The following is a 45,375-nucleotide window of genomic DNA, read 5'->3' on the forward strand; positions in this document are numbered from 1 at the left end:
GTCCCATGCCCTCCGGAAAGCGCCCGACTAGCCCCCGCCCCGACCCCTTCACCCCGCTCGGCTTCCAGCTGGTCCTGCTGCGCCGCATGGCCGACTCCACGACGTGGTTGTTGGTGAGGATGTGACCGCGGTCGTCGAGCACGCGCCGGTCGGCGGCCCCCGACGTACCGCCCGCCCCCGGCCAGCAGGGCGCCAAGGAGGGGCGCGCGGCCAAGGCGCGCGCCGCGCAGCAGGCCAGGGTGGCCGCGGCGCAGCGGTGGGGCCTGAAGAAGGTCCCGCTGACGCCCCCGCCGCCCCCCGCGGTGAAACCCAGGATCACCACCCGCGAGGGCTTCGAGGTCGACGGCCACCGGGAGTCGAACCTCCCGCCTGTCTTCACCACGGTCCCCACCCGGCACAAGGTCGTCTTCCTCACCATCGACGACGGCGCCGAGAAGGACCCGGCGTTCCTGCGGATGATGAGCCAGCTCAAGATCCCGTACACCGCCTTCCTCAGCGACTACCTGGTCAAGGAGGACTACGGCTACTTCGAGAAGATGCGGGACGCGGGAGTCGGGCTCAACAACCACACCCTCCGCCACCCCTACCTGCCGGGGTTGTCCTACGCCCGCCAGAAGCGCGAGATCTGCGGCATGCAGAACGTGATCGAGAGGCGCTACGGCAAGCGGCCCACGCTCTTCCGCCCGCCCTTCGGCAACTACAACCGGGACACGCTGCGCGCGGCGAAGGCCTGCGGCATCAGGTACGCCCCCCTGTGGAACGAGGAGGTCTTCGTCGACCGCTGGGAGTACCGGGAGTGGGACCGGGAGATCCGCCCCGGCGACATCGTGCTCAGCCACTTCCGGGGCCGCGAGGACTGGAACGGCACGATGCCGGACATGGTCCGCCGTTTCCTGAACAAGATCACGGCCGAGGGGTACGCCGTGGCCCGCCTGGAGGACTACCTGTGAGGCGGCTGCGGGGGCCGCTGGCGGGAACGCTGGTGGCCGCCGCCCTGCTGACCGGCTGCGCCCGGTCCGCCGATCCCGCCGGCCCCGTCGAACGGCTCGGCGGGAAGGCGGCCCAGCGGGCGGGCTCGCACGCGCCGGACGGGGCGGGGAAGCCCGCGTACCGCCGCTGGGGCCTGACGGCCCCCCTGCCGTCCGCCCCGAAGCCGCCCGCCCGGTCCCCGGCCGCGCGGGCGGCGGGCCCGGGCCTGCCGCCCGTGGTGCACCGGGTGCCCACCACCGACCCGGTCGTCTTCCTGACCTACGACGACGGTGCCGAACGGGACCCGCGGTTCGTCGAGATGGTCCGCGAACTGCGGCTCCCGGTCAGCATGTTCCTCACGGACAGTGTCGTCGGGCCGGGGTACGGGCACTTCGCGCGTCTCCAGGCGGTCGGCGCGAGCATCCAGAACCACACCCTCGACCACTCCGCCCTGCGCGGCCTGCCCTACGCCGGCCAGCGCGCCGAGATCTGCGGCCAGCAGGACAAACTCAGGTCCCGTTTCGGCATCCGCCCCCGCCTCTTCCGCCCTCCCTACGGCACGTACGACACGACGACCCTGCGCGCCGCCGCCGACTGCGGTGTCTCGGCGGTCGTCCTGTGGCGGGCGTCCATGGAGGGCGACGAGCCGACCTTCACCGAGGGGGAGAACCGGCTGCGCGCGGGCGACATCGTGTCGCTGGCGTCCAGGGAGCCGACGGGCCCGTCCCTGAGAGACCGGACGAGGGGACTGCTGCGGGAGATCCAGGCGCGGGGGCTGACGGTGGGGCGGCTGGAGGACTACCTGTAGGGGTGTGCCGCGGCCGGGCCGCGGCCATCCCGGCCCGTCCGGCGCCGAGGACAGGGCCGTTCAGGCCGGAGCGGAGGCCCGGGGCGGCGGTCCCCGGTACGACGGCCACCCGCACGCCTGGCACCTGTGCACTCACGCCGCCGGCCGGAAAACCCGCCGACGCGCCGCGGGTGATTGGCACTCCGCTTGACCGAGTGCTAACCGCGGTCATAGTCTCAGGTCTGGCACTCCCCCCGGGAGAGTGCCAACTACGCGACGGGCAGGTCCGGCACCCGCGACGACGGATCGACCTGGTCGCCACCTCAGACAGTCAACCCCGTGATCTCCGAAGGGGGAGGTCGGATCGTGACGACCACCAGCTCCAAGGTTGCCATCAAGCCGCTCGAGGACCGCATTGTGGTCCAGCCGCTCGACGCCGAGCAGACCACCGCCTCTGGCCTGGTCATCCCGGACACGGCGAAGGAGAAGCCCCAGGAGGGCGTCGTCCTGGCCGTAGGCCCGGGCCGTTTCGAGAACGGCGAGCGTCTTCCGCTCGACGTCAAGACCGGCGACATCGTGCTGTACAGCAAGTACGGCGGCACCGAGGTGAAGTACAACGGCGAGGAGTACCTCGTCCTCTCGGCTCGCGACGTGCTCGCGATCATCGAGAAGTAGTTCACCCGCTTCCTCGCGAAGCATCTTGCTTTGAGCTGCGCCCCTGGCCCCCCGCGATCACTACTGAGCCGGGCGCCGGGGGCGCGGTCAATTTCACCTAGATTTCCGAGAGGGCTCACGCTCCCATGGCGAAGATCCTGAAGTTCGACGAGGACGCCCGTCGCGCCCTCGAGCGCGGCGTCAACAAGCTCGCCGACACGGTCAAGGTGACGATCGGCCCCAAGGGCCGCAACGTCGTCATCGACAAGAAGTTCGGCGCCCCCACCATCACCAACGACGGCGTCACCATCGCCCGCGAGGTCGAGCTCGACGACCCGTACGAGAACCTCGGCGCCCAGCTGGTGAAGGAGGTGGCGACCAAGACCAACGACATCGCGGGTGACGGCACCACCACCGCCACCGTGCTCGCCCAGGCGCTGGTGCGCGAGGGCCTGCGCAACGTCGCCGCGGGTGCCTCCCCGGCCGCCCTGAAGAAGGGCATCGACGCCGCGGTCAGGGCCGTGTCCGAGGAACTCCTCGCGACCGCCCGGCCGATCGACGAGAAGTCCGACATCGCCGCCGTCGCCGGTCTGTCCGCCCAGGACAGCCAGGTCGGCGAGCTCATCGCCGAGGCGATGGACAAGGTCGGCAAGGACGGTGTCATCACCGTCGAGGAGTCCAACACCTTCGGTCTGGAGCTGGACTTCACCGAGGGCATGGCCTTCGACAAGGGCTACCTGTCGCCGTACTTCGTGACGGACCAGGAGCGCATGGAGGCCGTCCTCGACGAGCCGTACATCCTGATCAACCAGGGCAAGATCTCCTCGATCGGCGACCTGCTGCCGCTGCTGGAGAAGGTCATCCAGACCAACTCCTCCAAGCCGCTGCTGATCATCGCCGAGGACGTCGAGGGCGAGGCCCTGTCGACCCTGGTCGTGAACAAGATCCGCGGCACCTTCAACGCGGTCGCGGTCAAGGCCCCCGGCTTCGGCGACCGCCGCAAGGCGATGCTGCAGGACCTGGCGGTCCTCACCGGCGCCACGGTCGTCTCCGAGGAGGTCGGCCTCAAGCTCGACCAGGTCGGCCTGGACGTGCTGGGCTCCGCCCGCCGCGTCACGGTCACCAAGGACGACACCACCGTCGTCGACGGCGCCGGCGACTCGGCGGACGTCACGGGCCGCGTCGCCCAGATCAAGGCCGAGATCGAGAGCACGGACTCCGACTGGGACCGCGAGAAGCTCCAGGAGCGCCTCGCGAAGCTGGCCGGCGGCGTGTGCGTGATCAAGGTCGGCGCCGCCACCGAGGTGGAGCTGAAGGAGAAGAAGCACCGTCTGGAGGACGCCATCTCCGCGACCCGCGCCGCGGTCGAGGAGGGCATCGTCTCCGGTGGCGGCTCCGCGCTCGTCCACGCCGCCAAGGTCCTGGAGGGCAACCTCGACAAGACCGGCGACGAGGCCACCGGTGTCGCCGTCGTCCGCCGCGCGGTCGTCGAGCCGCTGCGCTGGATCGCCGAGAACGCCGGCCTGGAGGGTTACGTCATCACCGCCAAGGTCGCCGAGCTCGACAAGGGCCAGGGCTTCAACGCCGCCACCGGCGAGTACGGCGACCTGGTCAAGGCCGGCGTCATCGACCCGGTCAAGGTCACCCGCTCCGCCCTGGAGAACGCCGCCTCCATCGCCTCCCTCCTCCTGACGACCGAGACCCTGGTCGTCGAGAAGAAGGAAGAGGAGGAGCCGGCCGCCGGCGGCCACAGCCACGGCCACTCCCACTGAGCGACCTCCCACCGAGCGACCCGCTCGTACAAAGGGCCCCGTTCCGCACACGAGTGCCGGACCGGGGCCCTTCCCCTTCGCGGGTCATTCCCCGAGTACCCCCAGCTGTTCCATCAGCCCGGCCCGGTCGTACTGCCACCAGCCCTCGCAGATCAGCCCGTCCCGGAACCGGTGCCAGGTCGTGCCGGTCATGGTGACCTCCTGGCCGGTGGCCGGGATCCCCACGAAATCGCCCTGGTGCCGGCCGGTCCAGGTCCAGCGGGTGCACACCCGGTCGTCCTGGGCGACCTGGTCGTCGACGCGGAAGGCGAAGTCGAAGGCCCGCCGCCACCCCGCGTACTCCTCCTGCGCCCCGCGCAGTCCCAGATCCGCGGGATGCGCGGGATCGTGGTCCACGTAGTCGTCGGAGAACCGCTCGAACAGCCGCCCCGGCGCACCCCGCCCGGCCTGCTCGAAGAACTCCCGCGCGAGGCCCGGGGCGAGCTGCTCGTCCCGCACCACGTCCAGGTCGGTGAACGTCGGCTCGGCGTCGCACAGGGCGACCATGTCCCGGAAGATCCGGTCGGTCTCCGGCAGCCCGGAGTTCCGCATCGCCTCCTCGTACGACGGGAACTCCACGATCTCGACGAAGTGCGACGCGTCCGAGCGGTCCTTGCCGACCACCGCGTGCGTCGCGGTCCGTTTCCCTCTGGTCTGTTCGACCCATGTGTCCATCAGCCGGTTCATCTCGTCGAACCGGCTGGTCCTGCAGTCGATGAGCTGTACGAACGTCATGACGCCGCCTCCGGCCCCCCTGGGCACGGTCCGTGTCCCACCCATTCTCCCACCGGAGACGCGCCGTCACCCGCCCGCTACCGGGGCCCGTACTTGCGGCCCGTCTTCGAGGAGATCCCGCCGAGCAGCGACCGCGGCGCGACCTTCGCCAGCCCCATCAGCACCTTGTACCGCGGATCCGGAATGGACACCGGCTTCCCGCGCGCCAGATCCGCCAGCGCCGCCGCCACCAGCTTGTCCGCGTCCAGCCACATCCAGTCCGGGATGTTGTCCGTGCCCATCCCGGCCCGCTGGTGGAACTCGGTGCGCACGAACCCGGGGCACAGCGCCATCAGCCGCACACCACTGCCCGCCAGGTCCTTCGCCGCGCCCTGCGTGAACTGCACGACCCAGGCCTTCGACGCCCCGTACGTCCCGCGCGGCAGGAAGGCGGCCACCGAGGCGACGTTGACGACACCGCCGCGCCCCCGCTCCCGCATCGCCCCGGCCGCCGCCGACGTCAGCCGCAGCACCGCCTCGCAGTGCACCTTGAGCATGGTCAGCTCGTCGGCCATGGGGACGTCGAGATAGCGGCCCTTGTTGCCGAAGCCCGCGTTGTTGATCAGCAGGTCGACGGGGTTCCTGCGGTCGCCGAGCCGGGCGGCCACCGCCTCGATGCCGTCGTCCGTCGCCAGGTCGGCGGTGAGCACCTCCGCCTCGATGCCGTGCCGGTCGTGCAGTTCGGTCGCCTGGTCCCGCAGCCGCTTGGTGTCGCGGGCGACCAGGACGAGGTTGTGCCCGTCCGCCGCCAGCCGCCGTGCGAACGCGGCACCGATGCCCGCGGTCGATCCCGTGATGAGAGCCGTTGTCATGGCGCAAGGTTAATGACCGGGACCGCGCCCGTCCGCTCCCCGCACAAGCCCTCCACCATCGGTGGAACCGTCGAGGACGGCGGTCCGGTGAGGGCTCACCGGGCTCCGCGCTCCGCCGCGTACGCCAGTGCCCACTCCCGCGCCTGCGAGTGCAGCGCCTCGCCCGCCGCCGGCAGCCGCGGCCGCAGCTCCCGCTCGGTCCTGACCGCCCGGAACATCAGGGCCACCGTCACGTCGTGGTCCGGACGGCGGACGATCTCGATGGGGTCCCCGGCACGGATCTCGCCCGGTTCGACCACCCGCAGGTACGCACCCGACGCGCCCTTGCGCGTGAACCGCTTCACCCACTGCCGCTCACCCGTGTGGCCCTGGAAGGTGCCGCACGGTATCCGCCGGCCGCTGACCTCCAGCACCACCTCGGACCCGATGCGCCAGCGCTCGCCGATCAGCGCGCCGGAGACGTCGATCCGGGCCTGGGCGCCCGTACCCGCACCGGCCCGCCGGTCGGCTGTGGTGAGAGCAGCCTCATGGGCGCACGGTAGGCGACCGCGCCCCAAAGCGTCGACGGAGATTGCGGCGGCCTCCCCAAGCTGCGCTTATGCTCGAAGGGTGATCGAGGCCCGTCATCTCCGCGTGCTGCGCGCCGTCGCCGCCACCGGCTCCTTCTCGGCGGCCGGGCGCGAACTGGGCTGCACCCAGCCCGCCGTCAGCCAGCAGATGAAGGCCCTGGAGGCCTCCGTCGGCACGCCCCTGCTGATCCGCAGCGGACGCGAGATGCGGCTGACCCAGGCCGGCGAGGCCCTCGTGCGGCACGCCGCCGGGATCCTCTCCGGGCTGACCGCGGCCGAGGAGGAGGTCGCCGCCATCGCCGGCCTGCGCGCGGGCCGGGTCCGCCTGGTCTCCTTCCCCAGCGGCAGCTCCACCCTCGTCCCGACCGCCCTCGCCGCCCTGCGCGCGGCACACCCCGGCACCCGTGTCTCGCTGGAGGAGGCCGAGCCGCCCCGGTCCGTCGAACTCCTGCGCGAGGGCGACTGCGACGTGGCCCTCGCCTTCCGCTACGAGGGGGCGGCGGGCGCCGAGGAGTGGGACGACCTCGTCGTACGCCCCCTGCTGACGGACCGTCTGGTCGCCCTCGTACCCGAACGGCACCGCCTCGCGGGAGCACCGTCCGTCGCCATCGGCGAACTCGCCCGGGAGCCGTGGATCGCGGGCTGCCCGCGCTGCCGCGGGCAACTGGTGGAGGTGTGCGAGGGCGCCGGCTTCACGCCCCGCATCGACTTCGCGACCGACGACTATCCCGCGGTGGTGGGCCTGGTGGGCGCCGGCCTCGGGGTCGCCGTCCTGCCCCAGCTCGCCGTCGAGTCCGTACGGCCGCGGGGGGCGCGTACGGTGACCCTGGAGCCGGCGGTGCGCCGGGAGATCGTCGCCCTCACGCTGCCCGACCTGGCGCAGGTGCCGGCGGTGGCGGCGACGCTGGACCACCTGACGCGGGCGGCGGTCCGCTAGCGAGGCCCGCCGGAAGAATCCGCCCGAAACAAATAAGGGGCACGCGTGCGCGTGCCCATCCTGCCGAAACGTTCCTTCAATTGTTCGAAGCGGTGTCGCCACCGCCGGCCGACGCCGACACCAGCCGGTGGCGCGCCCGCCCCATGAGCTCCTCGCGCTCGTCCTCGGTCAGCCCGCCCCAGACGCCGTACGGCTCTCTCACCGCCAGCGCGTGCGCCGCGCACTGCGCACGCACCGGGCACCTCATGCAGACCTCCTTGGCCGAGTTCTCACGAGCGCTCCGGGCCGCCCCGCGCTCGCCCTCCGGATGGAAGAAGAGCGAGCTGTCCACCCCACGACAGGCAGCCAGCAGCTGCCAGTCCCACAGGTCCGCGTTCGGTCCGGGAAGGCGGGAGAAATCTGCCATTGCGTGACCCCTTGTAGCCGTTCTGGGCGGATACGGTGTCCACGACCGTACAACTACGATCTAAGGATATGAAAATATGACTCATTGCGAATCTAGCCTCAGACACCAGCAAAAGGGAAGAAATACGGCCGAATGGGGCACGGCTTGTAATGAAAGGTTGTAGGTGGGGCGCGCATGTCTGCATCGTGTCCGAGCCCTCACGTAGAGTGCCGAAGATGGCACACGGCCCCGTAACTCTTTCGAGTGACCGTCGTTGAGAGTGCGGAGGCGGTTGGAAACACCAGCGCTCGGGCAGGCGTCCGAGACGGTCGACCGCACAGGTGACGATTTCGTACCAGCCTGGAGGCTCAAGGTGACGTGCATCAGCTGCGGAGGACGGCCATGACATCCGTCCTCGTCTGCGACGACTCCCCGCTTGCCCGAGAGGCGCTCCGCCGCGCGGTCGCGACCGTGCCCGGCGTCGAGCGCGTGACGACCGCGGCCAACGGCGAGGAAGTCCTCCGCCGCTGGGGCGCCGACCGTTCGGACCTGATTCTGATGGACGTACGCATGCCCGGACTGGGCGGCGTCGAGACCGTCCGGCGGCTGCTGTCCGCCGACCCGGGTGCGCGCATCATCATGCTCACCGTCGCCGAGGACCTCGACGGCGTGGCCCTGGCGGTGGCCGCCGGCGCCCGCGGCTACCTGCACAAGGACGCCTCCCGCGCGGAGTTGCGGGCGACCGTCACGCAGGCCCTCGCCGACCCGACCTGGCGGCTGGCCCCCCGCCGGCTGCGCTCCGCCGAGATGGGCGCCGCGCCCACACTCACAGCGCGTGAGATCCAGGTCCTCGAAGGCATGAGCCACGGCCGTTCCAACGCCGAGATCGGCCGCGAGCTGTTCCTCTCCGAGGACACCGTCAAGACGCACGCCCGGCGGCTGTTCAAGAAGCTGGGCGCCTCGGACCGGGCACACGCCGTGGCGCTCGGTTTCCGGTGGGGCCTGGTGCGCTGAGCAGGAGCGCGTGGGTCACAGCGGGGCCGCCGGCATCCCCGCCCACCAGGAGGTGGGCGGGGCCGGAGTCCCCGAGGAAGGCCGGGCGCGCCCCGACGCCGCCCGGCGGGCGCGGGGACGCACCCGTACCTCCCCGCAGGCGCTCGCCACAGGGGCCCGCCGGGTGCCCGCTGCTGGTTTCGCCGCGGATGCCGCATCCTTGAGGTGTGGAGTTCCTCGGGGACGAGTCGGACGAGCGGGAGGGGAGGGCGCAAGGGATGAGTTCCGGCGCACCTGCTCATAACGCTTCGGTGCACAACGACCAGCGCGATGCCACGGATCGGATGCCGTCAAGGCACCATGGATCGATGCGCGACGACGAGGCGGGCACGGCCCGAGGAGCGATCGGTGCGCTCGTCCACCGCGCCGTCGACGGGGACGAGCAGGCCACGCACGACCTGCTGGCCCATGTCCACCCCCTGGCGCTGCGCTACTGCCGCACCCGTCTGTCGCGTCTTCCGGGCGACGCCCGGCACTTCGTCGAGGACCTCGCCCAGGAAGTCTGTGTCGCGGTCCTGCTGGCCCTGCCGCGCTACAAGGACACTGGGCGCCCGTTCGAGGCGTTCGTCTTCGCCATCGCCGCGCACAAGGTCGCCGACCTGCAACGGGCGGCGATGCGGCACCCCGGCTCGACGGCCGTCCCCTCGAACGAGATGCCCGAGCGGCCGGACGACTCGCTCGGCCCGGAGGAGCGGGCGCTGCTGAGCAGCGACGCCGAATGGGCCAAGAAACTCCTCGCCAACCTCCCCGAGAACCAGCGCGAGCTGCTGCTGCTGCGGATCGCGGTGGGCTTGACGGCGGAGGAGACGGGGCAGATGTTGGGAATGTCACCTGGTGCGGTCCGCGTGGCCCAGCACCGGGCGCTGAGCAGGCTGCGGGCGCTGGCGGAGCAGTAGGGCGTCACCGAGGCGGGCTGCACGGCGCTGGTGAGAACAGGCGGTGCGGCGCTGCCCAGGCAGGCGGTGCGCCGTTGCCGGGACAGGTGGTGCGCCCTTGTCTGAACGGGTTGTGCGCCGCCTCCGTACGAACATACGAAGCCCGTAGCCATACGGAACCGTGGAATTCGGGACCCCCGCTTCCCGTTAGCATGGACATCCGCACCGATCAAGGCCATTTGGGGAAGGTGTCATGACTGCCAACGTCGACGGAGTGCCCGGAAAATTCGCGACGCTCGGGCTGACCTACGACGACGTGCTGCTGCTGCCGGGCCCGTCGGACATGGCGCCCGACGCGATCGACACCGCCTCGTACGTCTCCAAGAACGTGCGGGTCAACATCCCGCTCCTGTCCGCCGCCATGGACAAGGTCACCGAGTCGCGCATGGCGATCGCGATGGCCCGCCAGGGCGGCGTCGGCGTTCTGCACCGCAACCTGTCCATCGAGGACCAGGCCAACCAGGTCGACCTGGTCAAGCGCTCCGAGTCGGGCATGGTCGCCGACCCGATCACGATCCACCCGGACGCCACGCTCGGCGAGGCCGACGCGCTGTGCGCCAAGTTCCGCATCAGCGGCGTCCCGGTCACCGACGGCGAGAAGAAGCTGCTCGGCATCGTCACCAACCGTGACATGGCCTTCGAGACGGACCGCGCCCGCCGGGTGCGCGAGGTCATGACGCCGATGCCGCTGGTCACCGGCAAGGTCGGCATCTCGGGCGCCGAAGCCATGGAACTGCTGCGCAAGCACAAGATCGAGAAGCTTCCGCTGGTCGACGACGCCGGTGCCCTCAAGGGCCTGATCACGGTCAAGGACTTCGTCAAGGCGGAGAAGTACCCGCACGCGGCGAAGGACGGCGAGGGCCGTCTCCTCGTCGGCGCCGCGGTCGGTGTGGCAGGTGACGCCTTCGAGCGCGCCCAGGCCCTGATCGAGGCGGGCGTCGACTTCATCGTCGTCGACACCGCGCACGGCCACTCCCGGCTGGTCGGCGACATGGTCGCCAAGATCAAGTCCAACTCCCTGGGCGTCGACGTGATCGGCGGCAACATCGCGACGCGCGAGGGCGCCCAGGCGCTCATCGACGCCGGTGTGGACGGCATCAAGGTCGGCGTCGGCCCCGGCTCCATCTGTACGACCCGGGTGGTCGCCGGCATCGGCGTGCCGCAGGTGACGGCCATCTACGAAGCGTCGCTCGCCGCCAAGGAGGCCGGTATCCCGGTCATCGGCGACGGTGGTCTGCAGTACTCCGGCGACATCGCCAAGGCCCTGGTCGCGGGCGCCGACACGGTGATGCTCGGTTCGCTGCTCGCGGGCTGCGAGGAGTCCCCGGGCGAGCTGATGTTCATCAACGGCAAGCAGTTCAAGTCGTACCGCGGCATGGGCTCGCTGGGGGCCATGCAGTCCCGCGGCGACCGCAAGTCGTTCTCCAAGGACCGCTACTTCCAGGAGGGCGTCGCCTCCGACGAGCAGCTCGTCCCCGAGGGCATCGAGGGCCAGGTGCCCTACCGCGGCCCGCTCTCCTCGGTGGTCCACCAGCTGGTCGGCGGCCTGCGCCAGTCGATGTTCTACGTCGGCGGCCGGACGGTACGGGAGCTCCAGGCCAACGGCCGCTTCGTCCGGATCACCTCGGCCGGCCTCAAGGAGAGCCACCCGCACGACATCCAGATGACGGTCGAGGCGCCGAACTACAGCCGCAGCAAGTGACTCCCGCGCGCGCGTGAGACCGGCCGAGGGCGGCCCCGGACGACCGGGGCCGCCCTCGCCGTACGTCCGGGGCAGCCGCTGTCGTACCCGTCGGCGATACTGGAAGACGCTGAAACGCATCAGGGAAAGGCCACACACGTGACTGAGATCGAGATCGGGCGCGGCAAGCGCGGCCGCCGGGCGTACGCCTTCGACGACATCGCCGTCGTCCCCAGCCGCCGTACGCGGGACCCGAAGGAGGTCTCGATCGCCTGGCAGATCGACGCCTACCGTTTCGAGCTGCCGTTCCTGGCCGCTCCCATGGACTCGGTCGTCTCCCCGGCCACCGCGATCCGCATCGGCGAGCTCGGCGGCCTCGGCGTGCTGAACCTCGAAGGACTGTGGACGCGCCACGAGGACCCGCAGCCGCTGCTCGACGAGATCGTCGGCCTGCCGGTCGAGGCGGCGACCCGCCGCCTCCAGGAGATCTACGCCGCTCCCATCAAGGAGGAGCTGATCGGGCAGCGCCTCAAGGAGGTGCGCGACGCGGGCGTCGTCACCGCCGCCGCGCTCTCCCCGCAGCGCACCGCCGAGTTCTCCAAGGTGGTCGTGGACGCGGGTGTGGACATCTTCGTCATCCGCGGTACGACGGTCTCGGCGGAGCACGTCTCCGGTTCGCACGAGCCGCTGAACCTGAAGCAGTTCATCTACGAGCTCGACGTCCCGGTGATCGTCGGCGGCTGCGCCACGTACACCGCGGCCCTGCACCTGATGCGCACCGGCGCGGCGGGTGTCCTGGTCGGCTTCGGCGGCGGCGCGGCGCACACCACGCGCAATGTGCTGGGCATCCAGGTCCCGATGGCGACCGCGGTCGCCGACGTGGCCGCGGCCCGCCGGGACTACATGGACGAGTCCGGCGGCCGGTACGTGCACGTGATCGCGGACGGCGGCGTCGGCTGGTCCGGCGACCTGCCCAAGGCCATCGCCTGCGGTGCCGACGCGGTGATGATGGGCTCCCCGCTCGCGCGCGCGACCGACGCGCCGGGCAAGGGCCACCACTGGGGCATGGAGGCCGTCAACGAGGAGCTGCCGCGCGGCAAGAAGGTCGACCTCGGCACGGTCGGCACCCTTGAGGAGGTTCTCGCGGGCCCGTCCCACACCCCGGACGGCTCGATGAACTTCTTCGGCGCCCTGCGCCGCGCCATGGCCACCACCGGCTACAGCGAACTCAAGGAGTTCCAGCGCGTCGAGGTGACGGTCGCGGACTCCGTGCACCGGCGCTAGGGGGCACCACGCGGAGGGGCCGCCCACCATCAGGCGGGCGGCCCCTTCCGGGTACGTACCCGGCACGTGGGGGGTGCGTAAGGGGTACGTCGTTACGCTGCGGCCTTCTTGGCGCCGGAGAACGCGGCGAACGCGCCGATGCCGAGGAACAGGAAGGTCATCACGTCGGCCTCCTCGCTCCAGCTCTTGGTCACCAGGTCGAAGTGGTCCGTGAGAATGGTCGTCACGGACATGCCGCTGTCGTCGGCGCCGATCATCGCGATGCCGAGGAGCTGGCCCGCGTAGACGGCTCCCAGGGACAGGACCGCGCTCACCACGGGCAGCACCGGGTGGGAGCCGCCGAGCTTGCCCGCGGCGAAGCCGATGAGGAAGCCGACGCCGACCGCCGCGTAGCCGATCTCGTACTCGGTGGCGCCGACGAGGGCGCCGTAGACGCCGGCGGTGACCAGGGCCGCGACGACGGCGACGACCAGACCGAGGGCGACATTGCCGCGGGCCGGGGCGGGCGGCGCCGGGGCGTACGGCACCGGGGGAGGCGGCATGGCGCCCGGCTGCTGGGCGTACGGGTTGCCGCCGTCGGTGGGCTGCGGCACGGCTCCGGGCTGCTGGGCGTACGGGTTGCCCTCGGCGGGCTGCGGCGGTGGCGCTGACTGGGCCATGACAGAAATCCCCCCATGTCCCTCGCGGGACCGGTGAACGAGCGGTGAGGTGTGCGCACGAACGTGCGACGGAACTCGCGCACGCATGTGCGACGAGTCGCCGAAGAGTAGCAGGCACCTCTGCCCGGTTCACCCGGAAATTCACCCTCAGATCCGGTGGGCCGCCCCGGTCGGCGTCGCCCCTCGCGTGTCCAGCAGCAACTGGGCCTTCACCGACAGGCCCTGGAGGTCGTACGTGCGGTGCTGTTGGAGCAGGATCGTAAGATCGGCGTCCGCGGCGGCCTCGTAGAGCGAGTCCGCGCGCGGGACCGGGCGGTCCAGGACGTTCCAGGACGGGACGTGCGGGTCGTGGTAGCTGACGGAGGCGCCCAGCTCCATCAGCCGGACCGCGATCTCCTGGGCCGGGGTGGCCTGCTGGTCGGCGAGGTCGGGCTTGTAGGTGACGCCGAGCAGCAGCACACGGGCGCCGCGCGCGGACTTCCCGTGCTCGTTGAGGAGGGTCGCGGCGCGCTGGATGACGTACCGGGGCATCTGGCTGTTGACCTGCTGGGCGAGTTCCACCATGCGCAGGGTGCGGCCGGAGCCGCTGCCGGTCAGGTCCTGGGGGACGGTGTGGCCGCCGACGCCGGGGCCGGGGCGGAAGGCCTGGAAGCCGAACGGCTTGGTCTCCGCGCAGCGGATGACGTCCCACAGGTCGACGCCCAGGTCGTGGCAGAGGACGGCCATCTCGTTGACGAGGGCGATGTTGACGTGCCGGTAGTTGGTCTCCAGGAGCTGCACGGTCTCCGCCTCGCGCGGTCCACGCGCGCGTACCACCTTGTCGGTGAGGCGGCCGTAGAAGGCGGCGGCCGACTCGGTGCAGGCGGGGGTGAGTCCGCCGATCACCTTGGGGGTGTTGGCGGGCGTGAAGTCGCGGTTGCCGGGGTCGACCCGGCTGGGCGAGTAGGCGAGGTGGAAGTCGCGGCCCGCACGCAGTCCGGAGCCCTCTTCGAGGAGGGGGCGCAGGAAGTCCTCCGTGGTGCCTGGAGGGACGGGCGACTCCAGGATCACCGTGGTGTGCGGGCGCAGGTGTGCGGCCAGGGTGCGGGCGGCGGCCTCCACCTGGCTCAGGTCGAGCCCGCCGTCCGCGTCCCGTGGCGTGGGCGCGCAGATGACGGCGGTGCGCACCCGGCCGAGCCCGGCGGGGCCGGTGGCGTGCCGGAAGCCCCCCGAGAGCATCCGGCGCAGTTCGGCGGGGCTGAGGGAGCCGGGCTCGGGTCCGGTCCGGTAACCGAGGGTGGCGATGCCGGCGGCGACGGCGGCCTGGGCCAGGGGCAGTCCGTAGGGGCCGAGTCCGATCACGGCGAGATCTGCGGGCATGGCGTGGGCCGTCCTTCCCAGTAACCGAAGCGGGACAGGTGCGCAAGCCCGGTGGACAGGACGGGCGAGCGCAATGTCAGACTAGGAGTAAATATGACCGATCTGCGGGATTGGTCCCGTGTGTCTTCCGGTCGGTCCGCGCGCTTTCGTCCGGGACTCCGTGAAGGTTGTCCACAGGCTGGGGCCCGTGGTGGCTGAACTTGGGCAAGCCGGTCAGAATTTGGGCATGGGGGATACGGACCGGGCCACTCCTCAGGGGTGACACCGGCACGACCGACAGCGGAGGCAGTGGTGAGGACAGCGACACTGGGACCGGCGCAACGCGCCGAGTCACTCGCATCAATGGCCGAGCGTGAACTGGACGTGCTGGTGGTGGGTGCGGGCGTGGTCGGCGCGGGCACCGCGCTCGACGCCGTCACCCGAGGCCTGTCCACGGGCCTGGTCGAGGCGCGTGACTGGGCGTCGGGCACCTCCAGCAGATCCAGCAAGCTGATCCACGGCGGCCTGCGGTATCTGGAGATGCTCGACTTCACGCTCGTCCGGGAGGCGCTGAAGGAACGCGGCCTGCTGCTGGAGCGGCTCGCGCCGCACCTGGTGAAGCCGGTGCCGTTCCTGTACCCGCTCCGGCACAAGGGCTGGGAGCGGCTGTACGCCGGCTCGGGCGTCGCGCTCTACGACGCGATGTCGATGGCCCGCGGGCACGGCCGGGGCCTGCCCGTGCACCGCCACCTGAGCCGCCGCCACGCCCTGCGGGTGGCGCCCGCCCTGAAGAAGGACGCGCTGGTGGGCGCCTTGCAGTACTACGACGCCCAGATGGACGACGCCCGCTTCGTGACCACGCTGGTGCGCACGGCGACGGCGTACGGGGCGAAGACCGCCAACCGCGCGCGGGTGACCGGCTTCCTGCGCGAGGGCGAGCGGGTCGTCGGCGCCCGGGTGCAGGACGTCGAGGCGGGCGGGGAGTACGAGATCCGCGCCAAGCAGGTCGTGAACGCGACGGGTGTGTGGACCGACGACACCCAGGCGATGGTGGGGGAGCGCGGCCAGTTCCACGTCCGTGCCTCGAAGGGCATCCACCTGGTCGTGCCGAAGGACCGTATCCACTCGTCGACCGGGCTGATCCTGCGCACCGAGAAGTCCGTCCTGTTCGTCATCCCGTGGGGCCGGCACTGGATCGTCGGTACGACCGACACCGACTGGGACCTCGACAAGGCGCACCCGGCCGCCTCCAGCGCCGACATCGACTACCTGCTGGAACACGTGAACTCGGTCCTCGCCGTCCCGCTGACGAGGGACGACGTCCAGGGCGTGTACGCGGGCCTGAGGCCGCTGCTGGCCGGCGAGTCGGACGCCACCAGCAAGCTGTCGCGCGAGCACACCGTGGCCCATCCGGTGCCGGGGCTCGTCGTGGTGGCGGGCGGCAAGTACACGACCTACCGGGTGATGGCCAAGGACGCGGTGGACGCGGCCGTGCACGGCCTCGACATGCGGGTCGCGGAGTGCGTCACGGAGGACGTCCCGCTGATCGGCGCCGAGGGGTACCGGGCGCTGTGGAACGCGCGGGCGCGGATCGCCGCCCGTACCGGGCTTCATGTGGTGCGCGTGGAGCACCTGCTGAACCGTTACGGCGCGATGGCGGAGGAGGTCCTCGACCTGGTCGCCGCCGACAGCTCACTGGGCGATCCCCTGCAAGGCTCCGAGGACTACCTGCGCGCCGAGGTCGTGTACGCCGCCTCGCACGAGGGCGCGCGGCACCTGGACGACGTGCTGACCCGGCGCACCCGCATCTCCATCGAGACCTTCGACCGGGGCACCCGCTGCGCGCGCGAGGCCGCGGAACTGATGGCACCGGTGCTCGGCTGGGACAAGGACCAGATCGAGCGCGAGGTCGAGCACTACGAGAAGCGGGTGGAGTCGGAACGGGAGTCGCAGCGGCAGCCCGACGATCTGACGGCGGACGCGGCGAGGCTCGGGGCGCCGGACATCGTGCCGTTGTGAACCCCGGCGGGACCGCCGAACGTCACCCGAACGGGTGTCGGGAGCCGGGATCTTCGTTCGGAATCCGGTCGTTCTACGAGGTGCGGGGGCAGAACTCGGCGGCGAGCAGGGCCGGTTCGAGGCCGGGATCTGTGACCGTGTCCGTGTTCACCCGGAAGGTGAGGACACGGCGGCCGTCGACGGTGGCAGCGGTGCGCACGTAGCTGCCGGAGATCCGGCCGTTGTGCCCCCACACCGTGGTGCCGCACGACAGCGTCACCGGGTACAGCCCCATGCCGTACGAGCCGTGTGCGGTGCGGGTGTCGAGCATCTCGCGCAGCCAGTGCGAGGGCAGGAGGCGTCCGTTGAACAGGGCCGCGTAGAAGCGGTCCAGGTCGGCGAGCGTGGTCACCAGCTCGCCCGCGGCTCCGGCCACCCGCGGGTCGAGCCGGGTGACATCGGTTCCGTCGGCGGCGTAGGCGCGGCCGTGCGGGGCGGGCAGAGCGGTGCGGGATCCCGGGAAGGAGGTGCCCGTCAGACCCAGCGGAGCGATGACGCGGCGCTCGGCCTCGGTGGCGTACGAGTGGCCGGTGACCTGCTCGACGACCAGGCCGAGCAGCACGTAGTTGGTGTTCGAGTACGCGAAGCGGCCCGGGCGGGCCGGGGGGTGGGTGAGTGCGATGTGCACGGCCTGAAGAGGGGCGACGGGGGTGAGGCCCCCGGTGTCCGCGGTGAAGTCGTACAGGCCGCTCGTGTGGGTGAGCAGGGCGCGCAGGGTCAGCGCGCGGCCGTCGTTGCCCGCTCCGCTCACCAGGCCGGGCAGGTGCCGCTCCACGGTGTCGGACAGCTTCAGCCGGTGTTCGGCGGCCAGTTGCAGGACGACCGTGGCGATGAAGGTCTTGGTGACGCTGCCGGCCCGGAAGTGGTCGGCGCGGGCGATGCCGTGGCCGGCCCGGGTATATCGGCTGCCGGTCTCCTCGCGGGCCAGGAGCGCCGCGGCGGGGGCGCCGCCTCGGGTCACCAGCAGCGGGAGGACGGCGTCGGCGGGCGGGCCCGAGGGCGCCGAGGAGGCGGCCGGCGTCAGGACGAGGAGGGCCAGGGACACAGGCAGGGCCAGCAGTGTCCGTAGCCGTGGCATCGCGGGGACCTCCCTTGTCGAGGGCCATCATCCAGGGGCGCGGCTCAAGAGGCGCAGCGGCCCCGGGAGTTACGGCTCCGGGGGCGATCCCGGGAGTGACGGTCAGGGGAGGGGTGGTGACGGGAGTGGCGGCCTGGGGATGAGGATCCGGTGGGGTGGGTGAGGCCGGGGCGGTGGGTCCCGGGTGAGGGATGTCACGGGCTGCGCGATGGGCCCGGTGGCCCCAGAGGCACCCTGGGCGTCGGGCACTTGTCGGGTGAGGGACAATGGAGGCTCTGTCAGGGCGGGTTGCATGAGGGGACGCATGTCGGAGGCGGAGCGGGCGGGGACATCCCGTCAGGACACTCGTCAGGACAACAGCGAGCGTCTTCTCGCCGGGCGGTACCGGTTGGGAGGAGTGCTCGGCCGCGGAGGCATGGGCACGGTGTGGCGTGCCGAGGACGAGACCCTGGGCCGCACGGTCGCCGTCAAGGAGCTGCGGTTCCCGTCCAATATCGACGAGGAGGAGAAGCGGCGCCTGATCACGCGCACGCTGCGTGAGGCCAAGGCGATCGCGCGGATCCGCAACAAGAGCGCGGTGACGGTCTTCGACGTGGTCGACGAGGACGACCGGCCGTGGATCGTGATGGAGCTCGTCGAGGGCAAGTCGCTCGCCGAGGTCATCCGGGAGGACGGCCTCCTCGAACCCAAGCGCGCGGCCGAAGTGGGCCTGGCGATCCTCGACGTGCTGCGGTCCGCGCACCGCGAGGGCATCCTGCACCGCGACGTGAAGCCGTCGAACGTGCTGATCTCCGACGACGGCCGGGTCGTGCTCACCGACTTCGGCATCGCCCAGGTGGAGGGCGACCCGTCCATCACCTCGACCGGCATGCTCGTCGGCGCGCCCTCCTACATCTCGCCGGAGCGGGCGCGCGGGCACAAGCCGGGTCCGGCGGCCGACCTGTGGTCGCTGGGCGGGCTGCTGTACGCGTCGGTCGAGGGGGTGCCGCCGTACGACAAGGGGTCGGCCATAGCGACTCTGACCGCGGTGATGACCGAGCCGCTGGAGGAGCCGAAGAACGCCGGTCCGCTGAAGGACGTCATCTACGGCCTGCTCTCCAAGGACCCGGCCAAGCGGCTCGACGACGCGGGCGCGCGGGCGATGCTCAACGCCGTCATCCACGCGCCGGAACGGCAGGCCGAGCCGGAGCCGGCGCTCGACGCGACGAAGGTCGTGCCGCTGCCCCCGCAGCCCGACGGGCGTGCGGACGGAAGGCGTCCGGCGAGCGGCGCCGGGGGCAGGCGCGGCGAGGAGGCCGGCGAGCGGTTCCGCGGCGCACTGCGTTCCGTGCGGAAGGCCGCCGGGGCGGCCGGAGCGGCGGCGTCCGCGGGGGCGGCTCGCGGCAAGTCCGGTGACGGTACGGATGGTTCCGGGGACGGGGTCGGGTCTCGGCCCGGCTCCGGATCCGGTGGTGGTGCGGATGTCTCGCGGTCCGGTGGCGGTGCGGCTGGCGCGGGGCTCGGTGGGGGAGCCGCCGCTTCGGGGACGGAGAGCGGTGCGGGGGCCTCGGGCTCCCGTGGCGGTAGCGGTGGGTCGGGCTCCGGCTCGGGTGGCGGTGGCGTTTCCTCCTCGGGTTCGGGGAAGGCCGCGTCGAGTGGGGCCGGGGGTGCGTCCGCGGGCGTGTCCGGGGCGGCTTCGGGTTCGGGTTCGGGCGGGGTGCCCGGGCCTCGGGGCGGGAGTGCGCAGGGGGCCAACGGCGGGGCGGGGAACCTGAGTTCCGGGTGGCCCGTGATGACGCCGCCGGATCTGCCGCCGCGGCCCGTGCCCAGGGCGCCGCTCACCGATGTGGTGCCGCGCAGGACCCTGCTGATCATCGCGGTGGTCGTGGTGCTCGCCGTGATCGGTACCGTGCTGGCGCTCACGCTCGGCGGTGACGACGGCTCGGACGGGGCCGAGGGCGGCGGTGCCAAGGTGACGGCCAGTGCGAGCGGGAGCGCCGACACGAAGGAGGACGAGGGCGGCGGTACCCGTACGGACGGTCCGGCGACCGAGTCCGCGTCGACGGGTGCGCAGACCACGCCGAGCGGTGAGGCGAGCGCGTCCGCCGACAAGGGTGCCGGGTCGGGCGGTTCCTCCGGTTCTTCCGGCTCCGGTGCCGCGGTCTCCACGCATGAGGGAACCCAGGGCTACTCGATCGGGCTGCCCGAGGGGTGGACGTACCAGTCGACGAGTGCCGCGGGGGACCGGTTCACCGGGCCCGCCGGGCAGAAGCTGCTCGTGGGCTGGACCTCCACACCGAAGAGCGACCCGGTGGCGGACTGGGAGAACCAGGAACGCTCCATGACCCGCTCCCAGTACGACAGGATCCGAATAGAGAAGGTGGACTACCGCGGCTGGAACACGGCCGACTGGGAGTTCACCTATGTGGAGAGCGGGACGCAGTACCGAGTGATCGACCGGGGGTTCGTGGTCAACGGCCAACTGGGATATGGGCTGATGTACACGGCGAAAGCCGCGAACTGGGACAGTGAGCTGCGCAAGACCACCTGGCAGACGATGGCGGACACCTTCCGGCCGAAGTCGTGAGGGACCGTTCGGTGATCGGCCCCTAGTTCGATCCCGGGTTTGGCGCGTGAGATCTGGAATCCCCTCTTTGCGGGTTGCCTCCGGCACGTATCGTGAGTGTTCGCGGACCGTACGCATCCAGCTCTGGGTACAGAACGGGCCGTGAGGCGAACGGAATTGACCAACCGGGCGGCCGGGGGAGGCACCGTGGACGACTATGCGGGACGGGTACTCGCCGACCGCTACCGCCTGCCGCTGCCGCCCTCCGACGAGTACGAACTCACCGAGACCCGGGCCTTCGACACCTACAGCGGGCAGGAAGTCCTGGTCAGGCAGGTGCCGTTGCCCGAGGTCGTCGAGGCCGAGGTGCTCGACGCCGAGGGACTGCCGGACGGTTTCACGGCCCGGGACCCGCAGGACCGCGGGGCGCGGCGCGCGCCCGCGGGCGGGAGTGTGCGACGGCCGGCGGATCCGGCCGTACGGCGGGCCGTCGAGGCCGCGCAGGCCGCGGCGCGGATCCCCGACCACCCAAGGCTCGACCAGGTTTTCGACGTGTTCGCCGAGGGCGGGTCACTGTGGGTCGTCAGCGAGTTGGTGGCCGCGCGGCCCCTGGCGGCGCTGCTCGCCGAGAAGCCGCTGACGCCGTACCGGGCGGCCGAGGTCGCCGACGACGTCATCATGGCCCTGCGGGTCCTGCACGCCCACGGCTGGGTGCACCGGAACGTCACCGCGCGCACGGTGCTCGTCTGCGACGACGGCCGGGTGATGCTGACCGGTCTCGCGGTGGGCGCGGCGGAGGAAGCGCTGTGCGGGTACGACCCGGTGCCGGCCGAGGACAGTGAGTGGGGCGCCGGAGGCGGGGAGTCCGGTGGCGGGGAGTCCGGTGGCGGGCGAGGGCCTGCGGGCGGAGCCGTGCTGGACGCCGGTGGCTCCCGCGGCGGTGTGCCCGGTTCCGGCGGCCCGGGTTCCGGCGGTCCCGGTTCCGGTGGTGCCCGGTACGGCTCCCGTGGTGCTCTCGGTGCCGGTGGTCCCCAGGGGGCAGGCCGCCCCGGTGGTCCTCAGGGGCCAGGCGGTCCCGGTGTCCATGGCGCCGTGAGTGCCGTGAGTGCCGTGGGCCTGGACGGAGCGGATGCCGAGGCCGCTCGGCGGGCCGCCATCGAGGCGCGGGCGGCGGGCGGACTGCCGGCTCCCGGCCCGGAGACGGAGAACGGGGCGTCGGCCGCGCTCGCCCGCCGGGCTGTCGACACCGGCACGGACATCAGGGCGGCGCGGGCCGGGGCGATCGCCGCGTACCGCGCGGGGGCGCGGGCCGCGGCCCGGGTCCAGGAGGCGCAGAACGGCCGGGCGGCCCTGCCGGGAGCGCGTCCCGCCCCCGAGGGCGACCCGACGGCCCTGCCCGGCGCCCGCCCGGCCCGCACGGGTGACCCGGCCGCGCGGAGCCACGGCTCGGCACAGCAGCCGCCGTACCCCCTGGGCAGTGGTGCGGAGCAGCCGTACGGCGGGGCGAACGGTGCGAGGCAGGAGCCGTATCCCGGGGCGGCCGGGCTGGAGCAGCAGCAGCCGTATCCCGGTGCGAACGGGGTGCAGGCGTCGTCCGGTTCCGGGGTGCCGGGGCAGACAGCCGACCCCTACGGTGTGCGGGCCGCCTCATGGCACGGTGCCGCGCCTCGCGGTGGAGCGCCGGCGGCCGGGGGCAACGGGCAAGGGGAGCGAGGGCGTTCGGTACTGCCCTCCGGAGGGGACGGCAGTGCCGCGTACCCCGGCGCACCCTCCGGTCATCGCGCGGCACCCGGTTCCGGCCCTGGCCTCGGCCCCGCGTCCGCCGGTGGACCGTCGGCGCCCTCTCCCGGTGCCGCGATCCCGTCTCCCACCCGCTGGGACGACCTGGCCGCGGGTGCGCCTGTGCGGCGTGGGCCCACGACCGCGTTGGCGGCGGAGCGGGCCCGGCAGGCGCGGATGGCCGTGGTGGGACCCGTGACCGAGCGGTGGGCGCCGGAGCAGGCCGGGCCTGTGCACGAGAACTGGCAGCTGGCGGCGCCGATCGGGCCCGCCACCGACCTGTGGGCGCTGGGCGCGCTGCTCTTCCGGGCCGTTCAGGGGCACGCGCCGTATCCGGAGGAGTCGACCGCCGAGCTGGTGCAGCTGGTGTGCGCGGAGCCGCCCGCCTTCGCCGAGGAGTGCGGGCCGCTGCGGCCGGTCGTCGAGTCGCTGCTGCGGCAGGACCCGACCGAGCGGCTGGACTTCGAGGAACTGCGCGGCTGGCTGCGTTCGTTGGTGCGTTCGGCGCCCGAGCCGGAGGCCGGCGCGCACGTCGTCGCGGCGCCGCCCGCCGACACCAGCCGGCTGCCCGTCATACGGCGCCGGGGCGAGCTGGTGCGCAGGCGGCGCGCGGGGCTGCCCGCGCACCACGGACGGCACAAGCGGGCGCGGGAGGGAACCGGTTCGCCGCGCAGGCTCGGCCGGACCCTGCTCCTGCTGATCCTGCTCCTGCTGGCCGGCGCCATCGCGTACGCCATGCTCTTCATGCCGAAGACCGGCTCCGGCGCGGAGGACGGCACGGACCGGACCGGGACCGCAGGCGAGGTCGGTCCGGCGCCGGAGCAGTCACCGGAGGCGAGCAGTGAGCCCCGGCCCGACCAGACGTCGCCGCAGCCCGAGAGCGGCCCGTCCTCGTCCGCCGCCTCCACCGAGACGCAGACCCACGGTCCCGAGGTCGCCGACGGATTCACCCTGCGCAAGGACACCGAGGGCTTCCAGGTCGCCGTCGCCAACGGCTGGGACCGCACGCCGGTCAACGGGCGCGGGCAGGTCGTGTACACGCAGGGCACCTTCGAGCTCATCGTCGTTCCGGGACGGGACAGCGCGGACGGGGACGGCAGCGACCCGATGGTGTACCAGCGGGAGAAGGAACCGGAGCTCCAGCCCTACCGTGACTCCAGCTGGGCCACCGCGACCGGGCTGAAGACGATCCGGGTGGGCGAGCGGACCATGGCCGAGGGGCAGTTCACGTGGACCGGTGACGACGGGCGCGAGCTGTACGTCCGCAACGTCGCGATGCTGATCGACGGGAAGTACCACGTGGTGCAGGTGCGCGGCCCGGAGGCCGAGCGGGACGAGGTGACCCGGCTGTACGAGCAGGCGTCGGGGACGTACCGGGTGACGGGCTGACGCGTCGGAGCGTCAGCCGGCCGACAGGGCCGAGCCCGGGTCCGGGTCCGGGTCCGGGTCCGGGTCCGGGTCCGGGTCCGGGTCCGGGTCCGGGTCCGTGGGGTGCCGGGACGCCGAGGGCGTCCCTTTGGTTGTCTCCCGTCTCTTGAAGGGACAACCGTCACAGTGCGGTCTCCTTGACGGCTCCCTGGTTCCTTTCGGCCGTGACAGGTCCTTACTCTGACCCTGTCAAGAGCATTGCGGGGCAACGTGGATCAGATGCAGGGCCAGCTCGTCGCGGGGCGCTACCGGCTCGCCGAGCCGATAGGCAAGGGCGGCATGGGCCGGGTGTGGCGTGCACACGACGAGGTGCTGCACCGAGCCGTCGCGATCAAGGAGTTGACCGCCGCGCTCTACGTGTCCGAGAGCGACCAGGCCGTGCTCTTGGCCCGCACCCGCGCGGAGGCGCGCGCGGCCGCCCGGATCAACCACTCCGCGGTCGTCACCGTGCACGACGTGCTGGACCACGACAACCGGCCGTGGATCGTGATGGAGCTGGTCGAGGGCCACTCGCTGGCCGACGCGGTCAGGGAACAGGGGCGCGTCGAGCCCACGGAGGCGGCCCGCGTCGGGCTGTGGGTGCTGCGGGCACTGCGCGCCGCGCACACCGCCGGGGTGCTGCACCGTGACGTGAAACCCGGCAACGTGCTCCTCGGGCGCGACGGCCGCGTTCTGCTCACCGACTTCGGCATCGCCCAGATCGAGGGCGACACGACCATCACGCGCACCGGAGAGGTCGTCGGCTCGGTCGACTACCTGGCTCCCGAGCGGATCCGCGGCCAGGACCCGGGACCGTCCTCCGATCTGTGGGCGCTCGGGGCCACGCTGTACACGGCCGTCGAGGGACGGTCGCCGTTCCGCCGTACGACACCGCTGACCACCATGCAGGCGGTCGTCGAGGAGGAACCCGCCGAGCCGCGGTACGCCGGTCCGCTCGGCCCCGTCATCGCCGCGCTGCTGCACAAGGACCCGGCCGTGCGGCCCGGCATGGTCCAGGCCGAGCAGCTGCTCGCCGAGGCGGCGGCGGGACGAATGCCGCGTGCGCAGTCGTATGCGCCGCCGGTGCGGGCGGGGTACGGCAGCACCGGGACGGGCACCGGCACCGGCACCGGCACCGGTACCCGCGCGCAGACGGCCGCCGCCACGCCGTATCCGCCGGCGGAGATCGGGCCCGTTCCCACGCCGCCGAAGCGCCGCCGGCTGCGTACCCTCGCCCTGGTCGTCGCCTTCGCGGCGATCGTCGGCGGGGGTACCGCGGTGGCGGTGCGGCAGTTCGGCACGACCGGGTCCACCGACTCCGCCGGGCCGAGCCCGAGCGCAAGTGCCACGCCGACCGGGGAAGGCGGCCCGGGAACGGTTCCCGCCAGTTGGCAGCAGCACAACGACCCGGCAGGGTTCAGCATCTACCTGCCCAAGGGCTGGGAGCGGTCGGTCTCCATCAAGAGCAAGGACGGCTTGCAGCAGATCGACTACTCGCCGGACAAGGGTGAGCACCTGGTGCGTATCGCCGTCGACATCTCGCCGGACTACGACGACCCGTACTTCCATCAAGCCGAACTGGAACAGCAGTTGGAACGGCAGCTGGCGGACTACGAGCGCTTGGGCATGCGGCGCCAGACCTACCGTGACCGTCCAGGCTCCCGACTGGAGTACACCTGGACAGAGCAGGTGCACGTTTCGCGCCCCTCCGGGGCGTACCGGGCCGTCGACCTGATGTACATCGCCCGGAGCGGGGTCGAGTACGCGATCTGCATGGCCTCTCCTATGGATGACTGGGCCACTACGCGCAAACAGCTTGAGACCGTGCTGCAGGGCTGGCGAGAAGGAGAAGTCAGGCAGTAACCGTCCCCTGCTTTTGTTCGACCCTACGGACGGGTTCGGCGGAACCCGGTACAAGAGCTCCGCCGAACAGGCCGTCAAGGCGGCTCACTGTTGTGCGGGGGTCAGGCCCAATCGGAGCAGGTACGCCCGCTGACGTAATTGTCCGACCAGTTGGTGAAGGTCATTGCTCCCGAGGCGCCAGTCACCGAGCACGCGGCTCCGCTGTGCATCCGGTCATGGCTGAAAGTGATCGATTCGGAAGTCTGTCGTGGCAGTGTGCCGCCGGCCTGCCGTGACCGGTGGCCGGTCCGAGGCACACTTGGCCGGTCAGCGCCGCGGAAGGAGGGCGTCCGGCGCGGCATCATGGGGCGCATGGGGACCCCGGGGGACGACTTCCGTGTCATAGCGGGCCGTTATCGCCTGGAGGCGCGGATCGGGCGCGGTGGCATGGGCGTCGTGTGGCGGGCGACCGACGAGCTGCTCGGCAGGCAGGTGGCGGTCAAGGAGATCCCCCTCGATCTCGACGAGACCCTCCCCACCCGGCAGGCCCTGCGCCAGCGCGACCGGACGCTGCGCGAGGCCCGGGCCGTGGCCCAGCTGCGCCATCCGCACATCATCGTCGTCCACGACGTCGTCGAGCACGACGAACGCCCGTACCTCGTCATGGAGTTGGTCGACGGAGGCTCCCTCGCCGAGCGGATCGCCGCGCACGGGCCCGTCGACGCGGACGAGGCCGCCCGGATCGGCATCGCCCTGCTGGGCGCGCTGCGCGCGGCGCACGCGGCCGGGGTCCTGCACCGGGACATCAAGCCCGCGAACGTCCTCGTGGAGGACGGCACCGACCGTGTCGTCCTCACCGACTTCGGTATCGCGCGGGTCGCGGGCGCCACCACTCTCACCGAGAGCGGTTCCTTCGTCGGCTCGCCCGAGTACACCGCGCCCGAACGGATGTCCGGGGCCAGGACCGGCCCCGCGTCCGACCTGTGGTCGCTGGGCGCGCTGCTGTGCACCGTCCTGAGCGGTGAATCGCCGTTCCACCGCGACTCGTTGGGCGGCATCCTGCACGCGGTCGTCTCCGCCGAGATACGGCCGCCCGCGCAGGCCGCGCCGATCCTGCCCGTCGTCCGGGGTCTCCTCGAACGCGATCCGGCGCGACGGCTGGACGCGGCGCGGGCCGAGCGGATGCTGCGGACCTTCCGGGACACCGGGCGCACACCGAAGCCACCACCGGCCCGCACCCGCAGCCGCACCGGGCCGCTGCGGTCCCGCGCCCTGCCGCTGGGCCGGGCCCGCGCCGAGCCGTCCGGCCCGCCACCGGAGTCACCGGTCGACCACCCGCCGAAGCCGCCGGCCGATCGGACCCCGGGCCCGTCCTCCGAGTACGCGCCGGCCTGGCAGGACCCGTCCGCCCGGCCCCCGGCGGACGCCGCCCCGGGTCGCTCCCCGCGCGGCGTGCTGGTCACTCTGCTGCTGGTCGCCGCGATGGCGGGCGCGGGGGTGTCCGCGGCGGCCCTGCTGACGAACGGTGGCGGCCACGGGTTCGGTACGCCGACGAGTCCGGCGCCGCACACGTCGGCGAGCGCCGGCCACAGCCCGAGCTCGACCCCGACCCCGACTCCGACCACGACTACGACCCCGAACCCGACTCCGACCCTTGGCCCGACCCGCAGCCGGAGCCCCGACCCGACCGTCCCCGCCGGGTACCGCCTCGCCGACGACCCGGCCGGGTTCGCGCTCGCCGTGCCGGACGGCTTCACCCGCGTACGGCAGGGCGAGCGGGTCTTCTACATGTCGCCGGAGAAGACCTTCCGCCTCGGCATCAGGGTCGCCGCATCCGGCCCCGGAGGCCCGCTGACCGTGCTGCGGCGCGCGGCGGCCGAGGGCCCGGCCGCCCACCCCGGTTACCGCGACGGCCGGGTCGTCCCCACCACGCACCGCGGACACCGGGCCGCGTCCTGGGAGTTCACCTGGAACGGGTTCAGCGCGGCGGAGGGCCCCCGGCACACGTACGACCTGTGCTGGGAGGAGGACGGGCGGCTGTACGACGTGTGGATGTCGGCGCCGGTCGGAAAGGCGCGGGAGGCGAGGCAGTACTTCGTTGTCGCCGTCGACACCTTGGTCACGGGTCTGTGACCGGTCGGCGTTCGAGGTGGATTCCGGACCGCTTGGCGCGATATGGATGTCTCATGAGCAGCAACGGGGGAGTCCCGCACGGGTCCGACGAGCCAACGAGTTTCAGTCTCCAGCCACCGAACCCACCGAACCCACCGGGTCCACCGGGCCCACCGGTGGCGATGCCGCACCCGGACAACCCGTACGCCCTGCCCACCCAGGTCGTGCCGCAGCCGCAGTCCGCCCACCCGCAGTCCGCCCAGCCGGTACCGATGCCACCAGGGCAGCACCCCCCACAGCCACCGGCCCCACAGTCACCGGCCGCACAGCCACCACCGGCCCCACAGTCACCGTCTCCGCAGTCGCCGCCCGCGCTGGCGGATCCCGGCACGGGCCGGCTCATCGCGGGCCGCTACCGGCTGCTCGCCAAGCTCGGGCACGGCGGCATGGGAACGGTGTGGCGGGCCAAGGACGAGACGGTGGACCGCGAGGTCGCCGTCAAGGAACCCCGTGTCCCGGACCACCTCCCCGAGCGGGAGCAGGCCAACGCCTTCGAGCGCATGCGACGCGAGGCACGGGCGGCGGCCCGGCTCGACCATCCCTCCGTGGTGAACGTCCATGACGTGGCCGACGTGGACGGCCGGCCGTGGATCGTGATGGAGCTGGTGCGGGGCCGTTCGCTGGGCGACGCGTTGCAAGAGGGCACGCTCGGGGCCCGGGACGCGGCGAGAATCGGCCTCGACGTGCTGGGCGCGCTGGAGGCCGCGCACGCGGCGGGCGTCCTGCACCGTGACGTCAAGCCGGACAACGTCCTGCTCGGCCGGCACGACCGGGTCGTCCTCACCGACTTCGGCATCGCGCAGATCGAGGGCGAGACCAACCTGACCGACACCGGCGGCTTCGTCGGCTCGCCCGAGTACATCGCGCCGGAACGGGTGCTGGGCCGGCGCCCCGGCCCGGCGAGCGACCTGTGGTCCCTCGGCGTCGTCCTGTACGCGGCGACGGAGGGCGTCTCCCCCTTCCGCCGCACCAACACCCCCGCCACACTCCAGTCCGTCCTCCACGCCACCCCGGCGCCGCCCGCCGCCGCCCAGGGCCCGCTCGCCGACGCGATCAACGGCCTGCTCCAGAAGGACCCGGCCCGCCGTCCGAACGCCGCGCAGGTGCGTGCCCTGCTGGAGACGGCCGCGAACCCGCCGGCGCTCCGGCCGACGCAGGTCGTGCAGTACACCGAAGGCCCGCGGCGGGGTCTCCGGCCCGGCCGCAGGACCTGGCTCGGCCTCGGCGCCGTGGTCGCAGCGGCGGCGGTGGCGGCGTATCTGATGATCGCGAACCCGTTCGCGGGGCCCCTGCCCGACGGCTGGCAGACCAAGCACGAGAAGGATGTCGCCGCGACGCTCGCGGTGCCCGCCGCATACCAGCGCTCCGTGCCCGACCGGGAGAGCGACGAGGGCCACTGGGTCAGGTACACCGACTGGAGCGGCAGCATCTGGATCGGCCTGACCCTGGACAAGAAGGCCGAGGACACGAGCAACGCCATCGCGGACTCCGCGGGCGCCGAAATGTACGACGACAACGCCGACTTCAAGGCGAACGGCGCGTACTCCCTCGGCATGCCCGCGAACCCGAAGGAGCTGAACCCGGACGACGAGGCCACCTACCGGGGCAATCCGGCCGCCGAGAACACCGTCGGCTACACCACGGACGACAGTGAGAACCCTCGCCCCCGCGAGCTGAGGATCCTCTACTACAAGAACAAGAGCGGCGACATGTACAAGCTCACCGTCAGCTACCCCGGCAAGGGCGACTTCACGGACCGGGGCCGCGAGGTGGCGAGGACGGCGATCGCGAACCTGGACGTCGACACGCTGTGACCGTGCGCCCGGCTCGCGGCGCCCCGGCTCGCGCGCCCCGGCTCGCGTCGACAAGAGGGCGCCGGGCGGGGTACTGATGGGACATGAGCAACGGCGGGGACAGCGCAGGCCCCAGGGACACGCTGCTCGGCGGGCGTTACCGTCTGGTCGAGCGCATAGGCACCGGCGGGACGGGCACCGTCTGGCGGGCGCGCGACGAGCTCGTGGAGCGTGAAGTCGCCGTCAAGCAACCGGGGTTGCCGGGCGACCCGGAGGACGAGGAACACCGCCGCGCCGCCCACCGGCTCTACCGCGAGGCCCGGGCCGCGGCCCGCGTCGACCATCCCTGCGCCGTCTGTATCCACGACGTCGTCGAGGAGGACGGAGTCCCCTGGATCGTCATGGAGTTGGTCCGCGGTGAGTCCCTGTACGAGGCACTCCGCCGCGGTCCCCTGCCGCTCGCCGAGGCCGCCCGCATCGGCCTCGCCGTCCTCGGCGCCCTGCGTGCCGCGCACGCCGTCGGCATCGTGCACCGGGACGTGAAGCCCGCCAACGTCCTGCTGGGCCCCCACCGCCGTGTCGTCCTCACCGACTTCGGCATCGCCCACGTCCAGGACGGGGAATCGCTCACGGCCACCGGCGAGTTCATCGGCTCGCCGGAGTTCGTCGCCCCGGAGCGGATGTCCGGCACGGGCGCCGGCCCCGCCTCCGACCTGTGGTCCCTGGGCGTCCTGCTGTACGCCGCCGTCGAGGGCGGCTCCCCCTTCCGCGGTACGACGCCACAGTCGACGCGCACCGCGATCCTCGCCGCGGATCCCCCCGGCCCCCGGCGGGCCGGCCCTCTCGGCCCCCTCATCACCGCACTGCTGGCGAAGGACCCCGAGCGGCGCCCGGACCCGGAGGAGGTCGCACGGGTACTGGAGTCGGCGGCGGGAGAACGGCGCCCGGACCCGGACGCGGGGGGCCCGGAGGCCGGCGTACGGGAAGCGGACGTACCGGAAGAACCGACGCCCCAGCCGCAAGCCGGACCGCGACCGCAACCGGATTCCCAGCCGCAAGCCGGACCGCGACCGCACCCGGATTCCCAACCGCAGGCCGAACCGCAACCCCAACCGCAACCCCAGCCGGAACCGCAGCCGGAACCCCAGCCCCTCCCGGGGCGCCGCCGGGCCCTCCGTGTGGCCGTCCCCGTCCTCGGTGTCCTCCTCGCGGGCGGCGTCTGGCTCGGTACCGCGCCCGCCGACGGGACGGCCGTGCGGGACGGATGGGTGGCTCACCGGGGGCAGGGGGCGGGCACCGTGCTCCACCTGCCCCGGTCGTACCGGCCGCTGGCCCCGACGGGGGAGCCGGGCGACACGTCCCGGTTCGCCGTCTACGGGGACGGCGTGATCCGTGTCTACCTCGGCGTGTGGGACAGCGCCCCGCGTTCCCCGATGGCCGAGGCGAAGGAGACGCCGGTCGCCTGGGAGGGGCACGAGCGGTCCCCCGGGCGGTACACCCCCACCAGCTTCCACGGCCAGGAGGCCGTTCTCTCCGACGTCACGTACGACCCGGACGGCAGGCCGACCCGGGTCATGCGGCTGACCGTCCGCACCGACGACGACCGCGTGTACCAGCTGCGCGTGGACATGCCGAAGGGGACGGCGGACGAGAAGAAGGGCACCGCCCTCTTCAGGGAAGCCCGCGACCGGCTGGAGATCCCCGGAGACTGAGACTGAGACTGAGACTGAGACTGAGACGGAGAACCGGAGAGACAGGGACAACGGGCGGGGAGGAGAAACCGGGAAGGAGAAACCGGGGATGAGAAACCGCGCCGGGTGATCGTCTCCCACAACCCCCTGATCAGCGCATTCATGCCAGTGATCACTGGCATCGTGTGAGCGGTCGGTGAATCCCGATTACTGACGGGTACCCAAAGCGTTCACGCCGGAATACCCTGCCGCTCATGACGGACGCGCAGGCCCCGGCCCAGACCGGCACGAACCCCATCGCCCCCGCCCCGGCGGGCGCCCGAACCGCCGCCGACGTGGTCACCCCCGAGCTGATCGCCCAGCTCACCAAGGGCGTGGTCGGCTCCGGCCGGACCGCCAACCACACGCCGTTCACCGGCGAGAAGCTGGCCGACCTGCCCGAATCCACCCCCGCGGACGTGGAGAAGGCCTTCCAGGCCGCCCGCAGGGCGCAGTCCGTCTGGGAGAAGACCCCCGTACGGCAGCGGGCGGCCGTGCTGCTCTGCTTCCACGACCTGGTGCTGGAACGCCAGGCCGAGGTCCTCGACCTGATCCAGCTGGAGACCGGCAAGGCCCGTCTGCACGCCCACGAAGAGGTCCAGGCCGTCGCCGTCGCGGCCCGGCACTACGGCCGGAGGGCGTCCGCCTACCTGAAGCCGAAGCGGCACGCCGGTGCCGTTCCCGCCCTCACCAAGGTCACCGAGCTGCGCCACCCGCGCGGGGTCGTCGGCCAGATAGCCCCCTGGAACTACCCGCTGGAGCTGTCGGTGGGCGACGCGCTGCCGGCGTTCGTCGCGGGCAACGCGGTCGTGATGAAGCCCGACACGGAGACCTGCCTCACCGCCCTGTGGGCCCGTGACCTGCTGATCGAGGCCGGTCTGCCCGCCGACGTCTTCCAGGTCGTCCTCGGTGACGGCCCCGTCGTGGGCCCCGAGCTGGTCCGGCACGCCGACTACGTCTCCTTCACCGGCTCCACCCGCACCGGCCGCGAGGTCGCCCAGGGCGCCGCCGCCCGGCTGATCGGCGTCTCCCTCGAACTCGGCGGCAAGAACGCCATGCTGGTCCTGGAGGACGCCGACATCGACAAGGCGGCGGCGGGCGCGGTCCGTGCCTGCTTCTCCTCCGCCGGCCAGCTCTGCATCTCCATCGAGCGGCTGTACGTCCACGAGTCGGTCGCCGACGCGTTCCTGGAGCGCTTCGCCACCCGCACAAAAGCGATGCGACTCGGTACGTCCCTCGCGTACGGCGCCGACATGGGATCCCTGGTCGGGGAGCGGCAGCTGGAGACCGTCACCCGGCATGTGGAGGAGGCCGTGGCGAAGGGCGCGAGGCTGGTCGCCGGCGGGGTGGCCCGCCCGGACATCGGCCCGTACTTCTTCGAGCCGACCATCCTCGACGGCGTGACCGAACCGATGGCGGTCTGCACGGAGGAGACCTTCGGCCCGGTCGTCTCCCTCTACCGCTTCCGCACCGACGACGAGGCGGTCGAGCTGGCCAACGCCACGCCGTACGGCCTCAATTCCTCGGTCTGGACGCAGGACGGCCGCCGCGGCCGTGAGGTCGCCGCCCGCCTGCGCACCGGCACCGTGAACGTCAACGAGGGTTACGCCCCCGCCTACGGCAGCGTCCAGTCCCCGATGGGCGGGATGAAGGACTCCGGTCTGGGCCGCCGCCACGGCTCCGAGGGCCTCCTCAAGTACACCGAGGCCCAGACGGTGGCCCAGCAGCGCCTGCTGCCGATGGCCCCCTCGCTCGGCATGGACGACGAGACGTACGCGCGGTTCATGAGCCGCAGCCTGCGCCTCATGAAGGCGTTCCGCTTCCGCTAGGCGCTGTCGCAGACCCCACCGGTTCTCAACGAGGAGAGCACGTGCCCCAGGACACCTACGACTACGACGTCATCGTCGTCGGATCCGGCTTCGGCGGTTCCGTGACCGCCCTGCGCCTGACCGAGAAGGGCTACCGCGTCGGTGTCCTGGAGGCAGGCCGCCGCTTCACCCACGAGACCCTCCCGAAGAACTCCTGGGATCTCAAGAACTACCTCTGGGCGCCGAAGCTCGGCATGTTCGGCCTCCAGCGCATCCACCTGCTCGGCAACGTGATGGTCCTGGCGGGCGCGGGCGTCGGCGGCGGCTCCCTCAACTACGCCAACACCCTCTACGTACCGCCGAAGCCGTTCTTCGAGGACGCGCAGTGGCGTGACATCACGGACTGGCAGGACGAGCTGGCGCCGTACTACGACCAGGCGCGCCGGATGCTCGGGGTGCGGCTCAACCCGACGATGACGCCGTCCGACGTGCACCTCAAGGCGGCGGCCGAGCGGATGGGCGTCGGCGACACCTTCCACATGGCACCGGTCGGCGTGTTCTTCGGGGACGGCGGGGACGCCGACGGGTCGGTGCGGGCGAAGCCGGGCGAGCAGGTGCCGGACCCGTACTTCGGCGGGGTGGGCCCGGACCGCAAGGCCTGCGGCGAGTGCGGCGAGTGCATGACCGGCTGCCGGCACGGCGCGAAGAACACCCTCAACGAGAACTACCTGTACCTCGCCGAGAAGGCGGGCGCGGTGGTGCACCCGCTGACCACGGTCGTGTCCGTCACCGACGACTCGCAGGGCGGGTACGCCGTCGCCACCCTCCCCACGGACCGCCGCCGCAAGACCGGGGGCAGGACCTTCACGGCCCGCCGGGTCGTCCTCGCGGCCGGTACCTACGGCACCCAGACCCTCCTGCACCGCATGAAGGCCGGCGGTCAGCTGCCGTACCTCTCCGACCGGCTCGGCGAGCTCACCCGCACCAACTCCGAGGCGCTGGTCGGCGCGCAGACCACCGACCGCCGCTACCGCAAGGTGACCGGCGAGAAGCCCGACTTCACGCGCGGCGTGGCCATCACCTCGTCCATCCACCCCGACGCCGACACCCACATCGAGCCGGTCCGCTACGGCAGGGGCTCCAACTCGATGGGCAGCCTGTCGATCCTCCAGGTGCCGTACGCCGAGGGCTCGTCCCGGGCGCTGGCCTGGCTGCGCAACGCGGCCCGCCACCCGCTCCTGGTGCTGCGCTCGCTGTCCAACCGCAAGTGGTCGGAGCGGACCATCATCGGCCTGGTGATGCAGTCGCTGGACAACTCCCTGACGACGTACCTGAAACCGGACGGCGTGGGGAAGGGCCTGCTCACCGCCCGCCAGGGCCACGGCTCCCCGAATCCCAAGCAGATCAAGGCGGCCTCGCGGGGCGCGTCGGCGATAGCCGCCGAGATCAACGGCTTCGCCGGCTCCAACGTGGGCGAACTGATGGGCACCCCGCTCACCGCCCACTTCCTCGGCGGCTGCCCGATCGGCTCCTCCCGCGAGACCGGCGTGATCGACCCGTACCACCGCCTCTACGGCCACCCCGGCATCTCGGTCGTCGACGGCGCCGCGGTCTCCGCCAACCTGGGCGTGAACCCGTCCCTGACCATCACGGCACAGGCCGAGCGCGCGATGTCGTACTGGCCCAACAAGGGCGAGCAGGACCCGCGTCCGGCGCAGGGAGAGGCGTACGAGCGTCTGAAGCCGGTCGAGCCGAAGTCCCCGGCGGTCCCGGCGGACGCGTTCGGCGCGCTGAAGCTGCCGTTCCTGGGGATCCCGGCGGTGCCGCCGAAGAAGTGACCCGGCCGTGGCCGGCAGTCGCCGCGGACACAGTCGCCGCGGCCCAGTCGCCGTAGGCAGAGAAAAGGACCTGCGCCCCCCTCCGAGCGCAGGTCCTTCTCCGTTGTGCGGCCGAGCCTTACCGAGCCTTGGCGGCTACGCCTCGGCCCCGGCCTTGCGGCGGCGCACCACGAACACGGCACCGGCGCCGGCGACCACCGCGAGACCGCCCACGAGGCCGATCATCGGCAGCGCGGAGCTGGAACCCGTCTCGGCGAGCGTGCCGGTGGCGGAGACCTGGTTCACGTCCGAGAGGTCCGCCATGCCGCCGGTCTGCGGCGTGGCGTCGTTCGGGTCACCGGCGTCCGAGCCGGCGGCCAGGACGTCGAAGAAGTACAGCCAGCCGTTCGGGTCGTCGGCGACCCAGCAGCCCTCGTCGTCCGCGTACTCGGCGAGGCCACCGGTCACCCCGAGGGCGTCCGGCACCTTGCCGCTGACGCTCAGCCGCAGCTTGTACGAGACCGACTGGCCCGCACCGAGCGAGAACGCGTCGAACGTGCCGCCCTCGCCCGCGGCACCGGCGATCGTCTCCCACGAACCGGACGCCTTGTCGAAGACCTGGACCTTGATCTGGCCGGAGTAGTCCTTCTCGTCGTCCCAGCCGATCGCGGCGACGCCGATGAGCGGCTTGATGTCCTTGACCTCGTCGTCGCCGCGGTTGGACACGTTGAACGAGAACGCGGTCCAGCCGCTGCCGGCGACGATCGTCTCGGGCAGCCCCGACAGACCGCTGGTCACCTCGGCGCTGAGCTCGGCGGTGCTGTCGCCGTTCTCGTCCACGCACAGCTCGGGGTTCTCGTCGCCGGGCGCGCTGGCGCTGGGCGACGGGGAGGCGGCCGGGGAGCTCTCGTCGGCGGCCGGGGTGCTCTCGTCCGCGGCGGGGGTGCTCTCGTCGGCGGCCGGCGTGCTGGTGTCGGCGGCGGGGGTGCTCTCGTCCGCGGCGGGCGTGCTGGCGTCGGCGGCGGGGGTGCTCTCGTCCGCGGCCGGCGTGCTGGCGTCGGCGGCCGGAGTGCTCTCCTCGGCCGCCGGGGTGCTCGTCGACGTGTTCGGCGTCTCGTCCGTCGCGAACGCGACCGGGGCGGAGAGCAGGGTGAGCGGGGCTATGACGGCGGCCGCTGCCACCATGGCACGACGAAGCTTCATGAAGACCTCGGGAATCAGGTGCGCCGCGTGGTGCGGCACGCTTGGGGAGGCCTCCGCGTGTGGGGCGCGGGTGTGGCCCTTGATACGCGGTGTTTGATCTGTGAACCCTGTGAATGGTTGCCCTCGCATTCACGGAATTCTTATGTGGGCTGAGTCACACCCTGTTTCCTTGTGAACGCGCTTTCCCACGGCCTAGAACTGTGCGTCGTGTCTGACAAGCCGTCCGAGGAATCGTCCTCGCCCCCGCAGATCCCCGACGACGTCTGGGAACAGTTCACCCGCGACACCGAGCGGGACATCCGTGGCTCGGCTCCGAAGGAGCCGTCCGCGCGCGCCCGCATGGTGAGCGAGGGCCTGGACGCTGGCCGCCCGGACACCTGCGGAGCGGTGTCCCGTATCTGACCTCCGGCCGACGGCAGCCCACGTCGGACGGCGGTGCCCGGCAGCCGGGGGACCCCGAACGGCGCCGGGCACCCGGGACAGCAGAACGGCCCGGCGGGGCAGCCGGGGCACCCGGGACGGCGCCGGGCAGCCAGGACAGCAGAAGGGCCCCGCGGGCTGGGGCCGCGGGGCCCTTCTCGGTCAGCACCGACGTCAGGGCAGCGCCGGTGCCTGGGAGCGGCGCCGGGGGGTTGCGCCGCTTGTCCTTCAGTGCCCCCGGTCGGCGGCCCGGCGCACGCGGGGCGCGCGGACGGTCTCGACCTTTGGCGGTGGGGCACCAGATCGATGCGGGTGTCCACGGGGGGACTTGCGAGGCTTTCTGCGCATCGTGCTCGATGGCGGCGGCCTCCGCAACCGTTTGACCCGGTCCGGTACTTCTTCCGGTGCGTCTACCGGTACTTCCGCCGGCCGGCCCCGGGCGTCCCCGGAGCCGGCCGTTCTCTTGGGTGACCGGGCTGCTGTCCCCTGCCGTCCGGTCACTTACCTGGAGCGAGGTCCCACGACGTACGGCACGATCCGTACGTCTCATCGCTCCAGTGAGCCACGCGTGGTTCTTTCGGGCCCGCCCCTGGCTGGCACGGACACCAGCACCAACGAGGCGTCGCGCGGCACGGTCACGCGCCGTACGGGTGAGAGCGGCCCCGAACGCGGATGCGACCGGCACGGTGCTCAGACGCGACCGCGGCACAGTTCCAGGAGCGTCATGGCGAGGGAGGTGCCGGGCCTGCCCAGCGCCTCGCTGTAGTGGTGCAGGATCTCCATCTCGCGGGAGAGGTTCACACGCCGCCCGCCGGAGGTGATCCGGGCCTCCTGGATGACCGCGGACACGGCCATCCGCTCCTGGATCAGCCCGATGATCCGGTCGTCGAGCGCGTCGATGCGCTCCCGGGCGCCGGTGATCACGCCGGCGGCCTCGGTGGTGCGCGCGCCGGTCTTCTCCGCAGCGGTGACGGTCATGTCGGGGGCTCCTCGTCAAAAGGTGCGGTGCCCCGGAGCGGCAGGTCCCGGAAACGCCAGACGCCCCGGGCCTTGTCGGCCCGGGGCGCCTGGGAAGTCGCTTGTCAGTTGCTCAAGCAGCACGACCATGGCAGCCGGTGGGCCGGTTGCCATAGGTAAAGAGGAAGGCCGGGTGCGTGAGCATGGCGCCAGTATGCCACGGCCCGTTCTCGGCGCCGATCCGTACATGTCAGGCGGCGGAGCCCTCTCCACGCGCACCTCGGTAGAATCGGAGAGCACAGAGACCCCGCCCCACCGCCGGAAGGCCCCCGTGTCATCAGCGACCCCCGCCCCCGACACCGTCCTGGTCGTCGACTTCGGTGCTCAGTACGCCCAGCTCATCGCCCGTCGCGTCCGCGAGGCGCGGGTCTACAGCGAGATCGTGCCGAGCAGCATGCCGGTCGCGGAGATGCTCGCCAAGAACCCGGCGGCGATCATCCTCTCCGGCGGCCCCTCCTCGGTGTACGCCGAGGAAGCCCCCCGCCTCGACCGCGAGCTCTTCGAGGCCGGCGTCCCCCTGTTCGGCATGTGCTACGGCTTCCAGCTGATGGCACAGACCCTCGGCGGCACCGTCGACAACACCGGCGCCCGCGAGTACGGCCGTACGCCGCTGCGCGTCGCGAAGTCCGGCTCGACCCTCTTCGAGGGCACCCCGGACGAGCAGTCGGTGTGGATGTCGCACGGTGACGCCTGCTCCGCCGCCCCCGAGGGCTTCGCGGTCACCGCCTCCACGGACGTCGTCCCGGTCGCCGCCTTCGAGAACGACGAGAAGAAGCTCTACGGCGTCCAGTACCACCCCGAGGTCATGCACACCACGCACGGCCAGCAGGTGCTGGAGCACTTCCTGTACCGGGGCGCGGGCCTGACCCCCGACTGGACCACGGGCAACGTGATCGAGGAGCAGGTCGCCGCGATCCGCGAGCAGGTCGGCGACAAGCGGGCGATCTGCGGGCTGTCCGGCGGCGTGGACTCGGCGGTGGCCGCCGCCCTCGTGCAGCGGGCCATCGGCTCCCAGCTGACCTGCGTGTACGTCGACCACGGCCTGATGCGCAAGGGCGAGACCGAGCAGGTCGAGAAGGACTTCGTCGCCGCGACCGGCGTGCAGCTGAAGGTCGTCGACGCCGAGGAGCGGTTCCTGACCGCCCTGAAGGGGGTCTCCGACCCCGAGGAGAAGCGGAAGATCATCGGCCGGGAGTTCATCCGGGTCTTCGAGCAGGCGCAGGCCGAGATCATCGCGGACGAGGGTCCCGAGGTCGCCTTCCTGGTCCAGGGCACCCTCTACCCGGACGTGGTCGAGTCCGGTGGCGGCAGCGGCACCGCCAACATCAAGTCCCACCACAACGTCGGCGGCCTCCCCGAGGACCTGGAGTTCCAGCTCATCGAGCCGCTGCGCCAGCTGTTCAAGGACGAGGTCCGGATGGTCGGCCAGGAGCTGGGCCTGCCGGAGGAGATCGTCCAGCGCCAGCCGTTCCCCGGACCCGGCCTGGGCATCCGGATCGTCGGCGAGGTCACCAAGGACCGCCTCGACCTGCTGCGCGAGGCCGACGCCATCGCCCGCGAGGAGCTGACGGCGGCCGGCCTCGACCGGGACATCTGGCAGTGCCCGGTGGTCCTGCTCGCGGACGTCCGCAGCGTCGGCGTCCAGGGCGACGGCCGTACCTACGGCCACCCGATCGTGCTGCGCCCGGTCTCCTCCGAGGACGCCATGACCGCCGACTGGTCGCGGCTGCCGTACGACGTTCTCGCGAAGATCTCCACCCGGATCACCAACGAGGTCAAGGACGTCAACCGGGTCGTGCTCGACGTGACGAGCAAGCCGCCGGGCACCATCGAGTGGGAGTGACGGCACCCTAGCTAGGCGCGCTTGACCGTGCGCAGGGGCTCGCCGGGCTTCCAGACCTGGACGACCAGATGCGTGTCGTCCTCGACGCAGGTCCGCACGACCTCGGTCAGCTCGGTGCGGAAGAGGTGGAACGGCTGCGGCGGTTCCACCTCTTCGACGTATCCGGCCCTCTCCTCGGGATCGTCCACCTCGACCGCCCGGCCGCTGATCCGGACGTCACCGCCGCCCATGCCCTGCCCCTCGCCGGGGTTCGCCTGGAGCGCGAAGCGCGGATCACGGCGCAGGTCGAGGGCCTTGAGCGAGCCCGGCATCATGCCCAGCCACAGTTCACCGTTCAGGAACCGCGCCTCCAGGCCGGTGGTGCGCGGCGAGCCGTCCTTGCGCAGCGTGGCGAGGACGTGGTGCGTGAAGGAGCCGAAGCGCTTCTCGACGGTCCTGGCGAGACCGGGTTCCGCCGCGGAGAAGGCCGCCCAGTTCGTACGAGCTGTCATACGTGTCAGTCTTCCGCCGATACCCGACACCTTCTGTCTGGTATCGGCCGCGTGCGCCATCTTTATGCTCCAGCGCTGTTCTGGCGCGCTGACCGACGGTAACTTCCGCCCCGTAAAGCCACCCAGTGCTGGAGGACGACACATGCACGGGACGCCCGGCGCCGGGCCCACACCGCCGCTGCCGCTGCCCACCGACCGGCTGCGGTTCGCGATGCCGCCGATGCACGAGTCGGTCGACGACGAGCGGCGGCACCGCAAGGAGCGGCTCGCGGGCGCGCTGCGGATCTTCGGACGGCTCGGCTTCGAGGACGGGGTGTCGGGGCACATCACCGCCCGTGACCCGGAGTACAGCGACTGCTTCTGGGTCAATCCGTTCGGCATGCCGTTCCAGCACGTCACGGTGAGCGACCTGGTGCTGGCCAACTCCGCCGGGCAGGTGATCCAGGGCAGCTACCACGTCAACCAGGCGGCGTTCACCGTGCACGTCCAGGTGCACGCGGCCCGCCCGGACGTCGTCGCGGTCGCCCACTGCCACTCGGTGCACGGCAGGGCACTGTCCGCGCTGGGCGACCTCCTGGACCCGATCACCCAGGAGAGCTGCGCCTTCTACGAGGACCACGCGCTCTACGACGCCTACAGCGGCGTCGCCGTCGACGCCGACGAGGGCCGCCGTATCGCCTCCGCCCTCGGCACCCGCAAGGCGCTCGTGCTGCGCAACCACGGGCTGCTGACCGTCGGCGACTCGGTGGACGCGGCGGCCTGGTGGTTCCTGTCCCTGGAACGGTCCTGCCAGGTGCAGCTGACGGCGAAGGCGGCCGGACGCCCCCTGCTGATCGACCACAAGACGGCGGTGGCGACACGGGAGCAGCTGGGCGGGGACCTGGTGGCGTGGATCAACTACCAGCCGATGTGGAAGGACATCAGCCGCAGCGAGCCGGACCTGCTGGACTAGCAGCCCCTCATCGGACTGGAAGCCCTTCATCGGACGAGCAGCCCCTCACCGGACTGGAAGCTCCTCATCGGACTAGAAGTTCCTCAGGACGGCCGCTTTCGTCATCGCGAACTCCTCGTCCGTCAGCACCCCGTCCCGGTGCAGCTCGCCCAACTCCCGCAGCCGCCGCAGAAGTACGTCGTGATGGTCGGCCGGGGGCGGAACGGCCGCCGTGCGCCGGGGCCGGACGGCGCGGTGCGCGTCCTGCTCGACGCCGGCGCGGGTCGAGGGGTGCGGCAGCCGGGCCGTGACGGCGGCGGCGACGATCGCCGTGAGCAGGTCGCGGCGGGCGCTGCCCCACAGGTCCAGGGCATACGGGTCCTTCTCGGGCGGCAGTTTGGAGAACGCCGCCTCATGGGTCGCGAAGCGCAGGAAGCCGTCCTCGAAGCCGGAGTTGGGCAGCCACTCGACCTGGGTGACGTCGCTGATGCCGATGATGCGGGGGCCGGTGGCCCGCTTGACCCGGTCGGAGGTGTCGGACCAGTCGATCCGCACCTGGGTGCCGTCGAAGGAGACGGTGCCGTCGGAGGAACGCACCGACACCGGGACCGGCGGGCCGGGCAGCAGGTAGGCCTTGACCGGATCCTGGGGGACCTGATCCAGGAGCAGGGCGTGCCGGATCTCCTCGGCCACGTACTCGGCGACTCCGGCCCGGTCGAGGTCCACCAGCAGCCGGTACGGATCGGCCGTATCGGGCAGCCGGCCACCGGTCGCCTGGAGCAGCGGGTCGGCGCCCTCGCGCAGCCGCATCCGCAGCCGTCCGCGCTTGCGTTCGGGCTCGAAGACGACGCCCGAGACGGCTTCCAGGGGCACGGCGATCTCCCCGTACGTCTGCCGGAACAGCGGCACGGAGCGGTGCAGACCCGGCGTGATCCTGACCGTGCTGCCGTCGAAGGCCCAGGTTCCGTCGCGCTGGATGATCTCGGCCATGGGGAAATTCTCGCAGCCGGGTCAACACGGCGGGCCGTACTTCACCCCCGCTGACCGGACCTGGCAGCCGCGGACCGTGCGGTGTAGGGCACAATTCGCTGTCATCGTTGGGGACTTGCGGGGCTGGGAAGGCGGACGGTCGGACGTGGCGGTGCAGGAGGCGAGACAGGGCGTGACCGGGGGCGCTCAGGGCGGAGCCGGTGGTGCGCACGGCGGTGGCTGCACCTGCGGGGACTGTCCGCACGGGGCGCGGGCGGGACACCGGCGGGCGGTCGCCGCGTTCCTGCTGAAGCGGGACGGGTTCGCGGCGGGGGAGGGGCTGCCCGCGGGCGTGGCCCACTCGGCGTCGGCCTCCCGTCAGTGGGTCTCCGAGGAGTTGACCCAGTCCGCGGAACTCGTCGCCGAACGCGGCCGGGCCGGGGGCGCGGCCTGGCTGGCCCTGCTGTGGCGCCGTACCGTGATCACGGTGTGGGTGCTGGTCGTCCTGCTGCTGCTGGCGCAGGCGCTCACGGCGATCGGCGCGGGCTGGAGCACCGCGCGTACGGCCGGACTGCTGGCCGCCCTGCTGGTGGCCGGGGCGCTCACCGCGGCCTCCTGGTTCCACCGGGCGCACGGCGGCGCGCTGGCGCCGGTGATCGGCGAGGACAACCGCCTGTCCACCTCCCGCGCGGTGGCGGTCGGCTGGGTCGTCTTCGTCGCGTACGCGGTGCTGGTGCTGGCCGGCCGCCTGGCCGCCGCCTCCGACCACGCCGAGCGCGACGCGCTGATCTCCGGGCTCGGACTCGCCCGGGGCGCGGGCGTGGTCACCGTGCTCGCCGTGGTGTGCGGGATCGCCGTGCTGGTACGGCGCGTGGTGGGGCTGCGGGTGCTCGGGCAGCGGCTGCAGAAGGTACCGGCGGACCGGCCCCGCGCCGCCGATCTGCTGACCGACGACGCGGGCCGGGGCACCTTCGCCGACATCCAGTACGTCGTCATCAGCACCGTGGCCCTGCTGTTCGCGGCCGTACGGCTGGCCCGGCGTCCCGACCAGCTGCCCGACCTGCCGTGGGGACTGACGGTGGTGGTGCTGGTGTCGGCCGCGACCTATGTCGCCGGGAAGTACGCCGAGGGCGGGCGTCCGGTGATCCTCTCCGTCGTACGGGCCCGGGAGGCCGGCGGTCTGGACGGTCCGATCCGCACCGGCGACGACGTTGAGATCCGCGGCGCCGGATTCGTCCCGCCGGGCGCGCAGGGGGCGGACCGGCTGTCGCGGATGGTCGTGCGGATCGGCGCGGTGAACGTGCGGGTGCCGCTGGTGCCGGTGACCGGCGGCTTCAGCAACCCGACGGACTCGGTGCTCACCGTGCCGGTGCCGGTGGAGGTGGAGCCGGGCCGGGTGGAGGTCCAGGTGGTCACGGCGGCCGGAGTGGAGACGAACCGGTACGCCATCGACGTGACGGAGTGACGGGCGTCCCCGCCGGACGACTCCGTGCACGCGGGGCGGAGAAACCGGCCGGACAGGAGTGAGCGCGGCTCCCCTGCCGTACGTATCGTCTTCTCAAGCAGTCACTGCACAGCGGGCGAGAGGCGGCTTGGAGCGATGACTCACGGCATGCGGACGGACACGCACTCCCCCTACCTCGACGGCGACCGGGACTGGCGCGACACCGCCACCCGCTACGCCCTGCTGCCCCTGCGCCTCTTCCTCGGCATCACCTTCATCTACGCCGGTCTGGACAAACTCACCGACAACGCCTTCATGAAGGACTCCGGATCCGGTTCGATCGGCGACCTGATGCGCACCGTCCGCGACTCCTCCGCCATCCCGGCCCTGGTCGACCTGGCCCTGAAGAACCCCGGCGCCTTCGGCTACGCCATCGCCTTCGGCGAACTCGCCGTCGGCATCGCCACCCTGGTCGGCCTGCTCACCCGCCTCGCCGCGCTCGGCGGCGCACTGATCTCGCTCAGCCTGTGGCTGACCGTGAGCTGGACCACCGAGCCCTACTACTACGGCAACGATCTCCCGTACATGTTTTGCTGGGTGCCGCTCGTGCTCGCCGGTGCCTCCGTCCTCTCCCTGGACGCGGCCCTTCGGTCCCGGCGGCGACAGCGGTCGGGGGGTTATCGGTAGGCGGGAGCGGGAGCGGGAGCGGGAGCGAGGTGCGGCTTACGGCCGGGGTGGCGGTGGGCGCGTCCGGCGCGGGTGTCAGCGGGGTGTCTCCGGTAGCGCCCCGGAGGGGTCCGTACGGCCCGCTGCCCGGCGTCTGCGGATCGTCCGGGTCAGGAGTCCGACCGCGCCCGCCAGGAACAGGCCGACCACGACCAAGGGGATCACCGCGAACCACGGGGTGTCCCAGAGGCCGCCCGCGTCACCGGCGTAGATGACTCCCGCGAGGGCCAGGAAGAGGCCGGCGACCAGCCTCCCCGGCTGGAACTCATGACGCAGCACGGCTCACCTCCGCCTGTCCCACGCCCACCTGGAGGTCGAGGTCGACCGTGCCGGCGCTCCGGACGCCCGGGCCCGGCGACAGGGTCAGCTGCCTGAACCTGCCCGGCTGCACGTCCACGTCCTTCTTCTCGTCACCCGGCACCTGGATGTCGCCCACCCCCACGTCGATATGCAGTCTCACCGTCAGGTCCGGCGGCACGATCAGCCGCGCCCGGCCGACGCCCACCTCGACCTCCGACTCCACGGTCTGCCCCGCGGCGAGCCGCAGACCGGTCAGGTCCAGGGTCCCGACACCGGTGCCCAGGTTGTACTTCCGCTCCAGGTCCGCCACCGCGGCGGGGCGCCACGTCGTGCGCACCCAGTCCGTGCCGACGTTCTCGGGCAGTGCGGCCGAGCAGGCGAGCAGACCGGCCGTGATGATCGCCAGGAAGACCGACCCCGCGCCCGTGCGTCCCAGGAACGCGCTGACCGCGATGCCGACGCCCAGCACGGCCAGCGCACAGGCCAGACCGGTCTGCAGACTGGTGCCGAGTGCCTGGTCCTGCCACGTCAGCCGGGTGCCGAGGACGCCCGCGAGCAGGGCGAGGAGGAAGATCCAGCCGCCGATCCAGCGGGGGCCGCGCGGGCTGGACGTCTGCGCGAGCGGGGTGCGTATGTCCTGGCGGCCCGCCCATCCGGTGCCGAGGCCGATGGTGACGGCAGCGGCGACGTCCCGGTCGTGGGAGTCCCGCGGGCCCCACAGATAGCCCGTGCCGCCGACATGGGTGCCGTCCTTGACGATGGGGTCGCGCCACCAGGACGGGTAGGCGGCGGGCACCGGCGGTGCCTGGGCCTCCGGCGGGGCGTCGGCGACGGCCTGCGCGGCCAGCGGGTCCGTGTCGGGGGCGCCGCGCTGCCGCGACCAGTACCCGGCGCCCGCGAGGAGCAGGGACAGGACGACGGCGAAGGTCAGCACCCCGCCGTTCCTCAGCAGTGTCAGGAACACCCCGCAGCCGACCAGCGCGAACAGCACGGCCGTCAGCGCCTGGCCGTCGACGCGGCCGGTGAACAGCTTGCGCACCTCGTTCTCGTCCTCGTCGTCGTACGGGACGAAGAGCCAGGCGAAGCCGTAGAAGAGGAGGCCGAGGCCGCCGGTCGCGGAGAGCACCGCGAGGGTGATCCGGAAGATCACCGGGTCCATGTCGCACTGCCGCCCGAGCCCGGAGCACACCCCGGCGAGCATCTTGTGCCGCGGGTCGCGCCGGAACCTGTGGGGCAGTTCGGCCGCCCCCGCACCACCCTCGGACGTGTCCGCCCGCGCGCCCGCGCCCTGATACCCTGGTAGCCCGTGGACCGGTGGGCACGAAACCCCCGAACCGCAGCGACGGCACCCCCG

At 72.2% G+C, this 45,375-nt stretch carries 34 protein-coding genes and 2 pseudogenes; 23 read left to right on the forward strand and 13 right to left on the reverse strand.

The features are described from left to right. Window positions 1-164 precede the first annotated feature (164 nt). The 4 genes and pseudogenes from ACWD0J_RS29695 to groL form a co-directional block, all read left to right on the forward strand. Window positions 165-950 (forward strand): annotated as a pseudogene (locus tag ACWD0J_RS29695) (polysaccharide deacetylase family protein); the annotation flags it as partial. Further along, window positions 947-1,777: a polysaccharide deacetylase family protein gene (locus ACWD0J_RS29700; RefSeq protein WP_451498931.1), complete on the forward strand. Its 831-nt coding sequence runs from the start codon at window positions 947-949 to the stop codon at window positions 1,775-1,777. The pseudogene ACWD0J_RS29695 and the gene ACWD0J_RS29700, both read left to right, overlap by 4 nt. Window positions 1,778-2,122: 345 nt before the next feature. Beyond that, window positions 2,123-2,431 carry a co-chaperone GroES gene (gene groES / locus ACWD0J_RS29705; protein WP_003998759.1) on the forward strand — a complete coding sequence of 103 codons (309 nt, stop codon included), beginning with the start codon at window positions 2,123-2,125 and terminating at the stop codon, window positions 2,429-2,431. A gap of 125 nt (window positions 2,432-2,556) precedes the next feature. Further along, window positions 2,557-4,182 (forward strand): chaperonin GroEL, encoded by a 1,626-nt coding sequence (gene groL / locus ACWD0J_RS29710; protein ID WP_451498932.1) that lies wholly within the window; start codon window positions 2,557-2,559, stop codon window positions 4,180-4,182. Window positions 4,183-4,266: 84 nt separating this feature from the next. Here groL and ACWD0J_RS29715 read toward each other — a convergent pair whose 3' ends face one another. The 3 genes and pseudogenes from ACWD0J_RS29715 to ACWD0J_RS29725 form a co-directional block, all read right to left on the reverse strand. Continuing rightward, on the reverse strand, window positions 4,267-4,956 hold the full coding sequence (locus ACWD0J_RS29715; RefSeq protein WP_451498933.1) for an ester cyclase: 690 nt from the start codon (window positions 4,954-4,956) through the stop codon (window positions 4,267-4,269). A 77-nt stretch (window positions 4,957-5,033) separates the two neighbouring features. Next, window positions 5,034-5,807 carry an SDR family NAD(P)-dependent oxidoreductase gene (locus ACWD0J_RS29720; RefSeq protein WP_451498934.1) on the reverse strand — a complete coding sequence of 258 codons (774 nt, stop codon included), beginning with the start codon at window positions 5,805-5,807 and terminating at the stop codon, window positions 5,034-5,036. A 95-nt stretch (window positions 5,808-5,902) separates the two neighbouring features. Beyond that, window positions 5,903-6,274, reverse strand: a pseudogene (locus tag ACWD0J_RS29725) (MOSC domain-containing protein); the annotation flags it as partial. 142 nt (window positions 6,275-6,416) lie between these two features. Here ACWD0J_RS29725 and ACWD0J_RS29730 point away from each other — a divergent pair. After that, on the forward strand, window positions 6,417-7,313 hold the full coding sequence (locus ACWD0J_RS29730; protein ID WP_451498935.1) for a LysR family transcriptional regulator: 897 nt from the start codon (window positions 6,417-6,419) through the stop codon (window positions 7,311-7,313). A gap of 76 nt (window positions 7,314-7,389) precedes the next feature. Here ACWD0J_RS29730 and ACWD0J_RS29735 read toward each other — a convergent pair whose 3' ends face one another. Beyond that, window positions 7,390-7,719, reverse strand: a complete 330-nt coding sequence (locus tag ACWD0J_RS29735; RefSeq protein WP_451498936.1) for a WhiB family transcriptional regulator — start codon at window positions 7,717-7,719, stop codon at window positions 7,390-7,392. A gap of 381 nt (window positions 7,720-8,100) precedes the next feature. Here ACWD0J_RS29735 and ACWD0J_RS29740 point away from each other — a divergent pair, with 381 nt between their 5' ends. The 4 genes from ACWD0J_RS29740 (at window position 8,101) to ACWD0J_RS29755 (ending at window position 12,651) form a co-directional block, all read left to right on the forward strand. Beyond that, window positions 8,101-8,712 carry a response regulator transcription factor gene (locus ACWD0J_RS29740; protein ID WP_003948568.1) on the forward strand — a complete coding sequence of 204 codons (612 nt, stop codon included), beginning with the start codon at window positions 8,101-8,103 and terminating at the stop codon, window positions 8,710-8,712. A 347-nt stretch (window positions 8,713-9,059) separates the two neighbouring features. Continuing rightward, entirely contained in the window at window positions 9,060-9,647 is a 588-nt protein-coding gene (locus tag ACWD0J_RS29745) for a sigma-70 family RNA polymerase sigma factor (protein ID WP_451498937.1), read from the forward strand. 232 nt (window positions 9,648-9,879) lie between these two features. Continuing rightward, window positions 9,880-11,388 (forward strand): IMP dehydrogenase, encoded by a 1,509-nt coding sequence (gene guaB, locus ACWD0J_RS29750; protein WP_451498938.1) that lies wholly within the window; start codon window positions 9,880-9,882, stop codon window positions 11,386-11,388. Between the two features lie 138 nt (window positions 11,389-11,526). Then, window positions 11,527-12,651: a GuaB3 family IMP dehydrogenase-related protein gene (locus ACWD0J_RS29755; RefSeq protein WP_451498939.1), complete on the forward strand. Its 1,125-nt coding sequence runs from the start codon at window positions 11,527-11,529 to the stop codon at window positions 12,649-12,651. Window positions 12,652-12,743: 92 nt separating this feature from the next. Here ACWD0J_RS29755 and ACWD0J_RS29760 read toward each other — a convergent pair whose 3' ends face one another. Further along, window positions 12,744-13,310, reverse strand: a complete 567-nt coding sequence (locus ACWD0J_RS29760) for a hypothetical protein (RefSeq protein ID WP_451498940.1) — start codon at window positions 13,308-13,310, stop codon at window positions 12,744-12,746. Window positions 13,311-13,457: 147 nt separating this feature from the next. Next, window positions 13,458-14,669 carry a nucleotide sugar dehydrogenase gene (locus ACWD0J_RS29765; protein ID WP_451498941.1) on the reverse strand — a complete coding sequence of 404 codons (1,212 nt, stop codon included), beginning with the start codon at window positions 14,667-14,669 and terminating at the stop codon, window positions 13,458-13,460. 291 nt (window positions 14,670-14,960) lie between these two features. Here ACWD0J_RS29765 and ACWD0J_RS29770 point away from each other — a divergent pair, with 291 nt between their 5' ends. Continuing rightward, a complete protein-coding gene (locus tag ACWD0J_RS29770) occupies window positions 14,961-16,667 on the forward strand; it encodes a glycerol-3-phosphate dehydrogenase/oxidase (RefSeq protein ID WP_451498942.1) in 1,707 nt (568 codons plus the stop codon). A gap of 73 nt (window positions 16,668-16,740) precedes the next feature. On the opposite strand, the gene ACWD0J_RS29775 is transcribed toward ACWD0J_RS29770, so the two are convergent. Further along, entirely contained in the window at window positions 16,741-17,784 is a 1,044-nt protein-coding gene (locus ACWD0J_RS29775; protein ID WP_451498943.1) for a serine hydrolase domain-containing protein, read from the reverse strand. A gap of 304 nt (window positions 17,785-18,088) precedes the next feature. Between ACWD0J_RS29775 and ACWD0J_RS29780 the strand changes: the two genes are divergently transcribed. The 8 genes from ACWD0J_RS29780 to ACWD0J_RS29815 all read left to right on the forward strand — a co-directional run bounded on the left by ACWD0J_RS29780 (window position 18,089) and on the right by ACWD0J_RS29815 (window position 34,698). Then, a complete protein-coding gene (locus ACWD0J_RS29780; RefSeq protein ID WP_451498944.1) occupies window positions 18,089-20,350 on the forward strand; it encodes a serine/threonine-protein kinase in 2,262 nt (753 codons plus the stop codon). Between the two features lie 186 nt (window positions 20,351-20,536). After that, a complete protein-coding gene (locus tag ACWD0J_RS29785; protein ID WP_451498945.1) occupies window positions 20,537-23,497 on the forward strand; it encodes a protein kinase in 2,961 nt (986 codons plus the stop codon). Window positions 23,498-23,755: 258 nt separating this feature from the next. Further along, window positions 23,756-25,378 (forward strand): serine/threonine-protein kinase, encoded by a 1,623-nt coding sequence (locus ACWD0J_RS29790; RefSeq protein ID WP_451498946.1) that lies wholly within the window; start codon window positions 23,756-23,758, stop codon window positions 25,376-25,378. Window positions 25,379-25,729: 351 nt separating this feature from the next. After that, window positions 25,730-27,490: a protein kinase domain-containing protein gene (locus ACWD0J_RS29795; RefSeq protein ID WP_451498947.1), complete on the forward strand. Its 1,761-nt coding sequence runs from the start codon at window positions 25,730-25,732 to the stop codon at window positions 27,488-27,490. A gap of 53 nt (window positions 27,491-27,543) precedes the next feature. Further along, on the forward strand, window positions 27,544-29,343 hold the full coding sequence (locus tag ACWD0J_RS29800; protein WP_451498948.1) for a serine/threonine-protein kinase: 1,800 nt from the start codon (window positions 27,544-27,546) through the stop codon (window positions 29,341-29,343). Window positions 29,344-29,426: 83 nt separating this feature from the next. Next, window positions 29,427-31,034 (forward strand): protein kinase domain-containing protein, encoded by a 1,608-nt coding sequence (locus tag ACWD0J_RS29805; protein ID WP_451498949.1) that lies wholly within the window; start codon window positions 29,427-29,429, stop codon window positions 31,032-31,034. 233 nt (window positions 31,035-31,267) lie between these two features. Then, on the forward strand, window positions 31,268-32,881 hold the full coding sequence (locus tag ACWD0J_RS29810; RefSeq protein ID WP_451498950.1) for a succinic semialdehyde dehydrogenase: 1,614 nt from the start codon (window positions 31,268-31,270) through the stop codon (window positions 32,879-32,881). Between the two features lie 41 nt (window positions 32,882-32,922). Then, window positions 32,923-34,698 carry a GMC oxidoreductase gene (locus tag ACWD0J_RS29815; protein WP_451498951.1) on the forward strand — a complete coding sequence of 592 codons (1,776 nt, stop codon included), beginning with the start codon at window positions 32,923-32,925 and terminating at the stop codon, window positions 34,696-34,698. A gap of 135 nt (window positions 34,699-34,833) precedes the next feature. Here the strand turns inward: ACWD0J_RS29815 and ACWD0J_RS29820 are convergent, their stop codons facing one another. Further along, entirely contained in the window at window positions 34,834-35,880 is a 1,047-nt protein-coding gene (locus ACWD0J_RS29820) for an LAETG motif-containing sortase-dependent surface protein (protein WP_451498952.1), read from the reverse strand. Between the two features lie 207 nt (window positions 35,881-36,087). Here ACWD0J_RS29820 and ACWD0J_RS29825 point away from each other — a divergent pair, with 207 nt between their 5' ends. Continuing rightward, a complete protein-coding gene (locus ACWD0J_RS29825; protein WP_451498953.1) occupies window positions 36,088-36,282 on the forward strand; it encodes a hypothetical protein in 195 nt (64 codons plus the stop codon). Window positions 36,283-36,990: 708 nt separating this feature from the next. Here the strand turns inward: ACWD0J_RS29825 and ACWD0J_RS29830 are convergent. After that, entirely contained in the window at window positions 36,991-37,278 is a 288-nt protein-coding gene (locus ACWD0J_RS29830; RefSeq protein WP_451498954.1) for a chorismate mutase, read from the reverse strand. Window positions 37,279-37,588: 310 nt separating this feature from the next. Between ACWD0J_RS29830 and guaA the strand changes: the two genes are divergently transcribed. Further along, window positions 37,589-39,160: a glutamine-hydrolyzing GMP synthase gene (guaA, locus tag ACWD0J_RS29835; protein ID WP_451498955.1), complete on the forward strand. Its 1,572-nt coding sequence runs from the start codon at window positions 37,589-37,591 to the stop codon at window positions 39,158-39,160. A gap of 11 nt (window positions 39,161-39,171) precedes the next feature. Here guaA and ACWD0J_RS29840 read toward each other — a convergent pair whose 3' ends face one another. Further along, the gene (locus ACWD0J_RS29840; protein ID WP_451498956.1) at window positions 39,172-39,651 is read right to left on the reverse strand and encodes a pyridoxamine 5'-phosphate oxidase family protein; all 480 of its coding nucleotides are present in this window, start codon (window positions 39,649-39,651) and stop codon (window positions 39,172-39,174) included. 142 nt (window positions 39,652-39,793) lie between these two features. Between ACWD0J_RS29840 and ACWD0J_RS29845 the strand changes: the two genes are divergently transcribed. Continuing rightward, entirely contained in the window at window positions 39,794-40,603 is an 810-nt protein-coding gene (locus ACWD0J_RS29845; protein WP_451498957.1) for a class II aldolase/adducin family protein, read from the forward strand. A gap of 72 nt (window positions 40,604-40,675) precedes the next feature. Here ACWD0J_RS29845 and ACWD0J_RS29850 read toward each other — a convergent pair whose 3' ends face one another. Next, window positions 40,676-41,572: a DUF4429 domain-containing protein gene (locus tag ACWD0J_RS29850; RefSeq protein WP_451498958.1), complete on the reverse strand. Its 897-nt coding sequence runs from the start codon at window positions 41,570-41,572 to the stop codon at window positions 40,676-40,678. A gap of 145 nt (window positions 41,573-41,717) precedes the next feature. Between ACWD0J_RS29850 and ACWD0J_RS29855 the strand changes: the two genes are divergently transcribed. Both ACWD0J_RS29855 and ACWD0J_RS29860 read left to right on the forward strand, forming a co-directional pair. After that, window positions 41,718-43,016: a hypothetical protein gene (locus tag ACWD0J_RS29855; RefSeq protein WP_451498961.1), complete on the forward strand. Its 1,299-nt coding sequence runs from the start codon at window positions 41,718-41,720 to the stop codon at window positions 43,014-43,016. A 135-nt stretch (window positions 43,017-43,151) separates the two neighbouring features. Then, entirely contained in the window at window positions 43,152-43,682 is a 531-nt protein-coding gene (locus ACWD0J_RS29860; protein ID WP_451498959.1) for a DoxX family protein, read from the forward strand. A 75-nt stretch (window positions 43,683-43,757) separates the two neighbouring features. Here ACWD0J_RS29860 and ACWD0J_RS29865 read toward each other — a convergent pair whose 3' ends face one another. Then, entirely contained in the window at window positions 43,758-44,000 is a 243-nt protein-coding gene (locus ACWD0J_RS29865; RefSeq protein WP_451498960.1) for a hypothetical protein, read from the reverse strand. Next, entirely contained in the window at window positions 43,987-45,258 is a 1,272-nt protein-coding gene (locus ACWD0J_RS29870; RefSeq protein ID WP_451498962.1) for a PspC domain-containing protein, read from the reverse strand. The genes ACWD0J_RS29865 and ACWD0J_RS29870 overlap by 14 nt, the downstream gene beginning before the upstream one ends. Between the last annotated feature and the right edge of the window lie 117 nt (window positions 45,259-45,375).

It is taken from the genome of Streptomyces sp. NPDC003011 (assembly GCF_053591515.1).

What these genes read in the sequence shown, in the direction of transcription:
- ACWD0J_RS29805 (WP_451498949.1), top strand. Translation starts at nt 29,427, where the DNA reads ATGAGCAACGGCGGGGACAGCGCAGGCCCCAGGGACACGCTGCTCGGC.
- ACWD0J_RS29800 (WP_451498948.1), top strand. Translation starts at nt 27,544, where the DNA reads ATGAGCAGCAACGGGGGAGTCCCGCACGGGTCCGACGAGCCAACGAGT.
- ACWD0J_RS29795 (WP_451498947.1), top strand. Translation starts at nt 25,730, where the DNA reads ATGGGGACCCCGGGGGACGACTTCCGTGTCATAGCGGGCCGTTATCGC.
- ACWD0J_RS29745 (WP_451498937.1), top strand. Translation starts at nt 9,060, where the DNA reads ATGCGCGACGACGAGGCGGGCACGGCCCGAGGAGCGATCGGTGCGCTC.
- ACWD0J_RS29735 (WP_451498936.1), bottom strand. Translation starts at nt 7,719, where the DNA reads ATGGCAGATTTCTCCCGCCTTCCCGGACCGAACGCGGACCTGTGGGAC.
- guaB (WP_451498938.1), top strand. Translation starts at nt 9,880, where the DNA reads ATGACTGCCAACGTCGACGGAGTGCCCGGAAAATTCGCGACGCTCGGG.
- ACWD0J_RS29715 (WP_451498933.1), bottom strand. Translation starts at nt 4,956, where the DNA reads ATGACGTTCGTACAGCTCATCGACTGCAGGACCAGCCGGTTCGACGAG.
- ACWD0J_RS29780 (WP_451498944.1), top strand. Translation starts at nt 18,089, where the DNA reads ATGTCGGAGGCGGAGCGGGCGGGGACATCCCGTCAGGACACTCGTCAG.
- ACWD0J_RS29860 (WP_451498959.1), top strand. Translation starts at nt 43,152, where the DNA reads ATGACTCACGGCATGCGGACGGACACGCACTCCCCCTACCTCGACGGC.
- ACWD0J_RS29845 (WP_451498957.1), top strand. Translation starts at nt 39,794, where the DNA reads ATGCACGGGACGCCCGGCGCCGGGCCCACACCGCCGCTGCCGCTGCCC.
- ACWD0J_RS29720 (WP_451498934.1), bottom strand. Translation starts at nt 5,807, where the DNA reads ATGACAACGGCTCTCATCACGGGATCGACCGCGGGCATCGGTGCCGCG.
- ACWD0J_RS29740 (WP_003948568.1), top strand. Translation starts at nt 8,101, where the DNA reads ATGACATCCGTCCTCGTCTGCGACGACTCCCCGCTTGCCCGAGAGGCG.
- ACWD0J_RS29790 (WP_451498946.1), top strand. Translation starts at nt 23,756, where the DNA reads ATGCAGGGCCAGCTCGTCGCGGGGCGCTACCGGCTCGCCGAGCCGATA.
- ACWD0J_RS29840 (WP_451498956.1), bottom strand. Translation starts at nt 39,651, where the DNA reads ATGACAGCTCGTACGAACTGGGCGGCCTTCTCCGCGGCGGAACCCGGT.
- ACWD0J_RS29765 (WP_451498941.1), bottom strand. Translation starts at nt 14,669, where the DNA reads ATGCCCGCAGATCTCGCCGTGATCGGACTCGGCCCCTACGGACTGCCC.
- groL (WP_451498932.1), top strand. Translation starts at nt 2,557, where the DNA reads ATGGCGAAGATCCTGAAGTTCGACGAGGACGCCCGTCGCGCCCTCGAG.
- ACWD0J_RS29850 (WP_451498958.1), bottom strand. Translation starts at nt 41,572, where the DNA reads ATGGCCGAGATCATCCAGCGCGACGGAACCTGGGCCTTCGACGGCAGC.
- ACWD0J_RS29820 (WP_451498952.1), bottom strand. Translation starts at nt 35,880, where the DNA reads ATGAAGCTTCGTCGTGCCATGGTGGCAGCGGCCGCCGTCATAGCCCCG.
- ACWD0J_RS29775 (WP_451498943.1), bottom strand. Translation starts at nt 17,784, where the DNA reads ATGCCACGGCTACGGACACTGCTGGCCCTGCCTGTGTCCCTGGCCCTC.
- ACWD0J_RS29760 (WP_451498940.1), bottom strand. Translation starts at nt 13,310, where the DNA reads ATGGCCCAGTCAGCGCCACCGCCGCAGCCCGCCGAGGGCAACCCGTAC.
- ACWD0J_RS29810 (WP_451498950.1), top strand. Translation starts at nt 31,268, where the DNA reads ATGACGGACGCGCAGGCCCCGGCCCAGACCGGCACGAACCCCATCGCC.
- ACWD0J_RS29830 (WP_451498954.1), bottom strand. Translation starts at nt 37,278, where the DNA reads ATGACCGTCACCGCTGCGGAGAAGACCGGCGCGCGCACCACCGAGGCC.